The organism is Micromonospora sp. AKA38 (assembly GCF_027925725.1).
Lineage (GTDB): Bacteria > Actinomycetota > Actinomycetes > Mycobacteriales > Micromonosporaceae > Micromonospora.
Window position 1 is genome coordinate 892,227 of the sequence record NZ_BNEI01000003.1, and the last position, 56,390, is coordinate 948,616.

A 56,390-nucleotide genomic window follows, 5' to 3' on the forward strand; every position below is an offset into this window, starting at 1 on the left:
CCGGAACTCGCGGCAGCGTCCGCGCAGATCGTCCTCGTCCAGCACGTACGCCGCGGTGCCGAACTCGGCGGCCAGGTCGCGGACGTCCAGGCCGGCGACGGTCAGCGCGCCGGCCGGGCCGCGCGCCACGTGGCGCGGCCAGAGCTGCGGCACCAGGGCGTTGACGTCGACCGGGGTGCGCAGCCAGGCGGGCCCCCGGTTGCCGATGTCGCCGTGCAGGGCACCGGCCTCATGGGCACGCACCGGGGATCACATCCTTTCCGGCGCGGAGACGCCGAGCAGGCGCAGGCCGTTGGCGATGACCACCCGGGTGGCGTCGTTGAGCCAGAGCCGGGCCCGGTGGGTGTCGGTGATCTCCTCGTCGCCCTGCGGCGCGATCCGGCAGTTGTCGTAGAACCGGTGGTACGCCTGCGCGACGCTCTCCTCCAGGTAGCGGGCGATCCGGTGCGGCTCGCGCAGCTCGGCGGCGGTGGCCACCACGGCGGGGAACTCGGCGAGCGCCTTGAGCAGCTCGTTCTCCTTCTCGTGGCCGAGCAGCTCGGGGCGGAACGCCGTGGCGTCGGACCGGGTCAGCCCGATCTCGGCGGCGTTGCGGGCCACCCCGGCCGTGCGGGCGGCCACGTACTGGACGTAGTAGACCGGGTTGTCGTTCTTGGCCCGGGTCCACAGCTCCACGTCGATGTCGATCGGCGAGTCGGCCGAGTAGCGGGCCAGCGCGTACCGGGAGGCGTCCACGCCGATCGCGTCGACCAGGTCCTCCAGGGTGACCACGGTGCCGGCCCGCTTGCTCATCCGCACCGGGGCGCCGTCGCGGACCAGGTTGACGAGCTGGCCGATGAGGATCTCCAGGTTGCGCGCCGGGTCGTCGCCGAAGCAGGCGGCCATCGCCTTCATCCGGCCGATGTAGCCGTGGTGGTCGGCGCCCAGCATGATCACGACCCGCTCGAAGCCGCGCTCCCGCTTGTCCAGGTAGTAGGCGCAGTCGGCGGCGAAGTAGGTCCACTCACCGTTGGACTTGCGCAGCACCCGGTCCTTGTCGTCACCGAAGTCGGTGGTGCGCAGCCAGGTCGCGCCCTCGGACTCGAAGACGTGCCCCTGCTCGCGCAGCCGGGTCAGCGCCGCCTCCAGCTCGCCCCGGTCGTGCAGGTCCTTCTCGTTGAAGTAGGTGTCGAACTCCACCCCGAAGTCGCGCAGCGAGGACTTGATCTCGGCGAACATGAGCTGGACGCCCTCGACCCGGAACACCTCCTGGGCGGCGTCGTCGGTCAGCTCCCGCACCTCGGGCCGGCGCCGGACCACCTCGGCGGCGATCTCCGCGATGTACGCCCCGCCGTAGCCGTCCTCCGGCGCCGGCTCACCCTTGGCGGCGGCCAGCAGCGACCGGGCGAACCGGTCGATCTGCGAGCCGGCGTCGTTGAAGTAGTACTCCGTGCCCACGTCGGCGCCGGTGGCGCGCAGCAGGCGGCTGAGCGCGTCGCCGACCGCCGCCCAGCGGACCCCGCCGATGTGCACCGGGCCGGTCGGGTTCGCCGAGACGAACTCCAGGTTGATCCGCTGCCCGGCCAGGGTGTCGCTGCTTCCGTACGCCGGGCCGGCCTCGACGATGACCTTGGCGAGCTGGCCGGCAGCGGCCGCGTCGAGCCGGATGTTCAGGAAGCCGGGGCCGGCGATCTCCACCGACTTGACCCCCGGCGCGTTGCCGAGCTGCTCGGCCAGCGCGGCGGCCAGCTCCCGCGGCGGCACGCCGACCTTCTTGCTGAGCTGCAACGCCAGCGTCGAGGCGTAGTCACCGTGATCGGGGTTACGGGGTCGCTCGACGGTGGTCTGCGCGGGCAACGCGGCAGGGTCCAGCCCCCGCTCGTCGAAGACGGCGTGGGCTGCGGCGAGGACGACCTCGGCGAGTTCTGCGGGAGTCACCGAACCATGTTATCGGGGGTAGACTCGGGCACCGCGGCGGCGACCCAGCATGTGAACAGGCCCCCGCGCTCCCCTGACCGACCGACCTGACGAGGCACGATGAGCATCAGCACCCCGGGCGGCCCGGAACGCCGTCCCACCGTGGTCAGCACCGGCAAGAAGCCGGCCGCCGGCCGGCCCGCGGCTGCCGAGAAGCCCGCCGGCAAGGCCGGCGCGACCAAGCCCGGCGGCGGCAAGGGCCCACGGGCGGGCGCCGGGGGCAAGGGCCGCAAGCCGGTCACCCCGGTCAAGGTGAGCCAGGGTCGCTCGTGGGGCCCGATCGCCCTCTTCGTCGCGGTCGGCGTGCTGGCCGTCGGCATCATCGGCATCGGCGCCTGGGCGGTCTACCAGGGCGCCCAGCCCTGGCAGAAGCGGGCCGACGCGATCGACGGCATGGTCGACTTCCGCAAGAAGGACAAGAACCTGGTCAAGGGCGGAAACCACCAGCCCGGCGCGATCAAGTACGACGTCTCCCCGCCGGTCGCCGGCCCGCACAACCAGGCGTGGCAGAACTGCATGGGCGACGTCTACGACGCCCCGATCGCCAACGAGCACGCGGTGCACAGCCTGGAGCACGGCACGGTCTGGATCACCTACCGCCCGGACCTGCCGGCCGACCAGGTGGCGAAGCTCAAGAGCAAGGTGCAGGGCAAGGAGAAGCTGATGCTCAGCCCGTACGAGGGGCTGGACAAGCCGATCTCGCTCCAGGCCTGGGGCTTCCAGCTCAAGGTCGACAACGCCGACGACGGCCGGATCGACGAGTTCATCAAGACGCTGCGGGTGAACGCCTCGATCGAGGGCCCGAACGCCCTCTGCGACCAGGGCGTGACCGCCACCGGCACCACCCCGCGTGACAACCTCCAGCAGAACATGCCCGAGCAGCCCACCCAGTGAGGACGCCGCGATGACCGCCCCGGTGACCACCGACAGCGAGCTCGACGAGGCCCCGGCCGCCGACGAGGGCGGCCGGCCGGCGGCGCGCCGTTACGGCCTGCTGGCCCTGGCCGCCGCCGTCGTGGTCGGGCTGCTCCTCGGGTACGCCGGCGGCCTGCTCACCCCGACGCTCACCCGCCCGGGCCAGAACTCGGCCGAGGCCGGTTTCGCCCGGGACATGACCGCCCACCACAACCAGGCGGTGGCCATGGGTCTGCTGGCGTTCCGCCAGGGGCAGGACGCGGAGGTCCGCCAGGTCGGGGTGGACATCGCCACCGGGCAGCAGGGCGAGATCGGCACCATGCAGACCTGGCTGCGCTCCTGGAAGCTGGACCCGACCGGCGACCAGGCCCCGATGGCGTGGATGCCGGACGGTGCCGGGCTGGTCAGGAACGGCCTGATGCCGGGCATGGCCACGCCCGAGGAGATGGCGAAGCTGCGGGCGGCGAGTGGTCGCGAGTTCGACGTGATGTTTCTGAAGATGATGATCCAGCACCACATCGGCGGGGTCCACATGATCGACGGCATCCTCGCCGAGGGGCACGACGACGACGTGCTGGCGGTCGCCCAGGTCATGAAGAACACCCAGCAGAACGACCTGGCCAACCTCACCGCGGCGCTCAAGCGCCTGGGTGGCACGCCCTGACGGTCCCGCCCTCCGCTCACCGGAGCCCGCGTCGCGCCCGTGACGCGGGCTCCGACATGTCCGGGCCCAGCAACTTTGCCCGTTATGTCGGTTCGTAGACTTTTTCTACCCACATATCGTGACCAGTTGTGATTCGGGGTCGTTGCGCAGGACGTGGGGGTTGCACTCAGAGACGCAGGGCGGTCGGTGACCAGCTGGTGCCGACGCCACACCATCGGCGGTGACGGAGCGGTGGCAGCCGTCCGTCGCGGACTGCGGCAGGGCGAGCCGGGAACGCTCAGCCGCGAACAAGAACTCGAACTGATCGACGTGCTGCGGGGCGTCCACCCGGACGAGTTCGGCCTCGACGAGGAGCTGTGGACGCGGCAGAGCCTGACCACGCTCATCGAACGCCGGTTCGCGCTGGCCATGGACGCCGGCACCGTCGGGGCGTACCTCCGGGCCTGGGGCCTGGGCCCCCGCGAGCCGCGCGAGCGGGCCTGCGGGCTCTGCGTGGGCGCGGTCGAGCGGTGGGTACGCAGCGAGTACCCGGCGATCACCCGGGCGGCCCAGGAGCACGCGGCGGAGATCTACTGGCTCGGCCGGGTCCGGCTGCGCGGCACCATGCCCGCCGCCGACGTGGTCTCGGCGGTCTCCTCGCGGGGGCGGGTGCGGTTCATGGTCACCACGCCGTCGGTGGACCCGCCGCTGCCCCGGGACTTCGTCCTGCGGCTCAGCGGCGCCGACCAACGCCCCGTGCACCTGATCGTGGACGGCTCCTGGCCGCGCAACGAGTGGCCCCGACGACTGCCCCGCCGCATCGCGCTGCACCCGCTGCCGAGCTGCGGTCGCACCGTCGCCGCCGCCTGACCGGCGAAGATCGACTCGCGGGCGATACCGATTCGGTGATCCGGGAAGGGGTTTGCTACTCTTCTCGGGTCGCTGAGCCCCCGTAGCTCAGGGGATAGAGCACCGCCCTCCGGAGGCGGGGGCGCAGGTTCGAATCCTGCCGGGGGCACCAGACATCTCGAAGCCCGGGCCGTCGTGCCCGGGCTTTCGCGTTGCCGGTCAGCCGGCCTCCCGGCGGGCCCGGGCCCGCCGCTTGCCCTCGTGCATCGCCTGGACCCGGGCCACCGGGATGGTCCGCCCCTCGGCGACCAGCTCCGCCGGCAGCGACTGCGGCGCGGGCAGCGCCTCGGCCCACGGGTCGCGGTCGCCGAGCAGCGCGGGCACGGTCTTCACGGTGAAGTCGGCGGGCGTCGCCGACTCCAGGTCGGCCCAGCCGATCGGGTACGACACCGGCGCGCCGGGCCGGATCCGCGGGCTGTACGCGGCCACCACCGTCGCCCCGTGCGCGCGGGTCGAGTCCACGAAGACCCGGCCCCCGCGGTCGGCCACGATGAACGCGGTGGTGGCCAGCGCCGGGTCGAGCCGTTCGGTGTGGGCCGCGAGCGCCCGGGTCGCGGCGGCGGCCTCCTCGGCCGTGGTCTCCGGCGTCACCGGCACGATCACGTGCAGGCCCTTCGCGCCGCTGGTCTTGACCGCACCGGCCAGCCCGGCGTCGCGGAGCGCCTGCCGCACCAGCAGCGCGACGCGTACCGCCGCGCCGAACGTCTCCCCCTCCGGCGGGTCCAGGTCGAGCACCAGGTGGGTCGGGTGCTCGACCTGTCCGGCGTGGGCCAGCGTGGGGTGGTACTCCACCGCCCGCTGGTTGGCGAACCAGAGCAGCGTCCGCCGGTCGTCGCAGAGCGCGTACGAGATGCGCCGGTGCGACGCCTCCGCCCAGACCTCGGTGCGGCGCACCCACTCCGGCGTGTACTTCGGCAGGTTCTTCTGCATGAACGGCTCCTGGCCGGGCCGGACCCGCAGCACCGACAGCGGCCGGTCGCGCAGCTCCGGCAGGATCCGCCCGTGCAGCGCGTCCAGGTAGTCGACCAGGTCACGCTTGGTCGCGCCGGCGGAGTCGAACAGCGGCTGGTCCAGGTTGGTCAGCGAGATCCCGTCCCGGGTCTCGTCAGCGGCGCCCATCCGACCACCTTCCCGGCCCGGCGGCGGCTCGGCAACCCCGACACGGCGCCGGCGTGACGGCCCGCTCGGGGGCGGGTGTCCGAACTCCCGCTGGCGAAACGTCGAACGCCTGGGTGATGCGCCACCACGCTACGAACTTGATGGCGTGAACGGGTCATCGGCGGCTGATGCATTCATGCCATCAAGTTCGTAGGCGGGAACAACCCAGGTCTTCACCGGCCCGGCACGCGGTAGCCGTACGCACTCCGGGCGGTCGGCTGCCACCCGTGACGCATGATGGTCACCGAGGCTCCCGTCGGGGCCGAGCGGAAGGAGCCGCGGTGACAACCCAGGACGACCGGTGCGCGCCCGACCCGGCCGGCCGGACCGCGGACGGGACGCAGGCGCGGGCCTGCACGGTGCGGGAGGCGCTGGACCGGGTCGGCGGCAAGTGGAGCATCGGCATCCTGATCGCCGCCTCGACCGGCCCGGTGCGCTTCACCGAGCTGGAACGGCGGGTGGAGGGCATCAGCCGGCGGATGCTCACGCTGACGTTGCGCAACCTGGAGCGCGACGGGCTGCTGGTCCGGCACGTGCATCCGACGGTGCCGCCGAGGGTGGAGTACACCGCCACCCCGATGGCCCGGGAGCTGTACGAGTCGCTTGTCGCGCTCACCCGCTGGGCGGAGCGGCACCGCGAGTCGATCAGCGCGGCCCGGACCGCGTACGACCGGGAGCATCCTGTGGCGAAGCCCACCCGATCCGTCTGACCGATCGGTCAGGTGCTGACCGATCGGTCAGGCATGCTGGAGGGCATGGCACGCGCTACCCCGGCCACCCACGACGAGCTGCTCACCGCCGCGGCCCGTCGGTTCGCCGTCACCGGCTACAAGGGCACCTCGCTCCAGGACATCGCCCGTGAGGTGGGCTGTTCCAAGGCCACCGTGCTCTACCACTTCGCCAGCAAGGACGCTCTGCTCTGCGAGCTGATGGCCCCGGCCATCGCGATGCTGGAGGCACTCGACGCCCGGCTCGCCGACCTCACCGGCGCGCCGGCGCAGCGGGCCGCCGCCGAGGGCTTCGTCGACCTGGCGGTCCGCTTCCGCCGGGAGATCGCGCTGCTCCGGGGCGAGTTCCCGGACCTGCTCCAGCAGCCGGCGTTCGCGCACATCCAGCAGATCTCCGAACGGCTGATCGCCGCGTTCGCCGGCTTCTCCGACCGGCCGGTGGCCCGCGTCGCCGCGCTTGTCGTGCTGGCCGGCATCGCCGAGACCTGTGGCGAGTTCCTGGACATCCCCGACGAGGAGCTGCGACCCGCGCTGCTCGCCGTGGCGCACCGCGCGCTCGAACCCACCACCTGATCCCACCAGTTCGCACCCGAGGACGAAGGAAGGTCCATGGCGACCCTGCTGTACCGGCTCGGCCGGGCATCCCTACGCCGACGGCGACTCGTCGCCGTCGTCTGGCTCGTCGTACTCGTCGGCCTCGGCCTGGCCGCCGCCACGCTGCGGGGCCCGACGGCGAGCAACTTCACCATGCCCGGCACCGAGTCGCAGCAGGCCATCGACCTGCTCGCCGACCGGTTCCCGGCGGCCAGCGGCGCCACCGGCACCATCGCCGTCAAGGCGCCGCAGGACGGCGCGCTCACCTCGCCGGCCGGCCAGGCGGTGGTCAAGCAGGTCACCCAGGAGGCGGCCACGCTGCCCGGCGTGGTCGGCGCGATCGACCCCTACCAGGCGCAGGCGCTCACGCCGGACGGCCGGTACGCGCTGATCCAGGTGCAGTTCGCCGGTCGCGCGGACGACGTGACCACCGAGCAGCGCGACGCGTACGAAAAGGTCGGCCAGCAGGCCGAGGCGCAGGGCTGGCAGATCGCCCCCGGCGGCGAGGTGCTCAACGGCGAGCCGGAGGTCGGCTCGACCGAGGCGCTCGGTGTGCTGGTCGCGGCGATCGTCCTGGTCATCACGTTCGGCTCGCTGGTGGCGGCCGGGATGACCATGCTGAACGCGCTGATCGGCGTCGGCGTCGGCATGGCCGGCCTGTTCGCGCTCAGCGGCGCGGTGGAGCTGACCAGCACCGCCCCGATCCTGGCGCTGATGCTCGGCCTGGCGGTCGGCATCGACTACTCGCTGTTCATCACCTCCCGGCACCGGCAGAACCTGCTCGACGGGCTCTCCCCCGAAGAGGCGGTCGGCCGCGCGGTCGGCACCGCCGGCTCCGCCGTGGTGTTCGCCGGCGCGACGGTGGTGGTGGCGCTGGCCGGCCTGGCCGTGGTGGGCATCCCGTTCCTCACCGTGATGGGTCTGGCCGCCGCCGGCACCGTCACCGTGGCCGTGCTGGTGGCGATCACGTTGGCCCCGGCGCTGCTCGGCTTCGCCGGCCGCCGGGTGCTGCCGCGCAAGCTCCGCAACCGCGAGGCGGTCGCGGACCCGGGCACCGGCTCGGAGGACCGCTCCGGCTTCGGGTTCCGCTGGGCGAACTGGGTGACCCGGTTCCGCATCCCGGTGATCCTGGTCGGCCTGCTCGGCCTCGGCCTGCTGGCGATCCCGTCGCAGGACATGCGTCTGGCGCTGCCGGACGCCTCCACCGCCGCCGAGGGCACCCCGGCCCGGGTCAGCAACGACCTGATCCGGGAGGGCTTCGGCCCCGGTTTCACCGGCCGGCTCGCGGTCGTGGTCACCGCCGACTCGCCGCAGGCCACCCAGGCCGCCGTGCCGCAGGTCGCGTCGCTGATCCAGAAGACCGACGGGGTGCTGGCGGTGGCTCCGCCGCAGCTCGACCCGTCCGGCCGCACCGCGCTGCTCGGCGTGATCCCGAAGACCGGGCCGACCGACGAGAAGACCGAGGAGTTGGTGCACGACATCCGCCGGCAGGTCGGCGGCATCGGCAACGCCGAGGTGCTGCTCACCGGCGTCACCGCGATCGGCATCGACGTGTCGGAGAAGCTCTCCGACGCGCTCCCGGTCTACCTGCTGCTGGTGGTGGGCCTGTCCGTGCTGCTGCTGATGCTGGTGTTCCGGTCGATCCTGGTGCCGGTGAAGGCGGCGCTCGGGTTCCTGCTCACCGTGGCGGCCACGTTCGGCATCACGGTCGCGGTGTTCCAGCAGGGCCACCTGGCCGGGCTGCTCGGCGTCGACACGCCGGCGCCGCTGGTCAGCTTCCTGCCGATCCTACTCATCGGCATCCTGTTCGGCCTGGCCATGGACTACGAGGTCTTCCTGGTCTCCCGGATGCGCGAGGACTTCGTGCACGGGGACACCGCCCGCCAGGCCACCATCAACGGCATGGGGCACGGCGCCCGGGTGGTCACCGCTGCGGCGCTCATCATGATGTCGGTGTTCGGCGGCTTCGTCTTCCTGGACGACCCGATCATCAAGTCGATGGGCTTCGCGCTCGCGATCGGTGTCGCCATCGACGCGTTCGTGGTCCGGATGACCATCGTCCCGGCGGTGATGTCGCTGCTCAACAACGCCGCCTGGTGGCTGCCGCGCTGGCTGAACAAGCTGCTGCCCAACGTGGACGTCGAGGGCGAGGGCCTGCGCGCCCACCTAGCCAACCGCGAGCCCGCCCCGGTGAAGTGAAAGGAGGGGCCCCCTGTTAACGCCTCGTGCATAACAGGGGGCCCCTCCTCACACTCCGGCGGGATACGTCTCCATCTCGCCCGGTGTCACCAACGCCGGCAGCGGGTGCAACGCGGTCGTCTCGTCGCACCAGACGAACGCGTCGTACCGCTCCCCCAGCCGGGTCGGCACGTAGTTGCCCCACGACTCGAAGCTCGGGTCGTACACCACACCGACGGCCCGGTGGTCCGCCTCCCCGGTCACCCACTCCGGCTCGTCCGGGCCGCCGAAGACCAGCACCGCCCGGTCCGGCATCAGCTCGTGCAACAGGTGCTCCACCGACCCCTCCCGGGCCGGCGGCACCATCATCGTCTCGGCCGGGGAGCCCCAGCGCGGGGCGGCGATCACGCTGCCCCGCCAACTGCCGAAGCCGATCAGCGCCACCGCGTCCCGGCCGTGCCGTTCCCGACCGAGCTGACCGATGTTCACCATGCCGTCCGCCGCCATCTCGGTGGCCCGCGCGTCGCCGACGTGCGTGTTGTGCGCCCACACGACGCCGCGCGCGTCCGGCCCGTAACGGTCGAGCAGCCGGTCCAGCGTGTCCGCCATGTGGATGTCGCGGACGTTCCACGACTCCGGACCGCCGCCGATCATGGCCCGGTAGTACCGTTCCGCGCCGGCCACCACCTCCGCGTTCTGCCAGGCCGAGAAGCGGTCCGGGCCGTCCGCGGCGGCCTGTTCCCGGGTACGCGCCAACAACCGGACCACCTCCTCCTCGCACCGGGCGGAGACGAACCGGCTGGCCAGGCCGTACTCCTCGGCCTGCTTGCCGTACGGCTCGAAGCAGCGGTACGCCTCCTGGGCCGCCTCCAGCGACGCCGGGTCCTCCTCGCCCAGGTAGTCGAAGATGGCCTGCATCGACTCCCAGAGCGAGTAGACGTCGAGGCCGTGGAAGCCGGCCCGCTCCGCTTCCGGCCGCTCCAGGTTCCAGGCGCGCAGCCACCGGCAGAACCGGGCCACCTCCGCGTTCGCCCACATCCAGGTGGGCCAGCGTTCGAACCGCTCCAACGCGACCATCGGATCGGCCAGTCCGCCCGGTGCGCCCACCACCGAACGGTGCACCCGGTCGCAGTCCGGCCAGTCCCCCTCCACCGCGACGAAGTCGAACCCCTGCTCGGCGATGAGCCGCCGGGTCAACTGCTCGCGCAGGCGGTAGTAGTCGTAGCTGCCGTGCGTCGCCTCGCCGATCATCACGATGCGGGCGTCGCGGACGCGCTCCAGCAGCGGGTCGAAGTCGCTCGGTGCGCCGAGCCGCTGAACCAGCATGTCCGCGGCTACCCGGGCCCCGCCGGGGCAAACCGCCGTCGGGACCGGCATGCCGCGCCGCCCAGCGGGTAGCCGCGCGACATGACCGTCAGCGGCGCGCAGTTGCAGGAGTTCGTCTCCGGACTCGACTACCCGGTCTCCCGGGAGGACCTGGTCCGCTGGGGCCAGGAGAACGGCGCCAGCACCGAGACGCTCCAGATGCTCCGGACGTTGCCGGCCGAGGAGTTCGACACCCCCGCCGAGCTGGGCGAGGCGCTGGCCCCGTTCACCGGTTAGGCCACCTGATGCCAAGCGGGGCGCCCGCCTCTACCGGAGGCGTTAACCGGGGGCCCGGCCTTTCACCGCACGGTGAGGGTGATGGTGTGGTGGCCGGTGGCGCCGTCGGGGAACGGCGGGCGGCGTCGCTCGGGCTGCGTCGCGCCGGTGCCGTCGGTGGCGCGTACGCGCAGGGTGTGCGGGCCGGCCGGGGCGGGCCAGGCGTAGCGCCACTGCACCCAGGTGTCGGTGGAGGCGGTGGGCAGCAACTCGGCCGCCCGCCACGGGCCCCCGTCCACCGACACCTCCACCGCCGCGATGCCCCGGTGCTGGGCCCAGGCCACTCCGGCCACGGTCACCGGCCCGGCGGGAAGACGGGCGAACGGCGCGGGCCGGTCGATCCGGGACGCGGTCTTCACCGGCGCCTCCCGCGCCCAGCCCCGCCGCACCCAGTAGGCGTCGAAGGCGTCGAACGTGGTCACCTCCAACTCGGTGACCCACTTGCACGCGCCCGCGTAGCCGTACAGGCCGGGGGTGAGCATCCGGACCGGGAAGCCGTGTTCGAACGGCAACGGCGCCCCGTTCATGCCGAGCGCGAGCATGGCGTCCCGCCCGTCGAGGAGCGTCTCGATCGGCGTGCCGATGGTCATGCCCTCGTCGGAGCGGGCGACGAGTTGGTCGGCGCCGGCCCGGATGCCCGCCGCCCGCAGCAACGGGGCGAGCGGCGCGCCGAGCCACCGGGCGGTCCCCACGTACGGGCCGCCGACCTCGTTGGACACGCAACTCAGCGTGACGTCCCGCTCGATCAGGCCGCGGTCGAGCAACTCGGCGAAGCTCACCTCGACCGGTCGCGCCACCAGGCCGTGCAGCCGCAGCCGCCAGGCGTCCACGTCGAGCCGGGGCACGGTGAGCGCGGTGTCCACCCGGTAGAACTCCCCGGTCGGGGTACGGAAGCCGGGCGCCACGCCCGCGGGCACCGGCCGGGCTGGCGAGGCCGGCGCGGGCAGCCGCACGGACTCCCGGGACCGGGCCGCGTCGGCGACGTTCAGCCGGCGCAGCACGGCCGCGCCGGCCCCGGCGAACACGGTGCCGGCGGCGACAAGCGTCGCGTTCCGCACCACCGTCCGCCGGGTGGTCCCGCCCGCCGATCCCGAGCCGCCCGAGCCGCCCGCACCAGGGCCGCCCCTGCCTGGGGCACACCTCTCAGGACCACCCACCCGGGCGGAACCGGCCGCGCCGCCCCCGGACGCCGCCCGGCCCACCCCCACCGGGTCGGCGGCGGCGTCCGGAGTGTTCGGGGCGGCCGGCAGGCCGGGCAGGGGCAGCCGGCGCAGCAGGCCGGCGGCCACCGCGGCGCCGGCCAGGGACGGCAGTGCGTCGATCGGGCGGGCGTCGGGTCGGGTCAGCGCGGCGCCGACGCCGGCCAGCCCGAGCACCGCCGGCCCGAGCAGGCCGAGCGCCGGGCGGCGACGGGCGGCGATCCCGGTCAGCGCGGCCAGCAGCGCCAGCGCCAGCCCGATGCCGCCCAGCAGCAACGGCTTGTCGTACGTGCCGAACGTGCGCACCGCCCACTCCTTGACCGGGGTCGGCGCACCGTCCACGACGGTGCCGCCGACCGCGACCAGTGGCGCCGACTGGGGGCGGACGGCGGTGGCGAGCAGTTCCGCGACCGCCACCCCGGCGGCGGCCACGAGCAGGCCCGTCCCGGCGGCCGCCAGGGTACGGCGGATCATCGGTCTCTCCTCTCGCCGAGCGCCGGCCGCGTCAGGACTTCGGCATGAGGACCGAGTCGACGATGTAGACGGTCGCGTTGGCGGTCTGCACGTTGCCGCAGATCACCATGGAGTTGCCGTTCACGGTGAACTCGGTGCCACTGCCGGCGACCGTCACCTCGCCGCCCTGGAGCGTCTTGTGCGCGCCGGCGAGCTGGTCCGGGCCGAGCCGACCCTCGACCACGTGGTAGGTCAGCACGTCCGTCAGCATCTTCTTGTCGGCGAGCACCTTGTCCAGGTCGGCCTTGGGCAGCTTGCCGAACGCGTCGTTGCTGGGCGCGAAGACGGTGAGGCCCTGCGCGCTGTTCAGCGAGTCGACCAGGCCGGCCTGCTTGACGGCGGTGACCAGCGTGCTCAGCACCGGGTTGCCGGACGCGGCGGTGGCCACCGGCACCTTGGCCATGGCGGCGAAGCTGCCCGGGTTCGACGCGTCGGTCGGCACCGCCGCGCAGCCGGGGCCGAACTGGCCGTCGGCCATCGCGGGAGCGCTGCTGGCCGGCGCGGAACTCATCGGGGCGCTTTTGGCCGGCGCGGCGGTGTCGGTGTCGTCCCCGCCGCAGGCGGCGAGTCCGAGGCTGAGCGTGGCGGCAAGGGCGACAGCGGTGAGCTTCATGGGACGCATCAGGTAAATCCCTTCAGATGGTGAACTGTCGGTCTGGAAGGGATTCGGTGCCCACCGGCCCGCGGATGGGTGGATCCGCGAAAAAGATCAGGCGAGCGCGACCGCCACCAGCGGGGTCATGGTCGGCCGCGCCGACCCGCCCGCCGGCTCCTCGGTCACGCCGAGGAGACCCTTGCCCCGCACCCCGGACAGCAGCGTCGAACCGCCACCCCGGCCGGCCGGCAGCACGCCGGCCGAGGTGGCCGTCGCGCCGTCGATCAGCCAGAGCTGGTAGGCCCGGCCGGCGGCGGGGACGGTCAACCCGTCGAGCAGCGCCACTCCCTCGTTCCGGCTCGGCGACGCCACCACGGTGACCCGGCCGCCCGCCGGAACCGCTCCGGTCCGGACCACCGCGTCCGGCGCGGCCAGCACGGCGCGGATCCGGCCCGCCTCGTCCCGCGCCGCGCCGGCCTCGGTGCGCGCGTCGCGTACCCGCTGCTCCTGGACGGTCCAGGTGGCCGCGCCCGCGCCGCCGGCCAGCAGCACGGCGGCGGCCGCGACGGCCGCCCGACGGCGCCACCCCCCGGCCCGGTCGCGGGCCGCCCGACCGACCGGGCCGGGTCGCTCCTGCGGGGTACGCCGGACCTCCGCCAGCACCGACGTGCGCAACGCGGGCGGCGGCACGGACCAGGTCGGGTCGGCCAGCCGGGCCGCCGTCTCGTGGAACTCGGCCAGTTCCAGCGCGCAACTCTCACAGCCGGCCAGGTGCCGGACGAACGCGGCCCGCTCGACGTCGTCCACCGCGTCGAGCACGTACGCCCCGGCGAGCGCGTGGATGTCGGTCATCGGCTGAACTCCACTCCCAGGCAGTCACGGAGACGGATCAGCCCGTCCCGCATGCGGGTCTTGACGGTGGGCAACGCGGTGCCCAGCAGGCCGGCCACCTCGCGGTAGCTGTGCCCGCCGTAGTAGGCCAGCGTGATCGCCTCGCGCTGCATCTCGGTGAGCACGTCCAGGCAGTGCCGCACCTGCTGCCGCTCCAGCCGGGCCGCCGCCTCCTCGGCCACCTCGTCGTACGGCGTCTCGGCGGAGCCGGCGGCGACGCGGCGGGTGCGTTCGACGCCGGCCTGCTCGGACCGGACCCGGTCCACGGCCCGGCGGTGGGCGATGGTGAAGATCCAGGCGGTGGCCGAGCCCTTGGCCGGGTCGAAGCGGGCGGCGGTGCGCCACACCTCGACCAGCACCTCCTGCGCGACCTCCTCGGCCTGGGCCGGGTCACGGAGCACCCGCCGGGCCAGCCCGTAGACGCGGGGCGACACGATGTCGTAGAGCCGTTCGAACGCCGCCTCGTCGCCGCGCGCCACCGCCCGCAGCAGGCCGTCGGTCTCCGCCCGTGGGTCCGGGGCGGCCGGGGGCACGGCGTGCAGCCTCGACCGCCCCGGCACGTCACCGGCGCTGTCGCCCTCGGTCATCCGGTCCCGCCTTCCGTCCGCTCCGTCTGCCAGCACGGTAGGCATTCGGAGCGGATTCCGGACCGGATGGCCCCGAATTCCCGGGCCGGCCCGGGTCGGTGGCGTGCAGCAGGCGGAACAGCACCAGCCACTGCTCGGGCCAGACCAGCCCGACCGGGGTGTCCGGCGCGATCCGGGCGGCCCGCAGCGCGCCGTCGACCCGGCGGCGCGGGTGGGCGGTGCGCAGCGAGGCCGCGAGCGAGCCGCCGACCCCGCCGAAGCCCAGCTCCACCATCCTCCGGTACGCGGGCAGCACGCCCGGCGCCAGCAGCGGCTCGGTCCGGCGCTCCAGGTGCAGGATGCCGCCGTCCACCGCGGGCACCGGCCGGAACGCGCCCCGGGGCACCCGCCCGGCCAGCCGCCAGTGGTGTTCCGGCCAGGTGAGCACCGTGAGCCGGCTCCACCGGCCGTGGTCGCCGGTGCGTTTGCGGGCGTAGTCGAGCTGGGTGAGCAGCGTGGCCGCGCGCAGCTCGGGCGCCGCGAGGCACCAGCGGACCACCGCCGCGGTCAGCGACCAGGGGATGTTGCCGGCCACCGAGAACGGCTCCCCGGGCGGCGGCGCGGAGAGGAAGTCGGCCGCCCGGACCTCGACGTGCGGCAGCGGCGCGCAGGTCGCGGTCAGCTCCGGCAACACGGCCGGGTCCACCTCGTACGCGATCAGCCGCCCGCACCGCGCGGCGAGCGGGCGGGTGAGCTGGCCGCGTCCGGCGCCCACCTCCAGCAGCAGGTCGTTCGGGCCGGGGCGGGCCGCCCGGACGATCCGTGCGGCGGCGGCCGGATCGGCGAGGAAGTTCTGGGACAGTACGCGACGGGACCGGTCGCGTGCGGTGGTGCGGAGTCGGCGGGGCGCCACGGGTTCGTCCTGTCTGTCGCCGGACGGCGACGGGTACGGACCGCTGCGCAGGTGTTCCAGGCCGCCCCTCGGGCTCGGGGCGTGCGACCGACCCGGCGGGCGGGCACCGCCGGACGGGACGGGTCGGCAGCCGCGACGGGCCGGGTCGGCTCGCCGGGTCGGCTCGCCGGGTCGGCTCGCCGGGTCGGCGTGGAACGGATGGGGCGGGCGGTCCGAGCGGATCGGGGCTCGGACGACCCTGGATCGGTCGGGACGCTCACCGCGCGAACCACCGCGCCACCTGTCGGCGGCGTGGTGGGATCAGCGCGACCGCCAGCGCCAGCTCGGCGAAACGGCGGGATCAGGCCCCACTGGACGCCGTCAGCCCGGTGACGTGGCGGGTCGGCCAGTCGGGCTCGCGGGCGGTGGTCAGGTCAGGCGCGGCGGTCCGCGTCCCGGCCGGTCAGGGCCGGGCGACGGACCCGCGGGCGGGCGACCAGAAGGAGCCCGGACGCGGCCGGCGCGACGGCCACGTCGATCAGGGCATGCGTGAACATGCGCGCGACGCTAGCGGCCGGCCCGCCACCCCCGCGACGGGTTTTCTCACACGTCGACCGTGCGCCCCTGCGCCCGGGCGGTCTCGGCGGCGTCGAGCACCGCCACCACGTCCCGGCCGAACCACACGTCGCAGCGGTGGTCGCGGGTACCGGCGTCCACCTCCGCCAGCAACTGGTCGAGCGCGGCGCCGAACGCCTGGAGCGCGCTGCCGTCACCGGGCGGGATGCTCTCGGTGCCGTTCGCGCCGAACAGGACGAAGTCACGGGTGACCGCCTCGGCCGGCGCGTCGAGGGTGAGGGAGAGCGCGCTCGTCGCGCCGCCGTCGTGGGTGAGCAGCAGGTGCACCAGGCCGCTCGGCCCGTCCATCGCGGCGACCCGGGTGACCCGGCCGAGCACCGGCAGGATCAGTGACAACGCGTGCGGGCCGATGTCCCACAGCGCGCCCCGGTCGCGCCGCCACCGCGAGTCGCCGTACGGGTTCCCGGGCTGGTAGATCGAGGCGAACATGGTCCCCCGGGCGTGCTGCCAGCCGCCGGCCGCGGCGGCCGAGGCGAGGACGCCGGTGACATTGGGGTGGAAGCGCTGGGTGAAGAAGACCACCGAGGCCACCCCGGACGCCTCGGCGGCGGCGACCACCCGGTCGGCGTCGGCGAGGCTCAGCGCCAGCGGCTTGTCCAGCAGCAGGTGCCGCCCGGCGGTGGCGGCCCGGACCGCGATGTCGGCCTGCACGTCGGGCGGGAGCGCCACGGCGACCGCGTCGACGGCGTCGAGCAGCGCGTCGACGTCGGTGAAGGCCGGCACGCCGTGCCGGGTGGCCAGCGCCTCCGCCTTCGCCGGGTTGCGCCCCCACACGCCGGCCAGTCGGGCCCGGGGGTGGGCGTCGATGGCGGCGGCGTGCGTCTCCGCCGCCCAGTGACCGGTGCCGAACAACCCGAAGCGCACCCCTGCCCCCTGCCCTCGTCGTGGGCCACCGGCGTACGCCGGGACCGTGATCCACGCTAGTCGTCCGGCCCGGCCGGCGCGCCCCGACCCGCGCGGCGGCTGGCTACTACACGACTTAGTAGGCTGGGCCGGTGAACGACACTGCGTCGATGACCAGCGCCGCGGCGGCGGGCTCGCCGGTGGACGGGTTCCTCCCCACGATCGCGATCGTGCTGTCGCTGGCGGTCGCGGTCTGGGCCCTGGTGGCCGCCGTACGCCAGCAGCCGCCGGACCGGATCCAGTTCGCCGGCCTGGCCGTGGTGGAGGTGGCGCTGCTGGCGCTGACCGTGGTGGCGCTCGTCGCCCTCGGCGGTGGGGACCGGCCGGGCGAGCCGGGGGCGTTCTTCGGCTACCTGGTGACGCTGGTCTGCCTGCCGCCGCTGGCCTGGGTGCTGGCCCGGATGGAGCCGACCCGCTGGGGCTCGGCGATCGTCTGCGCGATCTGCCTGGTCACGCCGGTCGTGGTGGTGCGGTTGCAGCAGACCTGGGAGGTCGTCGGTGGTTGATTCCCGGGCGCCCGGACGCGCCACCAACCGCGGGCCGGGGCGGCTGCTGATCGCGGTCTACATCCTCTTCGCCATCGCCGCGACGTCGCGGGCCGGGCTCCAGATCGCCACGAAGTTCGACGAGGCGCCGGTGGCGTACCTGCTCTCCGCGCTGGCCGCGCTGATCTACATCGTGGCGGCGGTCGGGCTGGCCCGGGCCGGGCACGCCGGCCGCCGGGTGGCGCTGGCCTGTTGTTCGGTGGAGCTGGTCGGGGTGCTCGCGGTGGGCGTGCTGAGCATCGCCGACCCGGAGCTGTTCCCGGACGAGACGGTCTGGTCCGACTTCGGCAGCGGCTACGGCTACATCCCGCTGGTGCTGCCGGCGCTCGGCCTGCTCTGGCTGTACCGCACCCGCCGCGACCCCACCTGAACCGCGCGCTTTCCCGGAAAGCGTGGCCATGGGGCGCGAAATGGCCCCTCTTTCCGGGAAGGAGGGGCCATCCGCCCGGGGGCGGCGGTCAGTCCTTGGGGCCGCCGGCGACGTAGATGACCTGGCCGGAGACGAAGGACGCGCCCTCGCTCGCCAGGAACGAGATGGTGTGCGCGACGTCCTCCGGGCGGCCGGTGCGGCGGACCGGGATCTCGGCGGCGGCGTGTTCCTGGAGCGCGGCGAACTCGACCTTCATCCGGGCCGCGGTGGCCGCGGTCATGTCGGTGACGATGAAGCCCGGCGCGACCGCGTTGACGGTCACCCCGAACGGGCCCAGTTCGATGGCGAGCGTCTTGGTGAAGCCCTGCATGCCGGCCTTGGCGGCGGCGTAGTTCGCCTGGCCGCGGTTGCCCAGCGCGGAGGTGCTGGACAGGTTGACGATCCGGCCCCACTTCCGCTCGACCATGTGCTTCTGGGTGGCCTGGCTGAACAGGAACGCGCCGCGCAGGTGCACGCCCAGGACGGTGTCCCAGTCAACGTCGGTCATCTTGAACAGCAGGTTGTCGCGGAGCACGCCGGCGTTGTTGACCAGCACGGTCGGCGCGCCCAGCTCGGCGGCGACCCGCTCGACGGCGGCCTCCACCTGGGCCCGGTCGGCCACGTCCGCGCCGACGCCGAGCGCCCGACCACCGGCGGCGACGATGCCGTCGACGGTCTCCGCGGTGGCCGACTCCTCGATGTCGACCACGGCGACGGCCATGCCGTCGGCGGCCAGCCGGCGGGCGGTGGCCGCGCCGATGCCGCGTGCGGCTCCGGTCACGATGGCGACGCGGGGCTCCTCCGACATGATTACCTCCCGGTAACTTGGCTCGATCGGAGGAGCCTAACCCGCCGTCACGTCCGGCTACAGCGCCCCACCCCGGCAGAGCCGGATCCAGCGGTAACCGTGGCCGTTCAGCTTCAGCCGGTCGAGCTTGCCCACCTCGTCGTAGTTGCGGTCGCTCAGCACGTCGATCGGCAGGTCCGCCTCCGGCGCCAGGGTGCTCAGGTCGACCTCCACGTCCTCGGTGCCGAGGTTGTGCAGGAAGACCATGGTCCCGGTCCGCCCGTCGGCGCGGTGCGCGAGCACCCCGGCCGGCATCGGCACGTCGATGTGGGTGGTGCTGCCGGAGCCGACCTCCGGGGCCTCCCGCAGCGTCCGGATCATCCGCTCGAACCAGCCGAGCAGCGAACGCGGGTCCTTGCGCTGGGCGGTGACGTTGACCTGCTGGTAGCCGTACTCACCCTTGTCGATCACCGGGCGGACCAGCTTCTCCGGCTCGGCGGTGGAGAAGCCGGCGTTCTCCTTGTAGGACCACTGCATCGGGGTACGGATCGCGTCGCGCCCCTTCAGCGTCAGGTCCTCCCCCATGCCGATCTCCTCGCCGTAGCGCAGCACCGGCGTGCCGCGCAGCGAGAACTGGAGCGCGTACGCCAGCTCGATGTGCCGGCGGTCGTTGCCGAGCATCGGCGCGAGCCGGCGGCGGATACCCCGGCCGTAGAGCTGCATGTTCTCGTCCGGGCCGAACTTCGCCAACACGTCGTTGCGCTGGTCGGCGGTGAGCCGGGACAGGTCGATCTCGTCGTGGTTGCGCAGGAACGTCGCCCACTGGCCGCCGGTCGGCAGCTTCGGGGTGTCACGCAACGCGTCGATGATCGCCTCCGGGTCCTCCCGGGCGAACGCGAGCATCAGCCGGCCGTTCATCATGAAGTCGAAGAGCATGTGGATCCGGTTGCCCGAGCCGCTGCCGTCGCCGAAGTAGACCGGCAACTGGTCCGGCTCGACGTTCGCCTCGGCCAGCAGCACCGCGTCGCCGCGCCGCCACTGGACGTGCTGGCGCAGGTCGGTGAGGAAGTCGAAGTCCTTGGTCGCGTTCGGGTTGCCCGGCTCGGTCTTCTCGATGATGAACGGCACGGCGTCCATCCGGAACCCGGAGACGCCGAGCTGGAGCCAGAACGAGGTGATCTTCTTGATCTCCGCGCGGACCTTCGGGTTCTCGATGTTCAGGTCCGGCTGGAACTTGTAGAACCGGTGGTAGAACCACGCCTTGGCGGTCCGGTCGTAGGTCCAGGTCTCGTGCTGCTCGCCCGGGAACACCATGCCCTGGTGCCGGTCGTCCGGCTCGTGGTCGGCCCAGACGTACCAGTCGCGGTACGGCGAGTCGGGCGAGGACCGGGCGGACTGGAACCACGGGTGCTGGTCCGAGGTGTGGTTGACCACCAGGTCGATGATCACCCGGATGCCCCGGTTCTGCGCCTGGTGCAGGAGTTCGGCGAAGTCGCCGAGCGTCCCGAGCCGCGGGTCGACGTTGTAGAAGTCGGTCGCGTCGTACCCGTCGTCCTTGTTGGGGGACGGGTGGATCGGGTTGAGCCAGAGGCAGGTCACCCCCAGCCGGGCCAGGTAGTCCAGCCGGCCGATCAGCCCCTGGAAGTCACCCACCCCGTCGCCGTCGGAGTCCGCGTACGTGTCGACGTCGAGGCAGTAGACGACCGCCTCCTGATACCACCTGTCACCCATGCGGGCTCTACTTCTCCGAACGCGCGTTCTGGCAAACCCGGTACGGTGCCGGCATGAGCGAACGCACCGAGCGGAGCGAGGGCCGTGAGGGCATGCCCAGCCAGCACAGCATGAGCGAGGACACCGACTGGTCGGCCGGCACGTGGCTCAATCCGCCGGAGCGGGCCGAGGCGGTCGACGGCGGGCTGCTTGTCGAGCCGCGCGGGGGCAGCGACTTCTGGCGACGCACCAGCTACGGCTTCGTGCACGACGACGGTTCGGCGCTGCTCGCGCCGTTCGCCGGGGACACCGCCGTGGAGGTGTCGTTCCGGCTCGACTACGCCGCGCAGTTCGACCAGGCCGGCGTGCTGGTGCGGGTGGACGAGCGGCGGTGGACGAAGGCCGGGGTCGAGGTGAGCGACGGCGTGCCGCAGGTCGGCGCCGTGGTGACCGACGAGTTCTCCGACTGGTCGGTGGCGCCGGTGCCGGAGTGGTCGGGGCGGGAGGTGACGATCCGGGTGAGCCGGGCCGGCGACGCGTTGACGGTCCGCGCCCGGGTGGACGGCGAGCCGTGGCGACTGGTGCGGGTCGCGCCGCTCGACCCGGCGGCGTCCGCGACGGCCGGGCCGTACTGCTGCTCGCCCAGCCACGGCGGCCTGCTGGTCCGCTTCACCGGCTGGCGGCGGGGGCCAGCGGACGAGGCGCTGCACCCGGAGGGTTAGCCCGGTCACCGGCGGGTGTGAGCAAGACTCACCCGGGTACTACCCCCGGATCTCCGGCACCCGTGTGGAAGGACCGCCATGGCCCTCGCCCAGAACGTCGATCCGAACCAGTTCACCGGGCTGACCGGGTGGGTGGCGAGCGTGATCGACGCGTGGGGCGCGGTCGGCGTGGCGCTGCTCGTGGCGCTGGAGAGCATCATCCCGCCGATCCCGAGCGAGATCGTGCTGGCGATGGCGGGCTACCTGTCCGCCGAGGGCCGGTTCAACGTGGTGGTGATCGTGCTGGCCGCGACCGCCGGCTCGCTGCTCGGCGCGCTGGTGCTCTACTGGCTCGGCGCGGCGCTCGGCGAGGACCGGCTCAAGCGGTGGCTCGACCACATCCCGCTGGTCGACCTGGAGGACCTGGAGAAGGCGGACCGCTGGTTCGAGCGGCACGGCCGCTGGGCGGTGCTGATCGGCCGGGTGGTGCCGGTGGTCCGCAGCCTGGTGTCGATCCCGGCCGGCGCGAACCGTATGCCGCTGGGCGAGTTCATCCTGCTCACCACGCTCGGCAGCGGGGTGTGGAACACGCTGATCGTGGGCGCCGGCTTCCTGCTCGGCTCACGCTGGGAGGACGTCGACCGCTACAGCCAGTGGTTCAACTACGCAATCTTCGCGGTCTTCGGCGTGATGATCGTGAGCTGGGCGGTGAAGAAGGTGCGCCGGCGGCGCGCCCGGCAGTCGGTGACCACCGGGCGCTGACCGCCGGGCCGATCAGCGGCGGAACGTGAACCAGTTGACGTTGACGAAGTCCGACGGCTGGCCGCTGCTGAACGTGAGGTAGACGGTGTGCCGGCCGGTCACCGCGCCCACGTTGCCGGGCACCGAGGTCCAGGTCTGCCAGCCACCGGTGTTGCCGACCGCGAAGCTGCCGATCGGCGTCGCGGTGGGGCTGTCCACCCGCACCTCCACCAGGCCGCTCACCCCGGCCGCCGCGCCGGACGCGACCCGGGCCACGAAGTCGCGTGGCGGCGTGGAGCCGAAGTCGACGTTGTCGTAGCGGGCCCAGTCACCGTTGGCCAGGAAGCCGATGTCCTGCCCGCCCTCGGCGCACGTCTCCACCTGCACGCCGTTCTGCGCGTTGAACGACTCGGCCTGGATGGTCGCGTACGCGTCCCGCACCCCGCCCGGCGGCGGCGTGGTCGGCGTCGGCGACGGGTTGCTCCCGCCGCCCCGGGAGTAGACCGCCACGTAGTCGACGAGCATCGGCCGGCCGGACACGGTCGACGCGGTCGGCGTGGCGGAGCCGGCAACGCCGTTCGGGAAGCCGCCGCCCATCGCCACGTTGAGCAGCAGGAAGTAGCCGGCGTGACTGGTCATCTGGGTCCAGTACGGCTCACCGACCTGGGTCTGGGTGACGGTGTGGAACTGCTGGCCGTCGACGTACCAGCGCAGTTGCTGCGGGCTCACCGAGGTGTCCCACTCGAACCGGTAGGTGTGGAACGCCGACTGGCAGGTGCTGCCCGGGCAGGCGCGGGACGCGCCCCGGCCGTTGAACTCGTCGCACGGGCCGCCCGGCGCGACGCCGCAGTGCAGCACGCCCCAGACCGAGTTGATCCCGTTGACGTTCTCCATCACGTCGAACTCGCCGATGCCGGGCCAGTTCTGGTAGTTGCCCCGGTAGGGCGAGCCGAGCGCCCAGAACGCCGGCCAGTAGCCGGCCGCCGCCGCGCCGGTGACGTTGGGCATCTGGATGCGGCCCTCGATCGCCAGCACGCCGCCGCTCGACGGCTTGAAGTTGCTGCGTACCGTCTCGATCCGGGCCGACGTCCAGCGGCCGGCGCTGTCCTTCAGCGGGGTGATGCGCAGGTTGCCGGCACCGTCCTGGGACAGGTTGGCGGTGCTGGAGGTGTAGGTCTGGATCTCGCCGGTGCCCCAGTTTGCCGGGCCGCCCGGGTAGCTGGTGCCGGTGTCGACGATCCAGTTGGCGGACGAGGGCAGCGTGCCGGCCGCGCCGGTGAAGTCGTCGCTCCACACCAGGTTCCACCCGGCGGGCGGGGACGGCACGGCGGCCTGCGCGGTCATCTGGACGCCGGCGAGCGCGGTGGTGGCGGCGAGCACGGTCGCGGCCAGGGCGAGCCGGCGGCGGGACCGGGGCACGGTGGTGGGGGCGGCCGGGGCCGCCGGAATCGGGTTCATCGGGGTGCCTCTCTGCGGGGACGGGGCGGAGAGCGCTCTCTGAGAGCGATTTGTACGCGCCTGCCCCCGCATTTGTCAACAATCTTCAATGAATGCCGGTGGCGGCGACGGTCAGGAGGACTCGCGGACCAGCGGGAAGGGCAACGTCTCCCGGATCGAACGGCCGGTCAGCAGCATCACCAGGCGGTCCACGCCGAGCCCCAACCCGCCGGTCGGCGGCATCGCGTACTCCAAAGCGGTGAGGAAGTCCTCGTCCAGCTCCATCGCCTCCGGGTCGCCGCCGGCCGCCTGCAACGACTGCGCGGTGAGCCGCCGCCGCTGCTCGGTCGGATCGACCAGCTCGGAGTACGCCGTGCCCAGCTCCATCCCGTACGCCACCAGGTCCCAGCGTTCGGCCAACCGGGGATCACGCCGGTGCTGCCGGGTCAACGGCGACACCTCGGTCGGGAAGTCGAGATAGAACGTCGGCGCCTCGGTACGCGCCTCGACCAGCCGCTCGTACAGCTCCAGCAGCACCGCGCCGGCCGACCAGCGCGGATCGAACGGCACCCCGGCCGCGTCGGCCAGCTTGCGCAACGCGGCCAACTCGGTGTCGGCGGTGACCTCCTCGCCCAGCGCGGCCGAGACCGCCTCGTGCACCGTGACCGCCCGCCACTCGCCGCCCAGGTCGACCAGCTCGCCGCCGGGCCGGCGGGCCACCGGCGCACCGTGCACCGCGGTCGCCGCCGCCACGATCAGCTCCCGGGCCAACGCCCGCATGTCCTGGTAGTCGGCGTACGCCTGGTACGCCTCCAGCACGGTGAACTCCGGGTTGTGGGTGGCGTCCACGCCCTCGTTGCGGAACGCCCGGCCCAACTCGTAGACCCGCTCGATGCCGCCCACGGCGAGCCGCTTCAGATACAGCTCCGGCGCGATCCGCAGACTCAACCGCAGGTCGTACGCGTTGATGTGGGTGACGAACGGGCGGGCGTTCGCGCCACCGTGCACCCGTTGCAGGATCGGCGTCTCCACCTCCAGGAAGTCCCGCCCGGCCAGCCCGACGCGCAGGCTGTGCAGCGTCGCGCTCCGGGCCCGCACCATCTCCCGGGCCGCCGGGTCCAGCGCCAGGTCCAGGTACCGCTGCCGGACCCGGGCCTCCGGATCGGCCAGCCCGTGGTGCTTGTCCGGCAGCGGGCGCAGGCACTTGGCGGTCAGCTCCCAGCCGGTCACCCGCACCGACACCTCGCCACGTCGGGTCGCGTACACCTCGCCGGTGGCGCCCACGTGGTCGCCGATGTCGACAGTCGACCGCCACCGGTCCAGGTCGTGCTCCAGCATCAACTGAAGATCGCCGCTGCCGTCCCGGATCGTGGCGAACAGGACCCGCCCGTGGTCGCGGACCAGCAGCACCCGCCCGGCCACCGCCACCGTCTCGCCGGCACCGGTGTCCGGGGCCAGCCCGGCGTGCCGGTCCCGCACCGCCGCGCAGGTCGCGGTGCGCGGATAGCCCACCGGGTACGGGTCGACGCCGGCGGCCCGCAACCGGTCGAGCTTCGCCACGCGTACCCGGATCTGCTCCGGCCGACGCGCGGCGGGCGGCTCCGGCGGGACGGCCCGGACCGCCGCGGCGGCCGGCGGCACGTAGCCGATCCCACCGCCGGCCGGCGGCACCCCGTGCAGCGGCGTGGGCCGCCCACCGGGCAGGGCCAGGAAGCCCTCCGCGGCGACCGCCGCGAGACCGACCCGAGCCAGCTCGCGGCGCTCGGCGAAGCAGAGGTAGCGCGGCGTCCAGTGCGGTTGGTACTTCGCGTTGGAGAGGTAGAGCGACTCGAGCTGCCACCAGCGGGAGAAGAAGAGCAGCGTGTGCCGCCAGGCCCGGATGATCGGACCGGCGCCGATCCGCGCGCCCTGCTCGAACACCGACCGGAACGCGGCGAAGTTGAGCGACACCCGGTCGACGCCGAGGCGCGGGCCGGCGGCCAGCAGCGCGGCCACCATGAACTCGGTGACGCCGTTCTCGGCGGCGCGGTCCCGGCGCATCAGGTCCAGCGAGACGCCGTGCGTGCCCCACGGGCTGAACGAGAGCAGCCCGCGCACCCGGCCCGCGCCGTCGCACGCCTCGACCAGCACGCAGTCACCGTCGGCCGGGTCACCGAGCCGGCCCAACGCCATCGAGAAGCCGCGCTCGTGCCCGGTGTCCCGCCACGCGGTGGCCAGCCCGGCCACCTCGGCCAGCTCCTCCGGCGGGATCTCGGCGTGCCGGCGGACCCGGGCGGTGTAGCCGGCCCGCTCGACCCGGTGCACCGCCTGCCGGACCGGCCGCATGTCCCGGCCGTCCAGGTCGAACTCCCGGGTGTGCAGGATCGCCTCGTCGCCGAGCTGGAGCACCTTCAGGCCGTGCCGGCGGTACGCCCGCGCGCCGGCCTCGCTGGCGCCGAGCACCGCCGGCGTCCAGGCGTACGCCCGGGAGTGCTCCAGCCACGCCTCGATGGCCGGCCCCCACGCCTCCGGGTCGCCGACCGGGTCGCCGCTGGCCAGGCTGACGCCGTTGACCACCCGGTAGGTGAGCGCGGCCTTGCCGCTGGCCGAGAAGACGGCGGCCTTGTCCCGCCGGGTGGCGAAGTAGCCGAGCGAGTCCCGCTCGCCGTGCCGGGCCAGCAGCTCCCGGATCCGCTCCTCCTCACCGGCGTGCAGCACCGCGTTGGCCCGCTGCGAGCGGACCAGCGTGAACAGCGCGGCCAGGAACGCCGTCGCGCCGAACGCGCCGAGCAGCAGGTTGACCCAGCCGGGCGCCTGCCCCCGACGGGTCAGGTCCAGCGTGATCGCGCCACCGAAGACCTTCTCCACCGCGTAGCCCAGCCGGTCCGACCAGGTGTGCAGGCTGCCCGGCTCGACCAGGAGCAGCAGATAGCCCAGGCCGACGAAGACGGCGGCCAGGCCGGCGAGCACGCCCAGCGCACGCCAGGTGCTGCCGGACCGGACCCGGGCGTAGAACTCCCGCCGCGCGGCCACCAGCAGCGCCACCGCGGCGGCGGCGAACGCGATGCCGACCCAGACGCCGATCGTCTCCAGCGTGCCGAAGAGGCGCTGGCCGGCGGCGTGGTTCAGCTCGTTGGCGCCCACCAGCAGCAGCAGCCCACCTGCCGTCAGGCCGACCACCAGCGTGAGACTGAAGTAGACCAGCAGCACCCACCAGGCCAGCCGCTTGCGCCGCCTCGCGGCGGCGGCCAGGACGCCGAGGAAGACCGCGTACGCGAGGTTCGCCGGCGCGGGCACCAGCAGCGCGTCGATCGCGGTGCGGACCGGTTGGACGTCGGCGGCCACCGCGCTGCTCAGCGCCGCCAGCGCGCAGACCGCCGCGATCACCGCGAGCAGGATCGCGAAGCCGCGTGGAACCTGGGCGCGAACGCCGGTCACCGTGCGCGACGTGCCGTTCGGAGTCACCACGACCTCCTCCGGCCCGGCGACCGCCCGCCGGGCCGGCTCATCGTAGTCCCGCGTCCCGTCACCCGACGGCCCTCCGCGGCACGGCGGCACACGACCGACCGGGCGAATCGGGCCGACACGCCGTCCGACGCGTTTTCGGGCATCGACACGGTGGGTAACAGAGCGTCGACCACGCGGCACGGTGTCGCGGCCGGTCGGAAAGAGGCGGTGGTGGCGATGAGCGGCTCAGTGGCGGAGCGGGAACGGCACGCCGCCGAGGGCGGGACGGACCTGCTGACGGTCGGCGTGGAGGAGGAGTTCCTGCTCGCCGATCCACACACCGGCACCGCCGTGCCCGCCGTCGAGCTGGTGATGGAGCAGGTGCCGGCCGAGCTGCGCGGCCAGGTGGAACGCGAGTTCCAGACCAGCCAGATCGAGATCGGCAGCCCGCCGGGGCTGGAGCTGTCCTCGATCCGGCACTCGCTGGGGATGCTCCGCGCCGAGTTGGCCGACGCGGCCGAGCGGGCCGGCGTACGCCTGCTGGCGATCGGCACCGGGCCGGTCGACGGACCGGTGCCGGCGGTGGTGGACAAGCCGCGCTTCGACCGGATGATCGAACGGTTCCGGCTGCTGGTGCCCGGTCCGGGCAACAACGGCATGCACGTGCACGTCGGCGTGCCGGACCCGGACACCGGCGTGCAGGTGCTCAACCACGTCCGGCCCTGGCTGCCGACCCTCCAGGCGGTCACCACCAACTCCCCGTTCTCCCGGGGCGAGGACACCGGCTACGCGAGCTGGCGCTCGATCGAGTGGGAACGCTGGCCGTCGGTGGCGCCCACGCCCTACCTGGAGTCGCACGAGCACTACCAGCGGCTGATCCGGCAGCTCATCGCCAGCGGCGTGATGCTCGACGAGGGAATGCTCTACTGGTACGCCCGGCTCTCCGCCAAGTACCCGACCGTGGAGATCAGGATCGGCGACGTCTGCCCGTCGGTGGACGACGCGGTGCTGGTGGCCGCGCTGGTCCGGGGCCTGGTCGCGACCGCGCTCACCGACATCGCGGCCGGCCGGCGGGCCGTCAACACCGACCACCACCTGCTGGTCGCCGCGCACTGGCGGGCCGCCCACGACGGGCTGGAGGGCCAGGGCGTCGACCTGACCGACGGCGAGCTGCGCCCGGCCTGGGAGCTGCTGGAGCGACTCGTCGACCGGCTCCGCCCGGAGCTGGAGCGGCACGGCGACCTCGACCGGGTGACCGAGCTGCTGGACGGGCTGCGCCGGCACGGCAGCGGCGCGGCCCGGCAGCGGGCGGTGTTCGCCAAGACCGGCAAGCTGGTCGACGTGGTCGCGGACGTGGCCCGGCAGACCCGTGGTTGAGCCGCCCCGCGGCCCGGTCGGGGCGTGACAGGATGAGCGGCGTGGCGGAGCGGATGATCGTCGTCGGCGGGGACGCCGCCGGCATGTCGGCGGCCTCCCAGGCGCGGCGCCGCCGCGACCGGGCGGACCTGGAGATCGTCGCGTTCGAGCGGGGACACTTCACGTCCTACTCGGCCTGCGGCATCCCGTACTGGGTGAGCGGCCTGGTGCCGGAACGCGACCAACTCGTCGCCCGCACCCCGGCCGCATTCCGCGACGACTTCGACATCGACGTCCGGACCCGGCACGAGGTCACCGCCATCGACCTGGGCCGCCGCGAGGTGGTCGCCCGGGACCTCGACGGCGGCGGCGAGGTCCGCGCCGGCTTCGACACGCTGGTGTACGCCACCGGCGCCACCCCGGTGCAGCCGGAGTGGGCCCGCGACGAGGTGGCCGGCGTGTTCGGCGTGCAGACGCTCGACGACGGCGCCGCGGTGCTCGACTGGCTCGAACGCGAGCCCCGACCGCGGCACGCGGTGGTGGTCGGCGGCGGCTACGTCGGCGTGGAGATGGCCGAGGCGCTGGTGCACCGCGGGCTCACGGTCCAGTTGGTCGAGCAGTCCGCGCAGCCGATGGCGACCGTGGACCCGGACATGGGCGAGCTGGTCGGCGAGGCGATGCGGCAGGTCGGCATCGGCATCCGCACCGGGACGACGGTCACCGGCCTGGAGGAACGGGACGGTCGGATCGCCGCAGTGGTCACCGACGCGGGGCCGATCCCGGCCGACGTCGTGGTGCTGGGTCTCGGCGTACGCCCCAACACCCGGCTCGCCGAGGCCGCCGGCCTGCCGCTCGGGCCGTCCGGCGCGATCCGGGTGGACCGCCGGATGCGGGTGCCCGGCGCGCCCGGCGTCTGGGCGGCCGGCGACTGCGTGGAGAGCCTGCACCGGGTCAGCGGCATGCCGGTGCACGTCCCGCTCGGCACGCACGCCAACAAGCAGGGCCGGGTCGCCGGGATCAACATCGGCGGCGGGTACGCCACGTTCCCCGGCGTGATCGGCACCGCCGTCACCAAGGTCTGCGAGCTGGAGGTCGGGCGCACCGGGCTGCGCGAGCGGGACGCCACCGAGGCCGGGTTCGAGTTCGTCACGGTGACGGCCGAGTCGACGAACCGGGCCGGCTACTACCCGGGCGCGCAGAAGATGACCGTGAAGCTGATCGCCGAGCGGCCCGGCGGGCGGCTGCTCGGGGCGCAGATCGTCGGCTGGTCCGAGGCGGCCAAACGGATCGACGCGCTGGCCGTGGCGCTGTGGAACGGCATGACGGTGGACGAGATGACCGCGCTCGACCTCGGTTACGCGCCCCCGTACGCCCCGGTCTGGGACCCGGTGCTGATCGCCGCCCGCAAGGCCGTCGACGCCCTCGCCGAGCGGTAAGGAAGGGCCCCTTCTTAACGCCTCCGGTAGAGAAGGGGGCCCTTCTCACCTTCCGGTTCCGGCTCTGTCGGAGGGCAGGGTTAGCGTGTGCGCGCTGTCGGTTCGGCACTCGCTCGGAGGTAACCCCCATGTCGCAGGAGACGACCTACCTTGAACTGTCCGAAGTGGACGGAGGCGCGCACAAGTTCTACGAGGTGGTGGTGAACGACGCGGCGATGACCGTCCGCTTCGGACGGATCGGTGACCAGGGGCAGGTGAAGACCAGCGCCTACCCGGACAACGCCCGGGCCCGGGCCGCCGCGGCGAAGAAGATCGGCGAGAAGGTCCGCAAGGGCTACGTCCCCGCGGTGCCCGGCGTACGCCGGAAGCGGCCGGTCTCCCGCCGGGAGATCGTGAGCACCCGCTCCACCGCCCGTACCGCCCCGGTCCTCTGGCGGTACGCCTCGGGCGCGCCCGCCTTCGGCATCTTCGTGGATGGGCGGCACTGCATGGTCGGCAACGAGCACGGCGTGATCACCACGCTGGACCACGACGCCCGGATGGTGAACCAGGTCCGGCTCCCCGACGGCGTGAAGTGCATCGTCGCCGACGACGCCTGGGTCTACGCCGGCTGCGACGACGGCAACGTCTACGACCTCTCCGGCAAGGTGCCCCGGGCGGCGTACGCGATCGCACCGGAGATCGACATCTACTGGCTGGACATCCACGACGGCATCCTCGGCGTCTCGGACCGCGAGGGCGGCGTCGCCGCGTTCGACCACGAGGACGAGTTCCTCTGGCGCCGGGCCGGGCGCGGCCGGTCCGCCTGGATGGTGCGCTGCGACGCCGACGCGCTCTACCACGGTCACTCGCAGGGCGTCACCGGCTACGACTGGCGCACCGGGCGGGAGCTGTGGCACACCGGCACCGGGGCGGTGCTCTTCGGCTGGCAGGAGCGCGACACGGTGTTCGCCGGCACCGGCACCCGGGAGGTGGTGCGACTGCGCAAGGACGGCCGGGCCGAGCGGACGTACCGCTGTGACGCCCCGGTCTTCTCGTGTGCCACCGCCGAGGACGGTCGGTACGTCTTCGCCGGGGACAGCGCCTCCTCGATCTACTGCTTCGACGCGGCCGGCAACCGGCTGTGGAAGCTCGGCACCGGCTGCGGCTCGGCGTACTCCATGCAGTATCACGACCAGCGGCTCTACGTGGTGACCACCAGCGGCTACCTGGCCTGCATCGACGCCGGCGAGGCGGCGATCCGGGCGGCCGAGGCGGGCGACGTGCCCGAGGTGGTGGACGTCAAGGCACCGGCTCGGCTGCCCGAGCCGGCCGCCTGGGCCACGGTCGAGGTGACCACCGACAGCCGGGACGGCGTGCTGGTGCAGTGCGTCGAGCACGGCGGCCGGCTGCGGGTCCACGTCCTCTCCGACGGCTATCAGCGGGACTGGTCGGTCCAGTTCCCCAAGGGCATCCGGGAACCCGGGGCCCGCTACCTGGTCAGCGAGGTCCGCGAGTCCGGCCGGGGTGGCTTCTACCGGGCGTACGGCGACATCCGCCGGCTGCGGTAACCGGGTCCCGGCGGGCGGGGCGGGTCGGGGCGGCGCCGGTCGCCGCACTCGGTCAGGATGGCCGGATGCGGTGGGAGATCCCGGACGGGTTGCGGTGGACCGAGCGGACGCCGCTCGGGCGGGCCTGGCTGGCGGAGCTGCCGGACCGGTTGGCGGAGTGCGTGGCGCAGTGGGAGCTGACGGCCGTCGGGCCGCCGTTCGCCTACGCGTTCGCCTCGCTGGCCCTGCCGGCCGAGCTGCCGGACGGCACGCGGGCGGTGCTGAAACTGCAGTACCCGGACGACGACAGCGTCCACGAGGCCACCGCGCTGGCACACTGGGCCGGCCGGGGCGCGATCCGGCTGCTCGCCCACGACGCCGACCGCCGCGCGCTGCTCGTGGAGCGCTGCGACCCGGGCGTACCGCTGCACACGCTGGCGCTCGACGCCGCGCTCGACGCCGCGGTCGGCCTGCTGCCCCGGCTCGCGGTGCCGGCCGGCCCGCCGTTCACGCCGCTCGCCGAGGAGGCGGCCGGCTGGGCCGAGCGGATGCCGGCCAACTGGCGACGGACCAACCGGCCGTACGAGCGGCGGCTGCTCGACGCCACCCTCGGCCTGCTCGCCGAGCTGGCCCCGGACCAGGGCGAGCAGGTGCTGGTCAACCAGGATCTGCACGCCGGCAACGTGCTGGCGGCCGACCGCGAGCCGTGGCTGGTCATCGACCCGAAGCCGCTTGTCGGTGAGCGGGAGTTCGCGGTGGTGCCGCTGGTCCGCGGCGCCGAGCTGGGCCACTCTCCCGCGGCGGTGCGGCACCGGCTCGACCGGCTCAGCGCCGAGCTGGGCCTGGACCGGGCCCGGGTCCGCGGCTGGGCGATCGGCCAGACGCTGGCCTGGAGCGTCGGCGGCGACCAGGTCTTCCCCGGCAACATCGAGGCGGCCCGCTGGCTGCTCGACGAGTGCTGACTCAGCCGGCCTGGCAGGTGGGGCACCAGTAGAGGTTGCGACCGGCCAGCGTGCCCCGGCTCACCGGGGTGCCGCAGACGTGGCAGGGCTCGCCCGGGCGGCGGTAGACGTACACCTCGCCGCCGTGCCGGTCGACGCGCGGTGCCCGGCCGGTGGCCTCCGGCAGGTCCGCGTCGCGCACGGTGTCGATCCGGCCGCGCTCGACCGCGCGGGTCATCAGCATCACCAGGTCCGCCCAGAGTTCCGCCCAGCCGGCCGGCGTCAGCTCCCGTCCGGGCAGCAGCGGTGGCAGCCCGGCGCGGAACAGCGCCTCGGTCACGAAGATCAGCCCGGTGCCGGCCACCACGGACTGGTCCAGCAGCAGCGCGGCGAGCGGGGTGGGGCTGCGCCGGATCCGCGCGTACGCCCGGTCCGGGTCGGCGTCGGCGCGCAGCGGGTCCGGGCCGAGCCGGCCACGCAGCGCCGCCACCTCGGGCGGAGTGAGCAGCTCGCAGGCGGCGGGGCCGCGCAGCTCCAACCAGTTGCGGTCGCTGTGCAGGCGCAGCCGGAGCTGGCCGACCGGGGCCGGCGGCTCCCCCGGCCCGTCGGCGAACCTGCCGTACAGCCCGAGGTGCACGTGCAGCGTCAGCTCGCCGGCGTAGTGGTGCAGCAGGTGCTTGCCGTACGCCTCGGTGCCGTCCAGGACGGTGCCGGTGAGCCGGGCCGCGCCCTCGGCGAAGCGCCCCTGCGGGCTGTCGGCGTGCACCTTGTCGCCGGCGAACAGCTCGGCGTGGCGGGCGGCGAGTCGGTGGATGGAGTGTCCCTCTGGCACGGGTGCCAAGCGTAGTCAGCGGTTCTCACCGCTGCCGGCTGACCGCCGCCAGGTCGAGCAGGTGGGCCAGGCGGTACCGCAGCACCCGCGCCTGCCCGACCGACAACACCACGGCGGAGGCCGCGCCGCTCAGGCGCACCATCGTCTCGGCGGCGGGATGCAGCGCCCGCACCAGCCCCACCTGGACGACGGACGACTCCGAGCGGTTGGTGTCCACCCGGCCGGCCCGGGAGCAGTGTCGGCCGCGAAGCCGGCAACGGTCCCGGTCGCACCAACGCGGGTGGGCCAGGTCGTCCGGGGCGGCGAGGGCACCGGTCGGATAGACGAACACATGCCCGCAGGGCCGCGACATCCCAGGTCCCACACCGATCGGGTACGCGTCCAGCCCGGCCCGGCCCAACACGGCGACGGCGTGCGGGGTGTGTGCCGCGCAGGTGTACGCGCAGGCGTCCAGCGAGTCCGTCGTGTACAGCTCGATCCGCAGCGTCGCCGGTGCTCCGCACTCGGGCAGGGTGGGTAGGTTGCTCACGGGTCGCCTCCTAGCTGGGCGATCAAGGCCCCCGGCCAACGCCGCAATCGCTGACCGGGGGCCACTTTCGTGCCGTTCGACCAAACGTACATCCAATAGACGTCTAGATGCTAGACGTCTATTGGCTGGACATCCCCGGGCACGTACAGATCATGTGCGTGTCTACGCTGCCGCCCATGACGAGTCCGCTCAACAGCGTGCCGCTCTACCGGCAGTTGGCGGACCTGCTTGCCAAGCAGATCGAAGAGGGCACGTTACGTCCAGGACAGCCGCTGCCGAGTGAACTCCACTTGCAGCAGACCTACGGCGTAGCCCGGGGAACCGTGCGGATGGCGATGCGTGAGCTGCGGGATCGCGGTCTCGTCGTCACCGTTCACGCACGGGGAACCTTCGTCGCTGAGCAGCGGTAGCGACCGCAGCGCGGGACGCCATTGAATCGACGTCTGTCGAATGACAGACTGACTCCGGTCGCGCTCGGGAGCCGGTGCGAGCCGCTCGATCCAGCAGGAGAGTGACGCGCGGGGTGGTGCGCCACCCGGCGCCGGGCAGTCCTCTCCGGCAGTCCGCCGTGCCGCCGTCGCGCCGCCGGGCCGGTTGAACGCCACCACCGCCGGCCGCGCCGCGGGGGCCGCAGTTCAGCTCAGGAGCGCAGATGATCCGTACCCTCGGCGCGGCTCTGGCCGCCGCCCTCACCCTGACCGGCCTGGCCGCCTCGACCGGCGCCGCCCGCCCGCCCGCCACCGTCCTGACGACGCCCGCGCCCACTCCGACGCTGGTGTGCCCGCCGGCGCTGCCGGTCGGGGGCCAGGTGACCGGCGCCACCGCCACCAGTCTCACCATCAGCTACTCGATGCTGCTCAGCCCGCCCTGCGGTTACGACCCGCCGCTGGTCGTCAGCCTCTTCACCAGCCGCGAGGACGCCACCGGCTGGCGTAATCCGGTGGCCGAGGCCGTTACCGGGCCGGAGCGGTACGGGACGGTGACCGTCGGCGGGCTGACCCCGGACACCGACTACTGGTTCCGGTTCAGCGACCCCCACGGCACGCGCGACCCGTACTTCATCGGTGGACCGGCGCGGACGCTGCCGACGTCGACGTGCACCGCGACGGTCACCATCGACAGCCGGTGGTACGGCGGCTTCATCGCCACGGTCACCGTGCGCAACACCGGGACCCAGCCCACCGGCGGCTGGGTCGTCTCGTGGCGGTGGACCGGTGACGAGCGCATCGAGTCGATCTGGGGCGGGGTGGCGGAACGCGCCGGCGAGAACGTCACGGTCCGCAACGCCTCCTGGAACGGGACGCTGGCGCCGGGCGGCTCGACCACGTTCGGCGTGCTGGTGGCCGCCAGCAGCGCGTCCGCCGGCATCTCGCCGGTCTGCGGTCGGTGACCGGCATGCGGTCGACGGATCGGGCGGTCCCCCACGGAGGGAACGACCGGATGAGCCGGGGCGGACGACTCGGGGCGGTCCTGGCGGCGCTCACCGTGGCCGTCGCGGCGGCGCTTGTCGGGCCGGCCACGGGCGCGCAGGCGGCGCCGGTGACCGTCACCAACGGCACGCAGTTCACCGACACGAGCGGGGCGGTGGTGCACGCCCACGGCGGCGGCGTCCTCAAGGTCGACAACTACTACTACTGGTTCGGCGAGAACCGGAACCCGGACAACACGTTCCGGGCGGTCTCCGTCTACCGCTCCACGGACCTGCGCACCTGGGAGTTCCGCAACAACGTGCTGACCCAGGCGTCGGCGGCCGAACTGCAGCGGGCCAACATCGAACGACCGAAGGTCATCTACAACGCCGGCACCGGCCGGTTCGTGATGTGGATGCACAAGGAGAACGGGTCCGACTACAACGAGGCCCGGGCCGCCGTCGCGTCGTCGGCCACGGTGGACGGCAACTACACCTACCACGGCAGCTTCCGGCCGCTCGGGCAGCACATGTCCCGGGACATCACGCTCTACAACGACAACGGCACCGCGTACATGATCTCGGCCGCCAACGAGAACCGCGACCTGAACATCTACCGGCTCACCTCGGACTACCTCAACGTCGCCGGCCTGGTGGGCAACTTCTGGGCCGGCGCGACCCGCGAGGCGCCCGCGATGTTCAAACGGGGCGGCACGTACTTCCTGCTGACCTCCGCCGCGACGGGCTGGAGCCCGAACCAGGCCCGGTACGCCACCGCGCCGAGCATCTCCGGTCCGTGGAGCGGCTGGACCGACGTGGGCAACGGCACCACGTTCAACTCCCAGCCCGCCTTCGTGCTGCCGATCCAGGGCACCGCCACCACCAGCTACCTCTACCTGGGTGACCGGTGGGCGGGGGCGTGGGGTGGGCCGGTCAACGACTCGCAGTACGTGTGGCTGCCGATCTCGTTCCCGACCAGCACCAGCATGAGCCTGACCTGGTACCCGTCGGTCACCATCGACACGGCCGCGGGGACGGTCACCGGCGACACACCGGTCTCGTACCGGGTCACCGCCCGGCACAGCGGTCGGGTGCTGGACGTGATCGGCAACTCCACCGCGAACAACGCCGAGGTCAAGCAGTGGGCGTGGAACGGCGGCGGGAACCAGCGGTGGGAGTTCCAGGACGCCGGCGGCGGCTGGTTCCGCCTGGTGAACGCCAACAGCGGCAAGTGTCTCGACGTCGCCGACGCGTCCACCGCCGACGGCGCGAACATCATCCAGTACACCTGCGGCGGCGGCGCGAACCAGCAGTGGCAGTGGGCCGCGGTCGGCAGCTGGTTCCAGCTCCGGGCCCGGCACAGCGGCAAGTGCCTGGACGTGGTCAACGCCGCCACCGGCGACGGCGCGGACGTCCAGCAGCTCACCTGCGGCGGGGGCACCAACCAGCAGTGGTCACGCACCCAGTCCTGACGACGCCCACGTGACGGAGCCGGGCTGTCCCCGCCGGCCGGACGCCGGCCGGGCGGGCCCGGTTCCGTCACCGGGTGTCGACTTCCGCACGTCTGGGTACCTCCGCACTGTCATGCGCGGCCTCCGCGCCTGGATCAGGAGGTACCAACGTGAACATCCTGTCCCGCCGGAACTCTCCGGCGCGTAGTACCGATGTGAACGGCGACGGGGTCGTGGACGCCCACGACGGGCCCCCGGCCGCCGACGGAACCCCGCCCGCGGACGGAACGGCCGACCGGCCGGTGGTGACCGACCGCGACGCGGTGCGGACCACGTACCGCAGCGGCGCGACCGCCACCGAGGCGGAGCGGGCCGCCGACGCCGGACCGGTCGCCGACGCGAGGCCGGTCACCGACCCCGGACCGGTCACCGACGCCGCGCGCGTCGAGACCGCGCCCCGCACCGGTGAGGCGGAGCGGCGGGCGGCGCAGCGGGCCGCCGCGGCCCGGGCGGCGACCAGCCGGCCGTCGGGTCGGAGCACGCGGACCGTCGACCCGGAACCCACCCGGGAGCAGGCCGTCGACCTGGACGGGGACGGCCGCCCGGACCGTGCCGTCGACCTGGACGGCGACGGTCGCCCCGATCGTGCCGTCGACCTGGATCGGGACGGCCGCCCGGACCGTCCCGTCGACCTGGACGGCGACGGCCGCCCCGACCGGGAACTCGACCCGGAGCTGACGAAGAAGCCGCGGGCCAGCCTGCTCGCCACGCTCGGTCTGATCGTGTCCGTGGTCGGCGCGCTCTTCGTGCTCTCCGGCACGCTGGCCGGCTACGGCATCGGGCTCGGCGCGGTCGGCGCGGTGCTCGCGGTGCTGGGTCTGATGGCCACCCGACGCCGGCACGTGGCCGGGAAGACCGACGCGCTGATCGGCATCATGGTCGGCCTGGCCGCCGTGGTGCTCGGCATCGTGGCGATGACCGGCCAGTTCGACTGGCCGACCACGGACGGCGAGTGGGTGAGCCGCTTCCGCGAGTGGCTTGATTCACAGTTTGTCGATCGATTCTGAGGGCACTATCTCGATCGCCGGCAGCGACCGGCAGCCCGACAAAGCTCCGGTGGTTCACCGGGCAGCTCCGGTGGTTCACCGGCAGGGCAACACCCTTTCGGGGGGCGGCGATTCGCCGCCCCCCGAAGTGTTTTTCCCGTCCCGCCGACGTGTGGGCCCCCCGCCCACTCCCACTACCAGAGACAAACGTTCCACCCGTCGAGATCCCCATAGATCTTGGTACGTTTCGGCCCCCTTAGGGGCCATTTCCTACCAAGATCTCGGCCGTTCGGGCTTTTCGGGCGCAGTACGCCGCGTGCCGGGGTGGCTGGGGCGGGTGGCTGGGGGCGACGGGACGGCTGGCGGCGAGTCGCGCGCCGGCTGCGGGAGCGCGCGGACTGACGCCAGCTCGCCGAGCCGGCGGCAACCTGAGGCGCCCGACGCGCGAGGGAAGCACGACGAGGAAGTAGAACGGCGGGAGTGCGTAGACGCAACAATCGGTCGATGAAGCGTCGTTAGACGCAATGATCAGCTGCTCGACGCACGGTTTCGCGGTGGAAGTCGACGCACCGGGCCGCATACGGTTGACCCACGGCGCCAGCCCGTGGGCCGACCGTGGCCGGGCGCGCCCGACCCTGGGAGCACCACATGACGATGGACGTTACCCGCCAGCGCTTCCTGATGTGCCGGCCGACGTACTTCGCCGTCGACTACGCGATCAACCCGTGGATGGACCCCACCGCCCCGGTCGACGCCGACCTGGCGATCCGGCAGTGGGAGCAGCTCCACCAGACGTACCTCGACCTGGGCCACGAGGTCGAGCTGATCGACCCGGTCGCCGGCCTGCCGGACATGGTGTTCGCGGCCAACGGCGGCACCGTGATCGACGACAAGGCCATGGCGGTGCAGTTCCGCGACCCGCAGCGCGCCGACGAGGCGCCCGCGTACCGGGCCTGGTTCGAGGCCGCCGGCTTCGAGATGTACGACCCGAAGCACCTCAACGAGGGCGAGGGCGACGTCCTGCTGGTCGGCGACCACCTGCTCGCCGGCACCGGGTTCCGCACCGCGCACGCGTCGCACGCGCAGCTCCAGGAGGTCTTCGGCTACCCGGTGGTCACCATGCAGTTGGTGGACGCCCGCTTCTACCACCTGGACACCGCGCTGACCGTGCTCGACGAGCGGACCGTGGCGTACCTGCCGGAGGCGTTCTCGCCGGGCAGCCAGGCGGTGCTGCGCCGGCTCTTCCCGGACGCGATCCACGCGACCATGGCCGACGCCGAGGTGCTGGGCCTGAACGCGGTCAGCGACGGCCGGCACGTGGTGCTGCCGGCGCAGGCCACCGACCTGGCCGCGAAGCTGCGCGACCGGGGTTACGAGACCATCGGGATCGACCTGTCCGAGCTTCGCAAGGCCGGCGGCGGACCGAAGTGCTGCACGTTGCGACTCCGTCAGGGAAAGGCGATCAAGTGATCATCGACGACATGCTGCGGACACCCTCCGCGGTCCGGGACGCGGAGCGCCACACGGCGCACAACTACCACCCGCTGCCCGTGGTGATCTCCTCGGCGGAGGGCGCCTGGCTGACCGACGTGGACGGCCGCCGCTACCTGGACTGCCTGGCCGGCTACTCGGCGCTGAACTTCGGCCACCGGCACCCGAAGCTGATCGAGGCGGCGCACGCCCAGCTCGACCGGCTCACGCTGACCAGCCGCGCGTTCATCCACGACCAGTTCGCCGACTTCTGCCGGGAGCTGGCCGCGCTCTGCGGCAAGGAGCTGGTCCTGCCGATGAACACCGGCGCCGAGGCGGTGGAGACCGGCATCAAGGTCGCCCGCAAGTGGGGCTACCAGGTCAAGGGCGTCACGCCGGGCCAGGCCAACATCGTGGTGGCGGAGGGGAACTTCCACGGCCGTACCACCACCATCGTCAGCTTCTCCACCGACGAGGACGCGCGGGCCGACTTCGGTCCGTACACGCCGGGCTTCACCGTGGTTCCCTACGGCGACCTGGCCGCGCTGACCGCGGCGATCGACGAGAACACGGTGGCCGTGCTGCTGGAGCCGATCCAGGGCGAGCAGGGCGTCGTGGTGCCGCCGGAGGGCTACCTGCCCGGCGTGCGCGAGGTCTGCACCGAGCGGAACGTGCTGTTCATCGCCGACGAGATCCAGTCCGGGCTGGGGCGCACCGGCGCCACGTTCGCCTGTGACCTGGAGGGCGTCGTCCCGGACATGTACCTGCTGGGCAAGGCGCTCGGCGGCGGCATCGTGCCGGTCTCCGCGGTGGCCGCGAACGCCGACGTGCTGGGCGTGCTCCAGCCGGGTCAGCACGGCTCCACGTTCGGCGGCAACCCGCTGGCCTGCGCGGTCGCCACCGAGGTGGTCCGGCTGCTCGCCACCGGCGAGTTCCAGCGCCGCTCGGCCGTGCTGGGCGAGCGGCTGAAGGCCGGCCTGGAGGCGCTGCTCGGCAAGGGCCTCGTCGCGGTCCGGGTGCGCGGCCTCTGGGCCGGCGTCGACATCGACCCGGCGTTGATGAGCGGCCGGCAGGCGTGCGAGCGGCTGATGGAGCGCGGGGTGCTGGCCAAGGACACCCACGGCTCGACCATCCGGCTCGCCCCGCCGCTGGTGATCACCGCCGACGAGATCGACCACGCGGTGGCGCAGCTCGCCGCCGTGCTGGCCGGCTGACGGCGTACGCGGAAAAGGGCGCCGGGACCACGACGGTCCCGGCGCCCTTCGCGCTCGTGGGTCAGGGACGCGGCAGCCGCATCGCCATGGTCGGCGCCTCGGCCATCACCGAGTTCGGCGTGTACGTCGCGTCGCTGGCCGTCTCGGCGGCCCGCCCGATCTGCACGCCCGGGTAGAGCTCGATCAGGTCGCCCTCGCCCAACGACCGGGACTGCTGGGGCGGCAGCGGGATCCGCTCCGTCTCGACCATCGACCCGCCCGGCCGGATGCCGGAGCCGTTGGTGCTGGTGTCGGTGACCACCACCTCGCCGCCGCGCCCCAGGTCGAACCGGACGTGGCTGCGGCTGATCCAGCGGCGGGCCTCGTCGTTGAGCCACTGGCCGAGCGTCACGCCGCCGGGGCCGTCCGGGGCCCGGCCGACCGCCACCGGCTCGGCCTCGGTGAGCACGAACCGCTTCCGCACCAGCCCGCCGATCCGCACCGCCAGCACCTCGCTGCGCGGGCGCTGCCCGGCGTCGGAGAGGCGGCTGCCGTGCCGGGGGCAGGTCGGCGCGCCGGTGCGCAACGTGGGCGGCGGCTGTTCGGACGGGGTCCGGTCGATCGCGGCCAGGTCGGCGAAGGCGCCGCCACCCCCGCCGCCGCCGAACAGCGCGCAGCCCGGCTCGGGGCAGCGCCACTGCCGGGAGAGCAGCTTGACGCCGGCCGGTGAACGGGAGCCGGTGACCGGGTCCTGGCCGCCGCCGACGTGCGCGATGAACACCGGCCCGCCGGCGCCGGGCACCGGCGCGAGCACCCGGCCGGCCTGGCCGACCCACGGGTAACGGCCGACGAGCCCGTCCAGCCGGGCGCGGGTGAGCACCGGCAGGCCGAGCAGGTCGGCCACCTCCAGCATCCGGTCGCCGGGCTGGTCGAGCACCTCCACCAGGCCGTCGTCGGCCCAGCGGCGGACCACCATCCGCTCGTTGGAGGTCAGGTCGGCGTCGGACAGCAGCGCCCGGTGCACGATCGCGTAGACCTGGACGCTGTCCTCGCCGATCTGCCGGGACAACGCGTCGATCACCATCCCGAGCCGCAGCAGGCTGGCCGGCCGCCCGCCGTCCAGGTTCTGCCAGCGGATCACCTCGGCCAGGTCGACCACGGCCCGCGCCAGCAACGGGTCGGTGCAGACCCGCCCCTCGATGGCGTCCAGCACCTTGCTGATCTCGAATCTCATGCCGCGCTCCGCACCATGTCGTCGCTTGACCCGGTCGGGGCCGGTCGCCCACCGGGCCGCGCGTCACCCCGGCGACGCGCCGTCCCACCACTGCGACGACCCTACCGGCCGCGTCCGACGGCGGCGTTCCCCCGCACGCCGGAAGCGGCGCACGCCACCGGCCGGGCCGGGCGGGGACACCCCTCGACGCCCCCGCCCGGCCCGCCCGACTCAGCCCGCGCGCAGCGGTCGCCCCACGTCGTGCAGGTGCGCCAACCCCTGCCGGTACGACTCGACCAGCCCGGCCTCCGCGTACGGGATGCCCTGCTCGGCGCAGTACGCCCGGACCAGCGGGCGGGCCCGGCGCAGGTTGGCGCGCGGCAGGTTCGGGAACAGGTGGTGCTCGATCTGGTGGTTGAGGCCGCCCAGCGCCAGGTCGACGAACCGGCCGCCGCGCACGTTGCGGGCGGTGAGCACCTGCTTGCGGAGATAGTCGAGGTCGTCGTCGGCGGTGGGCATCGGCATGCCCTTGTGGTTCGGGGCGAACGCGCATCCCATGTAGAGCCCCCAGAGTCCCTGGTGCACGGCGGCGAAGAGCAGCGCCTTGCCCGGTGACATCACCGCCAGCAGCAGGCCGACGTAGCCGGCGGTGTGCGCCGCGAGCAGCGTCGCCTCCACGGCCCGGTGCCGCACCGGTACGCGCCACCGGCCGTCCGGCTGCCGACCGACCAGCGCCCGTACGCTCGCCACGTGCAGCGCCAGCCCTTCCAGCAGCAGCATCGGGAAGAACAGCCACGCCTGCCGCCGGGCCAGCCACCGGCTCAGTCCCCGGGTCGCCTGCGCCTGCTCGTACGTCCAGACCAGCGCGCCCGCGCCGACGTCCGGGTCCTCGTCGGCGTGGTTCGGGTTGGCGTGGTGCCGGTTGTGCTTGTCCACCCACCAGCCGTAGCTGAGCCCCACGGCGAGGTTGCCGGCGACCAGGCCGGCCACCTCGCTGGGCCCGCGCCGGCGGAACATCTGCCGGTGCCCGGCGTCGTGCCCGAGGAACGCCACCTGGGTGGTGGCCACCGCCATGACGGCCGCCAGCGGCAGTTGCCACCAGGAGTCGCCGACGACCGCCACCAACGCCCAGCCGGCCAGGAACGCGCCCAGGGTGAGCGCGATGCGGACCGCGTACCGGCCCGGCCGCCTGTCGAACAACCCGGCCTCGGCGACCCGGCGGGACAGCCGCGCGTAGTCGCTGCCCCGCCGGCCCTCCGGTGCCGCCACCGTCGAAGTCGTCATCCGCGATCCCCCCGCTTGGCCGTGGGCCCCGTCCGATCGTGACCCTCGGTGACCATCGTGCCGAAATTCGTGGCCCTGGGTAATCCCGTCATCCCCCGAACCACCGGTGGGGTTGCCCCCACCCCCGTGGGTTGCGGTCAGGTCAGGCGGGTGACGGCGGCACGCAGGCGGGCCAGGTCGCGGCGGCGTCGCTCGTACGTGGCGGCCAGACCGATCAGCGCCAGGCCCCCCAGCGCGAGGAAGACCCAGCGGGGCAGCAGGTCCCAGCTCCGGGCCAGCTCGTGCAGCGCCAGCGGCACCAGCGTGGCCGCGCCCAGCAGGACCGGTGCCTGCCAGCGCCGGACCGCGCCGCCGAGCACCGCGCCGAGCGCCACCGCGCCCAGCGCCAGCCGGCGCAGCGGCTGCAGGTCCGGTGCCGCCAGCACCGAGACCAGGCTGGGCAGCAGCGCCGCGCCGAGCCCCGGCCCGAGCGCCAGCCAGCTCGTCAGCCCGGGCCGGCGCCGCAACGCGAACAGGCCCGCGCCGAGGGCGAGCGCCGCCGCCGGCACCGTGTACGCCTCCAGCACCGCCACCCCGCCGGCCGCCAGCAGCAGCCAGCCGCCGAGCAGCTCGCTGCCGCCTGCGACCGCCGCGAGAGCGGCGCGCCGGCCCGGCGTCTCACCACGGCGCAGCACCCGGACCGCCACGACGACGCCCCAGAGTGCGCAGACCGCCGCCGCGTACCGCAGCGCGCCGCCGGTGAGCAGCAGCGCGAGCAGCGCCACCGCCTGCGCCACCCCGTCCAGCACCGCACCCGTCGCCGTCCACCGCGTCCACTGCGTCGATCTTGGAGTTGTGGCGCCCACGATGTCGGAATCGCGCTTCTTGCGAGCGACCACAAGTCCAAGATCGACGAATCGGGGCGTGACCCGCAGCGCCGGCGCGGCGTGCAGGGTCACCGCCGCGACGGCCAGCACCGCGAACCCGGCGGTACGCAACGGCAGGCCGCCGGCCAGCGGCGCGGTGACCGCGAAGCCGGTGGCCGCGGCCACCGCGCCCATCCAGCCGCCGAGCCGGACCGCGCCCGACCACCCGGTCACGCCCACCACCACGCCGGCCACCACCAGCGCCCCCAGCCCGGCCAGCGTCCCCGCCCGGGTGGCGACCAGCCCGCCGAACCCGAACCCGCCGAGCACCGCCCCCGTCAGCACCAGCACCGGCAACCACCAACCCGGGGCCGACGTCGGACGCGCCCCCGCCGGTTTCGCCGTTCGCGCCCCCGCCGGGCCCGGGACCGACGCCGGAGCGTCGCCCACCGAGGTGGCCTGGCCCGGACCCGCCGTGGCGGCGGTCAGCAGCGCGGCCAGGCCGGTGCCGAACGCCACCGCCGGCACCACCGGCCAGGGCGCGCCGGCCGCCGCGAGCAGCACCGGCAGGGCCACCGCGCCGAACGGCAGCGCCGCCCGCACGCGCCGGCCGACCGGCGTCCCGATCCGGGCGTACGCCGCCGCGGCGACGCCGAGCAGCAGCAGGGTCAACCCGGCCCGGGCCGCCTCCGCCGGAGCCGCCGTGCCGGCCGGTGCCCCGGCCCAGGGCCGGACCGGCAGCTCCCCCAGCACCGCAAGCGCGCCCGGCGCGGCGGCCAGCCCGGCCAGCCCGGCCAGCGCCGCGCCGACCACCCGCGGGGCGTACGCCGGCCGGGTCGTCCCACCGCCGGCGGCCAGCGCCAGCAGCACTCCCGCCGCCGCGTAGAGCGCCACCGGTTCCCGGCCCGGCGCGACCAGCGGCCCGAGGCCGAGCGCGGCGAGCGCCACCGCGAGCGCCGTCGAGGCGTACCCGGTCAGGTCGGGCCACCGGCGGCGGACCGCCAGCACGGCGACCACCGGCACCACGACGGAGGTCGCCCCGCCCCGCAGTTGCCACCAGGTCGGCGCGTGAAGGCCGAGCAGCGCGACGGCCACCGCCGCCGGTACGGCGAGCAGCGCCACGGCCAGCGCCAGCCCGGCGACGACCGGCTGGGCGCCCGCACCGCGCCGGCCGAGTGCCGCCACCGCCACGCCGAGCACTGCCGTCACCGCGAGCACCGCGACGGCACCGGCCGGCGCGGCGCAGCCGACCAGCAGCGCGTGCCCGACCAGCACCGCCCCCGCCGACGCGGCGACTCCGACGACGACCCGGCCCCGGCGCGGCCGGGCCACGGCACCCAGCAGCAGCGCGGCGGCCACCGTGAGGTCGGCGACCAGCACCGCCGGCCACGGCGTGCCCACCACGGCCGGCGCGGCGAGGACGGCCAACCCGGCGGTCACCACCCCGACCAGCGGCCGGGCGGCCCGGGGCGTCAGCAGCGCCACCGCGCCGGCGACGAGCAGCAACGCGGGCGGCAACTGCCAGCCCCAGGACGGCACGGAACCGCCCGGCCGGGCCCGGACCGCGGCGACCGCGACCGCCGCGGCCGTCACCCCGGTCAGTACGACGGTGACCTGTCCCAGCCCGGCGGCCACCGCGAGCGCACCGATCCGCGGCCCGGTCCGCAGCCGCGCCGGAAGCGCCCGGACCGCGCCGGCCAGCACCGCCACCGTGAGCCCGGCCGCGAGCAGCAGCAGCCCGGGACGCTCGGCGGCGACCGGACGTACAAGCGCGGCGGCCAGCACCGGCACCAGCAGCCCGGCGGCCACCGCGCGCCACATCCGGCCACCGGCCGCGTACGCGCCCGCCACCAGGGCGAGCGCCACCACCAGCAGTGGACCGCCGGCCAGCAGCGGGGTGCCGCCCGCGCGGCCGACCGCCAGCGGCACCAGCGCGAAGCCGGCGGCCAGGGCCAGCGCCGCTCCGTGCCCGAGCCAGCCCAGCACCTGCCCGGCCCACACCGCCCCGCCGGCCGGGCCCGTGCCGGCGCCACCCCCCAGGCGCGCGCCGCCGGCACGGGCGGTCCGGCGGCGCAGGGCGACCACCACCGCCAGGTCACCGAGCGCCAGCGCGGTCAGGGCCAACGCCCAACCGGCCGCCCCCGGCCGGGCCGCCGCCACCGCCAGCGGCAGCACCGGCTGGGCCGCCAGCCACGCCGCGAACCACGGCGCGGTCAGGCGGCTGAGTCGCCCGTAGCCGGCCGCCACGGCAGCGCTGACGGCCGCGACCAGCGCGGCGTACCGGCTGCCCGGCCAGCCGGCGACCCCGAACAGGTCCACCGACCAGGCGGCGTACCCGTCCAGGAGCACCAGCAGCAGCCCCACCGCGGCGATCGTCTCGGCGGTGCCGCGCAGCCCGCGCGCCCGGGCCAGCAGCGGCGCGGCGAGGGCCAGCACGGTGACGGCGAGCAGGATCAGCGCCCGGCCGGCCACCCCGAACGCGGCCCAGGCGACCGCGGTGAAGACGATCGCGGCGGTGCCGAGCAGCAGTCCTCCGAGCACGAAGAGCAGACCCTGCACCGCCCGGCCGGACGTCTCCGCGCCACCGGCCCGGGCCGTTCCGGCGACGGGCGGCGCCGGCCGCACCGGCTGCACCGGCCGCACCGGCCGCACCGGCTGCGACGGGTGCACCGGCTGCGACGGGTGCATCGGCGCCCCGGCGGTGACCGTCCGGGGCGCGGGGATCTCCAGGCGGATCCGGGCGGCCAGCGCCGCCCGTCGCTGCCGGACCGTGGACAGCCGGCCGGCCAGCTCCTGGTACGCGACCCGGGCCGCGTCCACCCGCGGGGTCAGCGCGGCGATCTCCCGGTCCAGCCGGACCACCTCGGCGGCGGGCGGGTAGGGCGGGCGACCGCAGGCGCGGCAGCCGGCGACGAGGTCGGCCGGTGCGCCGCACCCGGGGCAGGGGTAGCCGGTGTTCTCCACCCGGTCAGCCTCGCCGGTGGCGGGGCGGGCGGACAGAGTAGGGGTACCTAGGGCCGGGTGTGTTCGCGTACCCAGGCGGTGTAGTCCGGGTTGCCGCTGTCCTCCCGGGCGACCAGGATCTCCGGCACTTCGTACGGGTGGCTGGCCCGGATCTGGTCGACAAGCGCGTCCACCCGGTCCGGCGTGGTCTTGAAACGCACCGACCACTCGGCGGTGGTCTGGATCGCCGACTGCCACCAGTAGGTGCTGTCCACCGGGCCGCCGACCTGGGCACACGCCGCCAGGCGGCCGGCGACGGCCGCAGCCGCCAACACGTCCGCCACCCGGCGGGCATCCACCACCGTCGTCACCACGCAGATCTGGTCCACCAGCGCACCCTACGCGGCGTCCGGGCCGCGCCGCCGTATCCGGGCACGAAAGCCGCTCAGGCGTCGACCGTGCCGTCCCGGGTGGCGGCGATCCACTTGTCGATCCGGGCCCACCAGTCGAACAGCCAGTCGATGCGCTCCTGCTTGCCGGCGGGGATCTCCTCCGGCGGCACGGACCAGAACCGCATCACGATCCGCTTGTCCATCGGCAGCTCACGCCACACGTCCGCGACCGTGAGCAACTGGTCCAGGCCGGTGTGCGCCACGAAGATCACCCCGGCGTCCGGCGCGGCGTCCAGCGCGGCAAGCAGTCCACCGGGCTGCGGGGCGAGCACGTGCTGCATCCGCTCGGCCCGCAGCGCCATCCGCTCCAGCCCGAGCGACCGCAGCCGGGCGATCGCCCGCAGCCGGCGCGACGGGGTGAAGTTGCCGCCCTCCGGGAAGATCACGAAGGCGTCGTCGTCGTCGAGGCCGGTGGCCAGGTGGCTGATCTGCCGTACCGCCGAGTCCCGGCCGTCCGCGCCGGGCGCGATGAACCGGTTGGGCAGCCGGTTGAGCAGCACGTCGATCGCCGGGTCCCACTGGAGGCTCTCCTTGAGCACGATCCGGGGCTCCCGGTGGAACCAGTTCACCAGCGCGTGGATCAGGATGAACGAGTCACCCGGCCCGGCGTGCCGGCAGAGAACCAGCTCGGGGCGGCCGGGCAGCGCGGTGTCCGGGTCGGTGCCGACCACGTCGATGCTCAGCCGCAGCGTCCACCGGGCCTGCCAGAACAACACCCGCAGGAAGCGGCCGGCGACCACGTAGTGGGCCCGCTGGAACGCCGGCGAACGCTTGTACCGGCCGAACCCGGACGCCAGCCAGAGCACGAAGAGCGTGAGCAGCGCGGCGGCGTCCCAGACCAGGTAGACGGTGCCGATCCAGAGCAGCCGCAGCGGGCGCAGCCGCCCCGGCACCAGCGGCGACGCGGCCAACGCCAGCAGCGCCCAACCGGGCAGCGTGGTGACCACGGCGACGGCGAGCAGCACGACGCCGGGCGCGAGCAGCAGTCGGCGTACCCAGCGGGGTGGCAGCGGCATCAACGCTCCAGCGCGGTGTCCAGGTAACGGCGGGAGGCGGTGTACGCCCGGCTGATCCGCCGCCCCACGGCCGCCATGTCCCGGTACGCCCACGGGCTGTCGTCGCGCGGCTCCAACCCGCCGGTCGGCAGTACGTGCACCTCGACGCCGTCGGGCAGCGCCGCCATCTCCCGGGCGAACCGGTGCCGGCGGGCGATCTCGAACGCGACCTGGGCGACCTCCCACGGCCGGCGCGGCGGGCTCAGCTCGCGCTCGATCCGGCCCACCTGGAGCACGAAGATCTGCGTCGCGCCGGCCGCCACCGCCTCGCCGACCGGGATCGAGTTGACCACCCCGCCGTCGATGTAGTGCTGGCCGGCGATCTGGGCGGGTGGCAGCAGCCCGGGCACCGAGGCGGACGCGAGCACCGCCGGCACCACCGGCCCCTCGGAGAACCAGTACTCGGCGGCGCGCTCGATGTTCGCCGCGCAGCACCGGAACGGCACGGCCAGGTCGGCGAACGTGGTCGCCTCACCCAGTTCGCTCTCCAGCAGGCGGCGCAGTGGGCGGGGCGAGTGCAGGTGGGTCCGCGCGGCGAAGCGGCGTAGCTGCCGGGCGACCGAGTCGCCGTACACCTCGCTCGCCTCCGGGGAGGCCCAGAGCCGGACCAGCCGGTCGGTGACCGCCTCGGTCGGGTCGGCGGCGACCAGGGCGCCGTTGACCGCGCCGATCGAGGTGCCGAGCACCAGGTCGGGCCGGATCCGGGCACGGAGCAGGGCGCGCAGCATGCCGACCTCGACCGCCCCCAGCACTCCCCCGCCACCGAGCACGAACGCCACCGGACCGCCTGCCATGCCGTTCATCCTGGCACGGGCCGCGCGGTCCGGCCCGGCGTGCCCGGCCGGGCACGGTGGGCCACGGCCGACGCGCGGATCGTGACCGGCTTCCGGACGCCCGTTGACAGGCCGGACACATTCCCGCAACCTGGTAGCGCTCCCGAGCCCAGGCAGGTGCGAGGTGAAGGCGACACTCCAAGCCGGCCGTCTGCTGGCCCGGCGGTACCGGCTCATCGACCGGATCGGCGCCGGCGGCATGTCGGTGATCTGGCGGGCCCGCGACGAGGTGCTCGACCGGGTGGTGGCGGTGAAGGTGCTCGCCCCCTCGCTCGCCGCCGACGCCCGGTTCCGCGACATGGTGCGCGAGGAGGCCCGCTCGGCCGCGCAGCTCGACCACCCGCACGTCACCGCCGTGCACGACTACGGCGAGACGGTCGCGCCGGACGGCTCGATCACCTCGTTCGTGGTGATGGAGCTGCTCAGCGGCGAGGAGTTGGAGCACCGGCTGACCGAGGGGCCGCTGCCCTGGGCGGCGGCGGTGGAGACGGGCGCGCAGGTGGCCGAGGCGCTGGCCGCGGCGCACCGGCTCGGCATCGTGCACCGCGACGTCACCCCCGCCAACGTGATGATGACCGGCGTCGGGGCGAAGGTGCTCGACTTCGGCATCGCCACCCGGGTCGGGGCACCGGACGAGGACGAGGACGGCGGCACGTTCGGCACCCCGGCGTACGTGGCGCCGGAACGGCTGGACGGCGCGCCGGCCCAGCCCGCCACCGACGTCTACTCGCTCGGCGTGCTGCTCTTCGAGACCCTGACCGGCCAGCCGCCGTACCCGGCGGACACCTGGGAGCAGCTCAGCGCCGCGCTGGCGGAGCACGCGCCGCCCACGCTGGACGGCGTACCCGGGCTGCCCCGGCCCGTCGCGGAGATCTGCCTGCGCTGCCTGGCCCGCGATCCGCGGGACCGGCCGACCGCGCACCGGGTGGCGGCCGTGCTCCGCGACCAGTTGCTCCCCGCCGATCCGCAGGCCGCCACCATGCTGGCGCCGACCATGACGCTGCCCGCGCTGAGCCGGACAGCGGCCCCGCCGACCCAGCCGGTCCCCGTCCCGCCCGCCCCGGCGGCCCAGCACGGCCCGGCGGGGGGGCCCGGTCCGGCGGGCGAACCGGCGCCGGTCGGTGGGCCGGGCCGACGCCGCGTCCTCGCGCTGGCGGGGGCCGGGGTGGTGCTGGTCGCCGCCGCCGCGTTGCTGGTGCCGGCGCTGACGCCGGACCGGCCGGTCGAGCCCCGGGTGCTGCCGACCGCCGGGCCGGTGGAGACACCCACCGGCGTGCCGACCGGTGACGGGGACCCGGCCACCACGCCGCCGCCCGAGCCGACCCGCGCGCCGGCCACCACCGTCCCGGCCGCGCCGACCGACGAGCCGGCGGATGCGGCCGAGCGGGTGGACGGGCTGATCGAGGCCGGGCTGACCGACGGTCAGATCCGCAGCGATGTCGGCGTGGACCTACGCAACCTGCTGCGCAACGCGGTGGCCGCGAGCGGCGAGGACGAGGTGACCGCCGCGGTGGAGCGCCTCCGCGGCAAGATCGCCGAGCGTCGACGCGAGGGCAGCATCACCCCCGGGTACGCGCGGCAACTCGACGCCGCGGCAGCGGCGCTCGTGGTCGGGCGCACCTGACCGGTCAACCGGTGACGAGCCCCGCGACCGCCCGCGGGCCGTCGGTCGTCGCCCGCCCGGCCAGGAAGCCCCGGTACACCGCCTCGTACCCGGCGGCCATCCGCTCCACCGAGAAGCTCTCGGCGACGTGCGCGACGCAGTCGGCCGGGTCCAGGTCGGCGACCGCGCGCAGCGCCGCCGGCAACTCGTCGGCGGTGTCGCACACCAGCCCGGTGACCCCGGGACGGACCAGTTCCGGCACCGCGCCCCGGCGCAGCGCCACCACCGGCGTACCGGTCGCCATGGCCTCCACCATCACCATGCCGAACGGCTCCGCCCACTGGATCGGCATGATCAGGCAACGCGCGTCGAGCAGCAGCCGCAGCACCGCCTCGCGCTCGGCGTTCACCACCAGCGTGACGTCCTCGCCCAGCAACGGCCCCACCACCTGCTCCAGGTAGCGGCGCTCGGTCGGTTCGTTGCACTTGCCGGCCAGGGTGAGCGGCAGCCCGGCCGCCCGGCAGGCCCGGATCGCCACGTCGGGGCCCTTGTCCGGACTGAACCGGGCGAGCCAGAGCACCGGCCCGGCCCCCGGCGCGTGCTTGTGCGGGAAGTCCCGCAGCGGCATCGCGTTGTGCACCGTGCCGACCCACGGCAGGCCCGGGTTCGCCCGGCGCTGGGCGTGCGAGATCGCGATCAGGCCGACCCCCCGGTCGGTGTTGCTGAGCACGGTGCCGTACTCGCCGACCGGGTTGCCGTGCACGGTCGCCACGGTCGGCACCCGGCGGCGGCCGGCCACCATCGGGCCGATGGTGCTGTGGTCGTGCACCAGGTCGAAGTCGGCCGGGTCGACCAGGTGGTCGACGTGCGCCAGGTGGGCCAGCTCGGGCAGCGACTCACCCAACCGGTCGAACTGCAGTTCGGCGCAGGTGGAGACGAACTCGGCGGCGGTGCCGTGCTCGGTGCCGGCGCCGAACAGCGTCACCGCGTGCCCGCGGTCGACGAGCGCGTCGACCAGCCCGGCCACCAGGGTCTCCAACCCGCCGTAGCCGGGTGGCGGCACCGACAGCCACGGCGGGACCACCATCGCGATCCGGAGCGGCCCGGCCCGCGCCCGGTCAGGCGGTGGCTGGTCGACGGCCACGAGTCCCTCCCCCGCTGGTCCCCGGCGTACCCGATCGGCGGCGGGTTCCCGACGCGACACGCGGTAAACGGCGTCCGGGCCCGGACCGGTCACCGGGCCGGTGACGGCTCACCCGGACCGGGTGAGACACGAAGAGGGGCGGTGGGCGACGAAGCCAACCCCCTTGGCTCCGTCGCCCACCGCCCCGGGAGGGAGGTAGGTCTTGCGGACTATGACGTTTCGGCGAGCGTCACGGTTGCCGTCTCGTCAGATCCGTTTCGCTTGTACTGAAGTTCGACCCGGTCGCCGACCTTGCCGGCCTGCACGGCGCCGACCAGGTCGTTGGAATCGTTGATCACCTTGTCGCCGAACTTGGTGATCACGTCACCCCGCTGGATCCCGGCCTTCTCGGCGGCGCTGCCCGGGGTGACCGCGGCGACCATCGCGCCGCCGTCCTCCGCGGCGTTCACGCTGACCCCGAGCGACGGGTGGCTGATCTTCTCGCCGCGCTGGAGCTTCTCGGCCACGTCCTTGGCCTTGTTGCTCGGGATGGCGAAGCCGACACCGATGTTGCCGTTGCTGCCCTGCCCGGCGGTGGCGATCGCGGTGTTGATGCCGATCACCTCGCCCCGCGTGTTGACCAGCGCGCCGCCGGAGTTGCCCGGGTTGATCGGGGCGTCGGTCTGCAACAGGCCGGAGATCGAGCTGGCCCCCTGCTGCGGGGTCTGCTGCTGGCCGCCCTCACCGGCGGAGATGGTGCGGTCGCGGGCGCTGAGGATGCCGGCGGTCACCGAGCCCTGGAGGCCGAGCGGGCTGCCCAGCGCGAGCACCTGGTCACCGACCTGCATGCCGTCGCTGTCGCCGAACTTCGCCGCCTTCAGGTCACTCACGCCGCTGGCCTTGACCACCGCGAGGTCGGTCTTCGGATCCGTGCCGACGATCTTCGCCGAGGCGTTCTTGCCGTTGGCGAAGACCACCTTCACCGTGTCGCCGCTGGCGGAGGCGACCACGTGGTTGTTGGTCAGCACGAACCCGTCGGCGCTGAGGATCACCCCGGAGCCCTCACCGCTGTCCGTCATGATCGTGACGATGCTGTCCTGCACGGCAGCCGCGATCTTGGGCAGGTCGGCGCTGTTGATCACCGGAGCGGCGGAGTAGGTGCGGGTGACGCCGCCGCCGTCGTCGAGCGCGAGGGCCAACGCGCCGCCGGCCACGCCCGAGCCGAGCATCAGGGCCAGCGCCAACGCGCCGGCGCCGACGAACTTGCCGGCCCGGCTGGGCCGCGCCGGCTGGTGCTGTCCCCACGGCGGGACCGGCTGCCCGGCCTGGTGCGGGGGGTACGGCTGCGCCTGGTACGTCGGGACGGGTCCCCCGGTGTGCGACGACGGGTAGCCGGAGCCGCCCTGCTGCGCCCACCCGCCCTGCTGCGGCGACCCGTACCAGTTCTGCGGTTGCCCCGAGGCGGGGTACGGCGGCGCGGAGGGCTGGGCGTACGGGCTGCCGGACGGCTGGGCGTACGCGCCACCCGGCGCGTACGGGCTGGCCGGCGCGGCGGAGGACGGCGCGTACGGGTTGGCCGGCGTGTCGGACGACGGCGCGTACGGGCTGGCCGGCGTGTCGGACGACGGCGCGTACGGGCTGGTCGGTGCGTCGGCGTGGGCGGTGGTTCCGGCGGCCGGGGAGTCGGCCGGAACCGACGCGGCGGCCGGAGTGGAGTCCGATGTCCCGCTCTCGACGCGGGGCAGCTCGGCGGTGTGGTGCGACGGCTGGGCGTCGGCAGGTGCCGGCGACCGCTGCGGCTCGGTCTCGTGGTCGGTCATGCCTACAGCTTTCCCCGCCGCACTGTCACCAGCCTGGAATCCGCCTGAATGTTTTCTGTAAGTCACTCGCCCGACTCCGGCGTCTCCGGCAGCAGCGGCAGTTTCACCCGGAACGTGGCCCCGCCGCCCGGCGTGGCGACCGCCTCGACGGTGCCGTGGTGCGCCGCCACCAGCGCGGCGACGATGGCCAGGCCGAGGCCGGTGCTGGTCGGCCCGGCGGCCCGCCGGGTCCGGGCCGCGTCCACCCGGTAGAACCGCTCGAAGACCCGTTCGGCCTGCTCCGGGGTCAGGCCGGGGCCGGTGTCCGCCACCTCGACCACCGCGACGTTCCCCGCCTCGGCCCGCAGCCGCAGCGTGACCGCGGCGTCCGGCGGGGTGTGGGTGAGCGCGTTGGTCATCAGGTTGCCGATCACCTGCCGCAGCCGGGCGTCGTCACCGAGCACCACCAGCGGGCCCGCGCCCGGTTCCAGCTCCAGTTCGATCCGCCGTTCCGGGTCGACCACCCGGGCCGCCTCCACCGCGTCCGAGGCCAACACCGGTAGCTCCACCGGGGCCAACGCGATCGGCCGTTCCCGGTCCATCCGCGCCAGCAGCAGCAGGTCCTCGACCAGCAGCCCCATCCGGGACGCCTCGTCCTCGATGCGGCGCAGCAGGTCGGCGGTCTGCTCCGGGGCCCGGGCCGCGCCCTGCCGGTACAGCTCGGCGAAGCCCCGGATGGTGGTCAGCGGTGTCCGCAGTTCGTGCGAGGCGTCCGCGATGAACTGCCGCATCCGTTCCTCGGACCGGCGGGCCCGCGCCTCGGACGCCTGCGCCAGGGCGGCGGCGTCCCGGGCGCCCGTCTCGGCGCTGCGCGCCGCCGCCTCGGAGGCGGCCCGCGCGGTGAACGCGGCCTCGATCTGGGCCAGCATCGTGTTCAACGCCCGGGAGAGCCGACCCAGCTCGGAGGTGGGGCAGGGCCGCCCCTCCTCCGGGTCGGGCACCCGCCGGGTCAGGTCGCCGCCGGCGATGGCCCCCGCGGTCCGCTCGATCTCCACAAGCGGCTTGAGGCTGGTACGCACGATGCCCGCGCCCACCGACGCCAGGATGATCAGCACCGCGCCGCCCACCAGCAGGTCTATCCAGATGAGCTGCCGGACCGCGGCGTCGACGGCGGTGAGGTGCTGCCCGAACGCGATGACCCGGCCGTCGGGGAGAGCGGTGTACAGCATCCGCCAGCGGCTCCGGCCGTCCTCGGAGCGCACCGTGAACGGGTCGCCCACCCGCTCCTTGTAGCCGGCGTAGTCGGCGGGGAACCGGGGCAGCTCCGCGTCGCGCAGACCCTCGTAGCGCGACGGCGCGTCCGGCGGCTCGTCGGGCGCCGCCGTGGTCGCCACGTAGTCCGACGGGATATTGACCTTGATCGGGTTCCCGTTCGCCTCTTCCAGGGTGCGGGCCACGTTGAAGGCACCACCGCGGAGCTGGTCGTCGGCCTGCCCGATCAGGTAGTTGCGCAGCAGGAACGCCGTCAGGCTGCTGATCACCACGAGCGCCAGGGCGACCAGCGCGAGGACGGAGGTGACCAGCTTGAGCCGGAGCGGGATCCCGCGCAGCCAGCTCTTCGCGTCGTGGACGGCGTTCACGCCGCCGGCTTGCGCAGCACGTACCCCACCCCACGCAGTGTGTGGATCAGCCGGGGCTGGGTGTTGTCGACCTTGCGCCGCAGGTAGGAGATGTACGACTCGACGATGTTGTCGTCGCCGCGGAAGTCGTAGTTCCAGACGTGGTCGAGGATCTGCGCCTTGCTGAGCACCCGGTTGGCGTTGAGCATCAGGTAGCGCAGCAGCTTGAACTCGGTCGGCGAGAGCTGCACCCGCTGGCCGGCCCGGTGCACCTCGTGGGTCTCCTCGTCCAGCTCCAGGTCGGCGAACGTGAGCCGGGACGGCGCCTGCTCGCCGGTCGCGGTGCGCCGCAGCACGGCCCGGATGCGGGCGGTCAGCTCCTCCAGGCTGAACGGCTTCGTGACGTAGTCGTCGCCGCCCAGCGTCAACCCGCGGATCTTGTCGTCGGTGGCGTCCCGCGCGGTCAGGAACACCACCGGGGTACGCGTACCACCCTCGCGGAGCATCCGGATGACCTCGAAGCCGTCGAGGTCGGGCAGCATCACGTCGAGCACGACCAGGTCGGGCCGGTGATCCTTGGCGGCGTGCAGCGCCGCGCTGCCGCTGGTCGCGGTCGCCACGTCGAAGCCCGCGAAGCGCAGGCTCGCGGAGAGCAGTTCGAGGATGTTGGGATCGTCCTCGACGACGAGCAGTCGAGCCTCGGTGTGGGTAGCCGCCATGGCCCCATCATCCGTGCTCCGGCTGCGGTCGCGCTGGGTGGTGGCTGGAAACAACCTGTGAGCTCAGCGGAGCAGTCGCCGCAGCCCGTCGAGCGCGCCGTCGAGCAGCCGGATCGCGGTCCGGAGCTGGTTGTCGCTGAGCCGCCCGGCCCGCACCAGCGCGCCGACCTCGACGGTGAACGCGGCCAGCCGCTCGTCGAACTCGACGAGCAGCGGCGCCTCCGCCGGTCGGGCCGCCCCGTCGTGGTCACCGAGCCGGGTGGCCGGTGGCGGCGTCCAGCGGCCCTGCCGGGTCTGCCGGGTCACCTCGCGCAGCTCCCGCTTCAGGTCGCGCACCGAGCCGCGTACCTCGGTGCGGATCTCACCGGCCAGCGCGGAGAGGTCCTCGACGGAGGCGCTGATGTCGGCCTCCAGCGTGGCCAGCTCGTCGGCGCGTTGGCGCAGCTCGGCGCGGCCCGCCTCGGTGATCTCGTAGACCTTGCGCCCGCCCACCGCGGTGTGCGTGACCAACTCCTCCACCTCCAGCCGTTGCAGGCGGGGGTAGATGGTGCCGGCGCTGGGCGCGTACAGGCCGAGGAACCGCTCCTCCAGCAGGCGGATCAGCTCGTAGCCGTGCTTCGGCCCGTCGTCGAGGAGCTTGAGCAGGTAGAGCCGGAGCCGCCCGTGGGTGAACACGGCGGTCACGGCAGGTCCTCCACGTCGTCGGCGTCCGCCACCGGGCGGGCCAGCAGCGCGATGCTGCCGGACGTCGCGGACGCCCAGAGCTTACCCGCGCCCCCGCCCAGCACGCCGTGGCTGTCCTTGACCGCGCCGAACCCGTGCTGGCCGCCGCAGATCTGCGGAAAGCCGCTGGTGATCCGGCCGGAGGTGGTGTGCAGGTGCACGCTGAGGTCGCTGTCCTCGCGGACCCGGACGGTGATGCTGCCGGAGATGGCGCTGAGCCGGATCTCGCTGCCCCGCGGGTTGTCCAGGTCGCAGGTGATCGAGCCGGAGACCGCGTGGGCCCGCACCCGTTCGGGCGCGCTGTCGGCCAGGATC

50 protein-coding genes, 1 tRNA gene and 1 pseudogene (2 of these 52 cut by a window edge) are annotated in these 56,390 nt (G+C 74.1%); 23 read left to right on the top strand and 29 right to left on the bottom strand.

Going from position 1 to position 56,390, the window contains the following annotated elements; genetic code table 11:
• Both lysA and argS read right to left on the bottom strand, forming a co-directional pair.
• Positions 1 to 243, bottom strand: the beginning of a protein-coding gene (gene lysA, locus TPA0908_RS12605; protein WP_281937644.1) for a diaminopimelate decarboxylase. The gene continues 1,143 nt to the left of window position 1, outside the view; 243 of the gene's 1,386 nt are visible here — the first part of the coding sequence; it begins with the start codon at positions 241 to 243; its stop codon lies beyond the left edge, outside the window.
• A gap of 6 nt (positions 244 to 249) precedes the next feature.
• Positions 250 to 1,917, bottom strand: coding sequence for an arginine--tRNA ligase (argS, locus tag TPA0908_RS12610; RefSeq protein WP_281937646.1), 1,668 nt, complete (start codon positions 1,915 to 1,917; stop codon positions 250 to 252).
• A gap of 99 nt (positions 1,918 to 2,016) precedes the next feature.
• Between argS and TPA0908_RS12615 the strand changes: the two genes are divergently transcribed.
• The 4 genes from TPA0908_RS12615 (at position 2,017) to TPA0908_RS12630 (ending at position 4,535) form a co-directional block, all read left to right on the top strand.
• Entirely contained in the window at positions 2,017 to 2,850 is an 834-nt protein-coding gene (locus tag TPA0908_RS12615; RefSeq protein WP_281937647.1) for a DUF3105 domain-containing protein, read from the top strand.
• A 10-nt stretch (positions 2,851 to 2,860) separates the two neighbouring features.
• Complete coding sequence (locus TPA0908_RS12620) at positions 2,861 to 3,535, top strand: DUF305 domain-containing protein (protein ID WP_281937649.1); 675 nt, start codon at positions 2,861 to 2,863, stop codon at positions 3,533 to 3,535.
• Positions 3,536 to 3,688: 153 nt separating this feature from the next.
• The gene (locus tag TPA0908_RS12625; RefSeq protein WP_281937651.1) at positions 3,689 to 4,384 is read left to right on the top strand and encodes a winged helix-turn-helix domain-containing protein; all 696 of its coding nucleotides are present in this window, start codon (positions 3,689 to 3,691) and stop codon (positions 4,382 to 4,384) included.
• A gap of 76 nt (positions 4,385 to 4,460) precedes the next feature.
• Positions 4,461 to 4,535: transfer RNA gene (locus TPA0908_RS12630), tRNA-Arg, on the top strand.
• 47 nt (positions 4,536 to 4,582) lie between these two features.
• On the opposite strand, the gene ligD is transcribed toward TPA0908_RS12630, so the two are convergent.
• Positions 4,583 to 5,542: a non-homologous end-joining DNA ligase gene (ligD, locus tag TPA0908_RS12635; RefSeq protein ID WP_281937653.1), complete on the bottom strand. Its 960-nt coding sequence runs from the start codon at positions 5,540 to 5,542 to the stop codon at positions 4,583 to 4,585.
• A 398-nt stretch (positions 5,543 to 5,940) separates the two neighbouring features.
• On the opposite strand from ligD, the gene TPA0908_RS12640 reads away from it, so the two are divergent.
• From TPA0908_RS12640 to TPA0908_RS12650, 3 genes are read left to right on the top strand one after another with little or no spacing between them, the layout of a single operon-like run.
• Positions 5,941 to 6,291 carry a winged helix-turn-helix transcriptional regulator gene (locus tag TPA0908_RS12640; protein WP_281938575.1) on the top strand — a complete coding sequence of 117 codons (351 nt, stop codon included), beginning with the start codon at positions 5,941 to 5,943 and terminating at the stop codon, positions 6,289 to 6,291.
• Positions 6,292 to 6,336: 45 nt separating this feature from the next.
• A complete protein-coding gene (locus tag TPA0908_RS12645; protein ID WP_107157101.1) occupies positions 6,337 to 6,882 on the top strand; it encodes a TetR/AcrR family transcriptional regulator in 546 nt (181 codons plus the stop codon).
• Positions 6,883 to 6,918: 36 nt separating this feature from the next.
• Positions 6,919 to 9,102: an MMPL family transporter gene (locus TPA0908_RS12650; RefSeq protein ID WP_281937655.1), complete on the top strand. Its 2,184-nt coding sequence runs from the start codon at positions 6,919 to 6,921 to the stop codon at positions 9,100 to 9,102.
• 48 nt (positions 9,103 to 9,150) lie between these two features.
• On the opposite strand, the gene TPA0908_RS12655 is transcribed toward TPA0908_RS12650, so the two are convergent.
• Entirely contained in the window at positions 9,151 to 10,407 is a 1,257-nt protein-coding gene (locus TPA0908_RS12655; RefSeq protein WP_281937657.1) for an erythromycin esterase family protein, read from the bottom strand.
• Positions 10,408 to 10,488: 81 nt separating this feature from the next.
• On the opposite strand from TPA0908_RS12655, the gene TPA0908_RS12660 reads away from it, so the two are divergent.
• Complete coding sequence (locus TPA0908_RS12660) at positions 10,489 to 10,683, top strand: DUF2795 domain-containing protein (protein WP_281937659.1); 195 nt, start codon at positions 10,489 to 10,491, stop codon at positions 10,681 to 10,683.
• Positions 10,684 to 10,745: 62 nt separating this feature from the next.
• Here TPA0908_RS12660 and TPA0908_RS12665 read toward each other — a convergent pair whose 3' ends face one another.
• The 7 genes and pseudogenes from TPA0908_RS12665 to TPA0908_RS12695 all read right to left on the bottom strand — a co-directional run bounded on the left by TPA0908_RS12665 (position 10,746) and on the right by TPA0908_RS12695 (position 16,878).
• Entirely contained in the window at positions 10,746 to 12,395 is a 1,650-nt protein-coding gene (locus TPA0908_RS12665; RefSeq protein WP_281937660.1) for a molybdopterin-dependent oxidoreductase, read from the bottom strand.
• Between the two features lie 31 nt (positions 12,396 to 12,426).
• A complete protein-coding gene (locus TPA0908_RS12670; RefSeq protein ID WP_281937661.1) occupies positions 12,427 to 13,056 on the bottom strand; it encodes a fasciclin domain-containing protein in 630 nt (209 codons plus the stop codon).
• 87 nt (positions 13,057 to 13,143) lie between these two features.
• Entirely contained in the window at positions 13,144 to 13,881 is a 738-nt protein-coding gene (locus tag TPA0908_RS12675; protein ID WP_281937663.1) for an anti-sigma factor, read from the bottom strand.
• The gene (locus TPA0908_RS12680; protein ID WP_281937665.1) at positions 13,878 to 14,507 is read right to left on the bottom strand and encodes a sigma-70 family RNA polymerase sigma factor; all 630 of its coding nucleotides are present in this window, start codon (positions 14,505 to 14,507) and stop codon (positions 13,878 to 13,880) included. The genes TPA0908_RS12675 and TPA0908_RS12680 overlap by 4 nt, the downstream gene beginning before the upstream one ends.
• 100 nt (positions 14,508 to 14,607) lie before the next feature.
• Positions 14,608 to 15,399, bottom strand: a pseudogene (gene erm / locus TPA0908_RS12685) (ErmE/ErmH/ErmO/ErmR family 23S rRNA (adenine(2058)-N(6))-methyltransferase); the annotation flags it as partial.
• A gap of 413 nt (positions 15,400 to 15,812) precedes the next feature.
• Positions 15,813 to 15,935, bottom strand: a complete 123-nt coding sequence (locus TPA0908_RS12690) for a hypothetical protein (protein WP_281937667.1) — start codon at positions 15,933 to 15,935, stop codon at positions 15,813 to 15,815.
• Between the two features lie 46 nt (positions 15,936 to 15,981).
• Positions 15,982 to 16,878, bottom strand: a complete 897-nt coding sequence (locus tag TPA0908_RS12695; protein ID WP_281937669.1) for a Gfo/Idh/MocA family protein — start codon at positions 16,876 to 16,878, stop codon at positions 15,982 to 15,984.
• Between the two features lie 149 nt (positions 16,879 to 17,027).
• Between TPA0908_RS12695 and TPA0908_RS12700 the strand changes: the two genes are divergently transcribed.
• Both TPA0908_RS12700 and TPA0908_RS12705 read left to right on the top strand, forming a co-directional pair.
• Positions 17,028 to 17,423, top strand: coding sequence for a hypothetical protein (locus TPA0908_RS12700; protein ID WP_199199984.1), 396 nt, complete (start codon positions 17,028 to 17,030; stop codon positions 17,421 to 17,423).
• Complete coding sequence (locus TPA0908_RS12705; RefSeq protein WP_281937672.1) at positions 17,416 to 17,832, top strand: hypothetical protein; 417 nt, start codon at positions 17,416 to 17,418, stop codon at positions 17,830 to 17,832. The genes TPA0908_RS12700 and TPA0908_RS12705 overlap by 8 nt, the downstream gene beginning before the upstream one ends.
• A gap of 88 nt (positions 17,833 to 17,920) precedes the next feature.
• On the opposite strand, the gene fabG is transcribed toward TPA0908_RS12705, so the two are convergent.
• Both fabG and TPA0908_RS12715 read right to left on the bottom strand, forming a co-directional pair.
• The gene (gene fabG / locus TPA0908_RS12710; protein WP_281937673.1) at positions 17,921 to 18,679 is read right to left on the bottom strand and encodes a 3-oxoacyl-ACP reductase FabG; all 759 of its coding nucleotides are present in this window, start codon (positions 18,677 to 18,679) and stop codon (positions 17,921 to 17,923) included.
• 57 nt (positions 18,680 to 18,736) lie between these two features.
• On the bottom strand, positions 18,737 to 20,389 hold the full coding sequence (locus TPA0908_RS12715; RefSeq protein ID WP_281937675.1) for an alpha-amylase family protein: 1,653 nt from the start codon (positions 20,387 to 20,389) through the stop codon (positions 18,737 to 18,739).
• Between the two features lie 53 nt (positions 20,390 to 20,442).
• On the opposite strand from TPA0908_RS12715, the gene TPA0908_RS12720 reads away from it, so the two are divergent.
• Positions 20,443 to 21,090, top strand: coding sequence for a DUF1349 domain-containing protein (locus TPA0908_RS12720; RefSeq protein WP_281937677.1), 648 nt, complete (start codon positions 20,443 to 20,445; stop codon positions 21,088 to 21,090).
• Positions 21,091 to 21,168: 78 nt separating this feature from the next.
• On the top strand, positions 21,169 to 21,831 hold the full coding sequence (locus TPA0908_RS12725; RefSeq protein ID WP_281937678.1) for a DedA family protein: 663 nt from the start codon (positions 21,169 to 21,171) through the stop codon (positions 21,829 to 21,831).
• A gap of 12 nt (positions 21,832 to 21,843) precedes the next feature.
• Here TPA0908_RS12725 and TPA0908_RS12730 read toward each other — a convergent pair whose 3' ends face one another.
• The gene (locus tag TPA0908_RS12730; protein WP_281937679.1) at positions 21,844 to 23,268 is read right to left on the bottom strand and encodes a carbohydrate-binding protein; all 1,425 of its coding nucleotides are present in this window, start codon (positions 23,266 to 23,268) and stop codon (positions 21,844 to 21,846) included.
• Between the two features lie 111 nt (positions 23,269 to 23,379).
• A complete protein-coding gene (gene lysX, locus TPA0908_RS12735; RefSeq protein ID WP_281937680.1) occupies positions 23,380 to 26,691 on the bottom strand; it encodes a bifunctional lysylphosphatidylglycerol synthetase/lysine--tRNA ligase LysX in 3,312 nt (1,103 codons plus the stop codon).
• A 210-nt stretch (positions 26,692 to 26,901) separates the two neighbouring features.
• Here lysX and TPA0908_RS12740 point away from each other — a divergent pair, with 210 nt between their 5' ends.
• From TPA0908_RS12740 to TPA0908_RS12755, 4 genes are all read left to right on the top strand, one after another.
• Entirely contained in the window at positions 26,902 to 28,050 is a 1,149-nt protein-coding gene (locus tag TPA0908_RS12740; RefSeq protein WP_281938578.1) for a carboxylate-amine ligase, read from the top strand.
• Between the two features lie 41 nt (positions 28,051 to 28,091).
• A complete protein-coding gene (locus TPA0908_RS12745) occupies positions 28,092 to 29,465 on the top strand; it encodes an FAD-dependent oxidoreductase (protein WP_281937681.1) in 1,374 nt (457 codons plus the stop codon).
• A gap of 128 nt (positions 29,466 to 29,593) precedes the next feature.
• On the top strand, positions 29,594 to 31,015 hold the full coding sequence (locus TPA0908_RS12750; protein ID WP_281937683.1) for a WGR domain-containing protein: 1,422 nt from the start codon (positions 29,594 to 29,596) through the stop codon (positions 31,013 to 31,015).
• 65 nt (positions 31,016 to 31,080) lie between these two features.
• Positions 31,081 to 31,956: an aminoglycoside phosphotransferase family protein gene (locus TPA0908_RS12755; protein WP_281937685.1), complete on the top strand. Its 876-nt coding sequence runs from the start codon at positions 31,081 to 31,083 to the stop codon at positions 31,954 to 31,956.
• Position 31,957: 1 nt separating this feature from the next.
• Here the strand turns inward: TPA0908_RS12755 and TPA0908_RS12760 are convergent, their stop codons facing one another.
• Together TPA0908_RS12760 and TPA0908_RS12765 are read right to left on the bottom strand one after the other, a co-directional pair.
• Positions 31,958 to 32,767: an Fpg/Nei family DNA glycosylase gene (locus TPA0908_RS12760; RefSeq protein ID WP_281937687.1), complete on the bottom strand. Its 810-nt coding sequence runs from the start codon at positions 32,765 to 32,767 to the stop codon at positions 31,958 to 31,960.
• Positions 32,768 to 32,792: 25 nt separating this feature from the next.
• Positions 32,793 to 33,296: a hypothetical protein gene (locus TPA0908_RS12765; RefSeq protein WP_281937689.1), complete on the bottom strand. Its 504-nt coding sequence runs from the start codon at positions 33,294 to 33,296 to the stop codon at positions 32,793 to 32,795.
• A 176-nt stretch (positions 33,297 to 33,472) separates the two neighbouring features.
• Here TPA0908_RS12765 and TPA0908_RS12770 point away from each other — a divergent pair, with 176 nt between their 5' ends.
• The 6 genes from TPA0908_RS12770 to rocD all read left to right on the top strand — a co-directional run bounded on the left by TPA0908_RS12770 (position 33,473) and on the right by rocD (position 39,885).
• A complete protein-coding gene (locus TPA0908_RS12770) occupies positions 33,473 to 33,706 on the top strand; it encodes a GntR family transcriptional regulator (RefSeq protein WP_281937691.1) in 234 nt (77 codons plus the stop codon).
• A gap of 242 nt (positions 33,707 to 33,948) precedes the next feature.
• On the top strand, positions 33,949 to 34,686 hold the full coding sequence (locus TPA0908_RS12775; protein ID WP_281937692.1) for a cellulose binding domain-containing protein: 738 nt from the start codon (positions 33,949 to 33,951) through the stop codon (positions 34,684 to 34,686).
• Positions 34,687 to 34,736: 50 nt separating this feature from the next.
• Positions 34,737 to 36,176 carry an RICIN domain-containing protein gene (locus TPA0908_RS12780; RefSeq protein ID WP_281937693.1) on the top strand — a complete coding sequence of 480 codons (1,440 nt, stop codon included), beginning with the start codon at positions 34,737 to 34,739 and terminating at the stop codon, positions 36,174 to 36,176.
• A gap of 149 nt (positions 36,177 to 36,325) precedes the next feature.
• The gene (locus TPA0908_RS12785) at positions 36,326 to 37,222 is read left to right on the top strand and encodes a DUF4190 domain-containing protein (RefSeq protein ID WP_281937694.1); all 897 of its coding nucleotides are present in this window, start codon (positions 36,326 to 36,328) and stop codon (positions 37,220 to 37,222) included.
• A 633-nt stretch (positions 37,223 to 37,855) separates the two neighbouring features.
• Positions 37,856 to 38,671, top strand: a complete 816-nt coding sequence (ddaH, locus tag TPA0908_RS12790) for a dimethylargininase (protein ID WP_281938580.1) — start codon at positions 37,856 to 37,858, stop codon at positions 38,669 to 38,671.
• Positions 38,671 to 39,885 carry an ornithine--oxo-acid transaminase gene (gene rocD / locus TPA0908_RS12795; RefSeq protein ID WP_281938582.1) on the top strand — a complete coding sequence of 405 codons (1,215 nt, stop codon included), beginning with the start codon at positions 38,671 to 38,673 and terminating at the stop codon, positions 39,883 to 39,885. Before ddaH ends, rocD begins: the two co-directional genes overlap by 1 nt.
• A 61-nt stretch (positions 39,886 to 39,946) precedes the next feature.
• Here rocD and TPA0908_RS12800 read toward each other — a convergent pair whose 3' ends face one another.
• The 6 genes from TPA0908_RS12800 to TPA0908_RS12825 form a co-directional block, all read right to left on the bottom strand.
• On the bottom strand, positions 39,947 to 41,098 hold the full coding sequence (locus TPA0908_RS12800; RefSeq protein ID WP_281937696.1) for an FHA domain-containing protein: 1,152 nt from the start codon (positions 41,096 to 41,098) through the stop codon (positions 39,947 to 39,949).
• A gap of 210 nt (positions 41,099 to 41,308) precedes the next feature.
• Positions 41,309 to 42,361, bottom strand: a complete 1,053-nt coding sequence (locus TPA0908_RS12805) for a fatty acid desaturase family protein (RefSeq protein WP_281937697.1) — start codon at positions 42,359 to 42,361, stop codon at positions 41,309 to 41,311.
• A 137-nt stretch (positions 42,362 to 42,498) separates the two neighbouring features.
• On the bottom strand, positions 42,499 to 46,170 hold the full coding sequence (locus tag TPA0908_RS12810) for an SCO7613 C-terminal domain-containing membrane protein (protein WP_281937699.1): 3,672 nt from the start codon (positions 46,168 to 46,170) through the stop codon (positions 42,499 to 42,501).
• A 47-nt stretch (positions 46,171 to 46,217) separates the two neighbouring features.
• Positions 46,218 to 46,538 carry a divalent-cation tolerance protein CutA gene (cutA, locus tag TPA0908_RS12815; RefSeq protein ID WP_107160928.1) on the bottom strand — a complete coding sequence of 107 codons (321 nt, stop codon included), beginning with the start codon at positions 46,536 to 46,538 and terminating at the stop codon, positions 46,218 to 46,220.
• 56 nt (positions 46,539 to 46,594) lie between these two features.
• Entirely contained in the window at positions 46,595 to 47,617 is a 1,023-nt protein-coding gene (locus tag TPA0908_RS12820) for a 1-acyl-sn-glycerol-3-phosphate acyltransferase (RefSeq protein WP_281937701.1), read from the bottom strand.
• Positions 47,617 to 48,450: a patatin-like phospholipase family protein gene (locus TPA0908_RS12825; RefSeq protein WP_281937702.1), complete on the bottom strand. Its 834-nt coding sequence runs from the start codon at positions 48,448 to 48,450 to the stop codon at positions 47,617 to 47,619. The genes TPA0908_RS12820 and TPA0908_RS12825 overlap by 1 nt, the downstream gene beginning before the upstream one ends.
• Positions 48,451 to 48,613: 163 nt before the next feature.
• Here TPA0908_RS12825 and TPA0908_RS12830 point away from each other — a divergent pair, with 163 nt between their 5' ends.
• Positions 48,614 to 50,113 (top strand): serine/threonine-protein kinase, encoded by a 1,500-nt coding sequence (locus TPA0908_RS12830; RefSeq protein ID WP_281937704.1) that lies wholly within the window; start codon positions 48,614 to 48,616, stop codon positions 50,111 to 50,113.
• 4 nt (positions 50,114 to 50,117) lie between these two features.
• Here the strand turns inward: TPA0908_RS12830 and TPA0908_RS12835 are convergent, their stop codons facing one another.
• From TPA0908_RS12835 to TPA0908_RS12860, 6 genes are all read right to left on the bottom strand, one after another.
• On the bottom strand, positions 50,118 to 51,179 hold the full coding sequence (locus TPA0908_RS12835; protein ID WP_281938584.1) for a glycosyltransferase family 4 protein: 1,062 nt from the start codon (positions 51,177 to 51,179) through the stop codon (positions 50,118 to 50,120).
• 266 nt (positions 51,180 to 51,445) lie between these two features.
• Entirely contained in the window at positions 51,446 to 53,035 is a 1,590-nt protein-coding gene (locus tag TPA0908_RS12840; protein ID WP_281937706.1) for a S1C family serine protease, read from the bottom strand.
• A 62-nt stretch (positions 53,036 to 53,097) separates the two neighbouring features.
• The gene (locus TPA0908_RS12845) at positions 53,098 to 54,654 is read right to left on the bottom strand and encodes a sensor histidine kinase (protein WP_281937708.1); all 1,557 of its coding nucleotides are present in this window, start codon (positions 54,652 to 54,654) and stop codon (positions 53,098 to 53,100) included.
• Positions 54,651 to 55,352: a response regulator transcription factor gene (locus TPA0908_RS12850; protein ID WP_107160940.1), complete on the bottom strand. Its 702-nt coding sequence runs from the start codon at positions 55,350 to 55,352 to the stop codon at positions 54,651 to 54,653. Before TPA0908_RS12850 ends, TPA0908_RS12845 begins: the two co-directional genes overlap by 4 nt.
• A 63-nt stretch (positions 55,353 to 55,415) precedes the next feature.
• Positions 55,416 to 56,036, bottom strand: coding sequence for a PadR family transcriptional regulator (locus tag TPA0908_RS12855; protein WP_281937712.1), 621 nt, complete (start codon positions 56,034 to 56,036; stop codon positions 55,416 to 55,418).
• Positions 56,033 to 56,390: the final stretch of a DUF4097 family beta strand repeat-containing protein gene (locus TPA0908_RS12860; protein WP_281937714.1), read on the bottom strand. Its footprint extends 482 nt past the window's final position; only the last 358 of its 840 coding nucleotides appear in the window; the start codon falls outside the window, past its right edge; the stop codon is at positions 56,033 to 56,035. Before TPA0908_RS12860 ends, TPA0908_RS12855 begins: the two co-directional genes overlap by 4 nt.

What these genes read in the sequence shown, in the direction of transcription:
- TPA0908_RS12615 (WP_281937647.1), top strand. Translation starts at nt 2,017, where the DNA reads ATGAGCATCAGCACCCCGGGCGGCCCGGAACGCCGTCCCACCGTGGTC.
- TPA0908_RS12730 (WP_281937679.1), bottom strand. Translation starts at nt 23,268, where the DNA reads ATGAACCCGATTCCGGCGGCCCCGGCCGCCCCCACCACCGTGCCCCGG.
- TPA0908_RS12850 (WP_107160940.1), bottom strand. Translation starts at nt 55,352, where the DNA reads ATGGCGGCTACCCACACCGAGGCTCGACTGCTCGTCGTCGAGGACGAT.
- TPA0908_RS12805 (WP_281937697.1), bottom strand. Translation starts at nt 42,361, where the DNA reads ATGACGACTTCGACGGTGGCGGCACCGGAGGGCCGGCGGGGCAGCGAC.
- TPA0908_RS12800 (WP_281937696.1), bottom strand. Translation starts at nt 41,098, where the DNA reads ATGAGATTCGAGATCAGCAAGGTGCTGGACGCCATCGAGGGGCGGGTC.
- ddaH (WP_281938580.1), top strand. Translation starts at nt 37,856, where the DNA reads ATGGACGTTACCCGCCAGCGCTTCCTGATGTGCCGGCCGACGTACTTC.
- TPA0908_RS12645 (WP_107157101.1), top strand. Translation starts at nt 6,337, where the DNA reads ATGGCACGCGCTACCCCGGCCACCCACGACGAGCTGCTCACCGCCGCG.
- TPA0908_RS12660 (WP_281937659.1), top strand. Translation starts at nt 10,489, where the DNA reads ATGACCGTCAGCGGCGCGCAGTTGCAGGAGTTCGTCTCCGGACTCGAC.
- TPA0908_RS12725 (WP_281937678.1), top strand. Translation starts at nt 21,169, where the DNA reads ATGGCCCTCGCCCAGAACGTCGATCCGAACCAGTTCACCGGGCTGACC.
- TPA0908_RS12835 (WP_281938584.1), bottom strand. Translation starts at nt 51,179, where the DNA reads ATGGTGGTCCCGCCGTGGCTGTCGGTGCCGCCACCCGGCTACGGCGGG.
- TPA0908_RS12620 (WP_281937649.1), top strand. Translation starts at nt 2,861, where the DNA reads ATGACCGCCCCGGTGACCACCGACAGCGAGCTCGACGAGGCCCCGGCC.
- TPA0908_RS12665 (WP_281937660.1), bottom strand. Translation starts at nt 12,395, where the DNA reads ATGATCCGCCGTACCCTGGCGGCCGCCGGGACGGGCCTGCTCGTGGCC.
- TPA0908_RS12675 (WP_281937663.1), bottom strand. Translation starts at nt 13,881, where the DNA reads ATGACCGACATCCACGCGCTCGCCGGGGCGTACGTGCTCGACGCGGTG.
- TPA0908_RS12670 (WP_281937661.1), bottom strand. Translation starts at nt 13,056, where the DNA reads ATGCGTCCCATGAAGCTCACCGCTGTCGCCCTTGCCGCCACGCTCAGC.
- TPA0908_RS12755 (WP_281937685.1), top strand. Translation starts at nt 31,081, where the DNA reads ATGCGGTGGGAGATCCCGGACGGGTTGCGGTGGACCGAGCGGACGCCG.
- fabG (WP_281937673.1), bottom strand. Translation starts at nt 18,679, where the DNA reads ATGTCGGAGGAGCCCCGCGTCGCCATCGTGACCGGAGCCGCACGCGGC.
- ligD (WP_281937653.1), bottom strand. Translation starts at nt 5,542, where the DNA reads ATGGGCGCCGCTGACGAGACCCGGGACGGGATCTCGCTGACCAACCTG.
- TPA0908_RS12720 (WP_281937677.1), top strand. Translation starts at nt 20,443, where the DNA reads ATGAGCGAACGCACCGAGCGGAGCGAGGGCCGTGAGGGCATGCCCAGC.
- TPA0908_RS12775 (WP_281937692.1), top strand. Translation starts at nt 33,949, where the DNA reads ATGATCCGTACCCTCGGCGCGGCTCTGGCCGCCGCCCTCACCCTGACC.
- TPA0908_RS12825 (WP_281937702.1), bottom strand. Translation starts at nt 48,450, where the DNA reads ATGGCAGGCGGTCCGGTGGCGTTCGTGCTCGGTGGCGGGGGAGTGCTG.
- TPA0908_RS12650 (WP_281937655.1), top strand. Translation starts at nt 6,919, where the DNA reads ATGGCGACCCTGCTGTACCGGCTCGGCCGGGCATCCCTACGCCGACGG.
- TPA0908_RS12680 (WP_281937665.1), bottom strand. Translation starts at nt 14,507, where the DNA reads ATGACCGAGGGCGACAGCGCCGGTGACGTGCCGGGGCGGTCGAGGCTG.
- TPA0908_RS12780 (WP_281937693.1), top strand. Translation starts at nt 34,737, where the DNA reads ATGAGCCGGGGCGGACGACTCGGGGCGGTCCTGGCGGCGCTCACCGTG.
- TPA0908_RS12770 (WP_281937691.1), top strand. Translation starts at nt 33,473, where the DNA reads ATGACGAGTCCGCTCAACAGCGTGCCGCTCTACCGGCAGTTGGCGGAC.
- TPA0908_RS12690 (WP_281937667.1), bottom strand. Translation starts at nt 15,935, where the DNA reads ATGTTCACGCATGCCCTGATCGACGTGGCCGTCGCGCCGGCCGCGTCC.
- TPA0908_RS12715 (WP_281937675.1), bottom strand. Translation starts at nt 20,389, where the DNA reads ATGGGTGACAGGTGGTATCAGGAGGCGGTCGTCTACTGCCTCGACGTC.
- TPA0908_RS12700 (WP_199199984.1), top strand. Translation starts at nt 17,028, where the DNA reads ATGACCAGCGCCGCGGCGGCGGGCTCGCCGGTGGACGGGTTCCTCCCC.
- TPA0908_RS12655 (WP_281937657.1), bottom strand. Translation starts at nt 10,407, where the DNA reads ATGCTGGTTCAGCGGCTCGGCGCACCGAGCGACTTCGACCCGCTGCTG.
- TPA0908_RS12750 (WP_281937683.1), top strand. Translation starts at nt 29,594, where the DNA reads ATGTCGCAGGAGACGACCTACCTTGAACTGTCCGAAGTGGACGGAGGC.
- TPA0908_RS12820 (WP_281937701.1), bottom strand. Translation starts at nt 47,617, where the DNA reads ATGCCGCTGCCACCCCGCTGGGTACGCCGACTGCTGCTCGCGCCCGGC.
- TPA0908_RS12840 (WP_281937706.1), bottom strand. Translation starts at nt 53,035, where the DNA reads ATGACCGACCACGAGACCGAGCCGCAGCGGTCGCCGGCACCTGCCGAC.